A 57671-nucleotide genomic window follows, 5' to 3' on the forward strand; every position below is an offset into this window, starting at 1 on the left:
ATGAGCCGCGGTCGTCTCGCTCCATCTCCGACCGGTGCGCAACATTTGGGAAACGCCAGAACTCATCTCGCCGCCTTCTGGGCGGCACGTCAAGCTGGTGCTGAATTGGCACTTCGGATTGACGACCTGGACTCGCCGCGAGTCAAAAGCTGGGCTCAGGATCAAGCGATCGAAGATTTATGTTGGCTTGGGATCGATTGGGATACAACGATCGCGAAGCAAACGAATCATCTTGCACAATATCGGGATGCGGTTGAGCGTCTTCGACTGCAGGGTTTGATCTATCCCTGCTACTGTTCGCGTAAAGATATCGAAGAAGCGATATCTGCACCTCATGAAAGTCGCTTTCGAGGTGAGCTTGCACCCTATCCTGGAATTTGCAGCGGCTATCGAGTCGGTGACATAATCCAAGAACGCGAGCATTGTTTTCGGTTTCGCGTCAGTAGCGAAACGCTCGAGTTCGACGATCTGCTAATGGGGAATCAGCGTTGCAATCCTGCTGAAGAGCTTGGTGACTTTCCGGTGGTGTCCCGCAACGGACAGGCGAGTTACCAGTTGGCTGTGTTGATTGACGATCAAATTCAAGGAGTCGATCAGGTGGTCCGTGGTAACGATTTGGTCGCCAGCACCTTTCGTCAGATCGACTTGGCTGGTCATTTGGGCCTGGATTCACCAAGCTATGCACATGTCCCATTGGTACGAGGACTTGATGGTCGGCGACTTGCAAAGCGTCATGGCGATACTCGGCTGAGCTTTTATCGTGATTGCGGAATTCGCCCCGAAATGATTGTGGGATGGGCCGCATTCAGTTTGGGCTTAATCGATCGCCTAGAAGAATGCCAAGCGAACGAGGTGATCGAACAATTCGCTTGGTCAAAGCTTCCCGAAGAAGACATCCTTATCGATCCGCAGACAGTTTTCTCACACTAGTTGGTTTGTCGAGCGCTGTCGTTTCTTGGTCAAAGCGAACGCTTGCTAAAGTTTAACGATCACATCGATCGTTCTGGCGATCCCAAAGATCGCGGTTGCAACGTGGCAATCGATGTCGCAACTGTCAAAATCAGTTGACAGAGTAGTAGTCATGTGCCTGAAGGCCGATTCAGAATACTGCGTCACCCCAGGATGTCGGGGACGCGGTTCCGAGGTCGCACTGAGGCTACTGGCGGGACGACTCGAATCACGACGGTGAGCTGCGATCGCTGTGCAGATCCCATCGTGGGCGTGATGGAATACAAAAAGGAGTTGTACAGTGAAGACGCCAATTGCGCGGTGCTTTGCCGCCGCACTCGGGCTCGCCGTTGGTGCCGGTTTTGCGCTAGACGCCAATGCGGACGAGCCGTCGAATTGGAATTCGTTTCGGATGCCATCGACCGAACTAGAAGCGGTCATTGAGGGCATGCAAGACTCAGACGCGATTGACGAAGGTTCGCGGGCTGACCAAATCAAACAAGTTGCGATGCAGGGGCAGATTGAAAACTTGCCCGCTCCCGTTGGTCGGCCCATGCCGATTCAGCAGCAACCGGGGTTCCCTCAATATCAGGGATATCCACAGCAGGGCTACCCACAAGCCTATGCTTATCCACCAGCTCCGTATGGCTATCAAGCACCACAATACCCTGCGCAGCCACAGTACTCTGCGCAGCAACAATACACTGCGCAGCCGCAATACGGCTACGCTGCTCCAGGGCTTCAACAGCCGTTCCCGCAACAGAGTTTTACTCAGCCGCAGCCACAGCGTTTTGCAGCCAATGGGATGCAAAACGTTCCGATGCAACCTGCCGTCGCTTCACAGCAATCGCGACGGGACGCAAATCCGAACGCCGGCCAATTCGGAGCCAATCACTACAGCGTCGGACATCATGGTGAAGAGCATGCGGCACCCGTATTGTCGGGCGATCCCGTTGTTCACGAGCACCATTCGGCAGACGTTCATCAGTCATATCCCGATTCCTACGCAAGCCCCTACGCTAGCGCGGCAGCTGCACCTTGGCAAGGTGCACCGTGTGGCGACGGCGGCTGCGGTGATCCAAGCTGCAGCGGTTGCGGGACCGGTTCGTGCGGCATGCCTTCAGCAGCAAGTTGTGATACCGGTTCATGCGGATCCGGATCGTGCGGCCTTGGCGGAGGATGCGCATCGGGTGGCTTTGCCGGTGCATGCGGCACCTCGGCTTGTGGTGGCGTCGGTCCAATTTCACCATGGTATGGTGGAATGGATCTGCTGTTCTGGGAGATCGCTGATAGCTCAACCGCTGTTTACGCGACCTATGACAACGGGGTCGCTGTCGGTCAGTACAACTACTTGGATCCGGACAACACCGTCGGTGTAAACACACGGTTCGGACGCTATCTAGGATGTGGCGCCTACGGAATCGATGTTAGCTTCCTGTATTGGGATCCAGATCCTCAGTCGAGAATGTTTACCGATGGCGGTGCTGGACTTCGCTTCACGCATCCCGCGCTTCGAACGGTTTCGATCAACCGTGGTGGTGGTGCGACAACGGTCTACGACGACTACGACACCAACGCGACTTGCATCTGTTCTGAGCGAGACATTCGCGTCAAAGGGATCGAAGTCAACCTGTCATGCTTCGGATTGATGGGAGCACGCCGATTGGGATCGGCATATCCAACCTCGCTGTTTGCCGGACATTTTGGCGGATGCGGCAGTCAGTCTGGGTACGGAAGCAAAGGCGGATGCTTCGGTCGTGGCAATCGCTTGTATGGCAGTGCGATCGGTCCACTAGCACGAGCATGCTCGGGTCGTGTTCGCGTTCAAACTTCGCACGGCTTCCGATGGTTCCAGCTTGAAGACGAGTTGCTGATCGCTGGTGACGTCGACGGTATGCCAGGGCTAGGCGGCAGCGACATTTACTACGAGTTGCAAACCGAAAACAACCTCTATGGCTATCAATTCGGATCGCAGTTGAGCTACGCGTTGGGTTGCCGCTTGATGGTCAACATCGGCGGCAAGGTCGGCGTCTATGGCAACGACGCTCGCTTTACCCACTGGATCGGTAACGACATGGTGATGGCCTATACCGATTCGCAAGGTGCCGGAGCAGGCGACCTTTACACCGAAAAGTCAGACGTCAGCCTTGCGGGCCTTGGCGAACTGGATTTCGGACTGGGATACCGAGTCTGCAATCGCTTGACCGCGACTTGCGGTTATCGAATCTTGACCGCGTGCGGCGTGGCGACATCGATCGATTCGATGCCTGATGAATACACCAGCGTTGAATCAGCTGGCCGAGTCCGAGCGGACGACTGCTTCACGATGTTCGGAGCTTACTTCGGATTCAACTACAACTGGTAGGAAGATCCGACAACTAACGAATTCCATCACGAGGAGGTGGCTTTGTGTTCTGCACGAAGTCACCTCTTTCGCGTTTTAAGTGTGCTGCCCGGCGTACTTCAAGCTGCGGAGGATCAATTGCTTTACACCATCGACGTCCGCTTTTAGAGCGACTTCCATGTTGTCGTGCCATTCGGGACGGAGCCGGCGGTCAAAGACGCTCATGCCAAGGGTGTGCAGCCCTTGGGTTTCCACCTTGCCTGCCATCTCGGTCCATTCGAATAGCTCCGGTTCAAGGACCGCAGCAATCGTCGTCGCATCGATCAAGGGTAGCAGTTCGCGTCCCAAGCGTTGGTGCGACATTCGAAAGGCGTGTGGAAGCATTTCGTGTAGTATGCCTCCCGCACGTGTGTACTTTGCCGGCAGTTGTTCAAGCAGGTCGACGCCGAACGTAATTTTGTTGGTTACATCCAGCGGTACAAGCGATTTGGTCGTTGGTGAGGCGAAGACGTCGGCAGCAGCCACTGCATCAAAGTGCAGATTAAATTCTGCGACCGGCGATGCGTTGCCGGGACTGCGATAGGCACCGCCGCTGATGACCAGTTTGTCCGCCTGTTGCAATGCGGCAGGGTCACGCTGGGCTAGACGAGCCAAATTGGTGAGCGGTCCCAAGCAGACAATGGTGATTTCACCGGGATGGGCTCGCAGCAGTTCCGCCATCACCTTTTCGCTCGCCGGCAGGTGCTGACGTGCTGTCGAGGAAACCTCGAAATCACCCAGGCCGCTACGCCCGTTCAGAAAAGAGTCGTCGGTGACGGCGGCTTCATCTGGTGGCGACGCTTTGCCAACGCGTGGATAGCGAGGCGGATCAAGGTTGGAAACAATCGCTCCAACATTTGCTGTTGCCTGTTCGGCATCGACGGTACCCGCCGTTGCGGTAATCGCGAGGACTTCTAAACGCGGATCGAACAATGCCATCGTCAACGCGACCGCATCGTCAATTCCGGGGTCAGAATCGATGATGATTTTTCTTGTCATAGGCAAAGTGTAAAGTCCCGGGCGTTTCTAAACGAGCCCGATCTGTTTACCCTGTGTAAAGATGTCGTATCACGGCACCTTGACCGGTCCCAAAAAGCTCGACTGGTCCGAAAAACCGCTAAGTTGCATGAACTTATCCGGTCAGGACGCTCTTTATTCCGCACACTCCAACGCAGCAAAAATCCTTGACATCGAATCAAAACGCGGGATCGAACGAGATAAAGGGAGATCGCACACCATTTGAACTGGCGATCGAGCAGGCTCGTGACGGGGAAGACTTGTCGGTTGACCAAACGGGGGATTTGATCGACATGATGCTACGCGGTGAAGCAGACGAGGATCAAATAGGGTCCCTGCTGCTGCAATTGCGAGAAAAAGGCGAGGCTGTCTCCGAAATCGTGGGTGCAGCTCGGGCCATGCGTAAACATATGACCCGGATTCCCCATTCGCACCAGGTTCTCTTGGATACCTGTGGTACCGGAGGCAGTGAAAGCGGTTCGTTCAACATCAGCACGGGGATCGCGATTGTGACCGCCGCATGTGGTGTTGCGGTCGCAAAACATGGGAACCGCAAAGCGACCAGCGTCACTGGATCAGCCGACGTTTTAGAAGAGCTTGGCGTTCCGATCGAATCGGATGCCGAAAGCGTTGCTCGGCGGCTCGATCAGATCGGGCTCTGTTTTTGTTTCGCGGTAAAGCTACATCCCGCGATGAAACACGTCGTCGGAGTGCGTCGAAAACTTGGTGTGAAAACGCTTTTCAATCTATTGGGGCCACTCTGCAATCCGGCAGGTGCCACACACCAGTTGCTGGGCACCAGTAGTCCTGAATCGCAGGAAAAGATAGCCGAAGCAATCGGGCAGCTTTCCACAACACGGTCCTTCGTTGTGCATGCTGCCGACGGTCAGGACGAGGTTTCTTTGGACCGATACACCGATGTGTTTGAAGTCAGCGGCAACGAGGTCGCTGGACGCACCCGCTGGACGCCTGCCGATTTTGGGCTGTTGCCCGCCGGTGTGGAGTCCTTGGCTGCCTCCGGTCCCGCCGAAAGTGCCGCAATCATCCGGCGGATTCTTGAGGGCGAACCGGGACCGAAGCGTGACACCGTGGTTGCTGGAACGGCAGCAGCACTTTCACTGACCGGCGCTGCAACAGGTCTTTCTGATGGTGTGAGAATGGCCCAAGAGGCGATCGATAGCGGTGCGGCCAAGGAAAAACTGCAGCAGCTAGCCAATTCCTGACCTTAGCGGTTACCCTCAAGCATCGTTTTCGGTAACCAGACCGGTAAGATCTGTAGCCAAGCAGGCGGGATGGGACCTTTTGCTCGACGCAAATCAGGTCAAAATGGGCTGTGACGCCGTTCAACGTCCGCCGAATGCACACCGAAGAGACGAATGCATGTGATTTCGAAATCTGCATTCCCCAAAATCGGTTGGCCTTCATTGGCTGAGTTTCGCGGTCCGTGCTCGGTGAGTGCGGTCACCACGAAGGCTCGCCCCGTATTTGTCAAACTGTTTAACCTGAACTCTCATTCATGATTCAAGCCGACTACACCGCGCGATTGCGAGAAATTCGAGACAAGGTCGAATCAGAAGAACGCCTATCCATGGAAGACGGGCTGTTTCTTTATGATCCAGCCGTTCCGCTGCAAGAAGTCGGTGTGTTGGCGAACTATGTTCGTGAGCGAAAGAACGGCAATGTTGGGTTCTACAACATCAACACGCACCTAAATCCGACAAACGTCTGCGTTTATCGCTGCCGCTTCTGCGCGTTCCGCAGTGATTTACGTGACCCAAAAGGTTACGTGATGTCGGACGAGCAAATCTTGCAGCGTGGCCAAGAAGCGACCGAGAATGGCTGCACGGAGATGCACATCGTCGGTGGTTTGCACCACAAGATGCCCTACACCTGGTACCGCGGCATCATCGAACTGCTGAATGAAAACTATCCCAAGATCCACCTCAAAGCGTGGACGGCGGTCGAGATCAATTGGTTTGAATTCCAGACGAAGAAATCAAAACAGTGGGTCTTGGAAGATCAGCGCAAAGCCGGCTTGGGCAGTATGCCAGGCGGCGGCGCTGAAATCTTTCACCCTGAAGTTCGCGATCAACTCTGTGAACACAAAGCAAATACCCACGAATGGCTGAAGGTTCACCAGACGGCGCACGAAATCGGTTTGCGAACCAATTGCACCATGTTGTATGGGCACGTTGAAAAGGCCTATCACCGTGTTGATCACCTGCTGCGTCTTCGCGACCTGCAGGATCGCACCGGTGGGTTCCAAGTTTTTATTCCGTTGGCATTTCACCCGGACAATACAAAGCTATCTGACATCAAGAAGCCATCCGCTTTGATGGATTTAAGGACGGTCGCGATCAGTCGATTGATGCTGGACAACATCCAGCACATCAAGGCCTACTGGATCATGTTGGGTATCGAAACCGCACAGACCGCGCTGGCATATGGAGCTGACGATATCGATGGGACGGTTCGGCACGAATTGATTTATCACGACGCCGGTGCGACAACTCCGCAGTGTCTGAGCGTTGATGATATTCGGCAGTTGATCGTCGAAGCGGGACGCGATCCCGTCGAACGCGACACCGTTTATAACCGTGTCCACCGTGAGCCGCATGACTTCACAAAGTGGACAACCGAAGTCGCGGACGAAGCTTGCTCTTCAAACTGAGTTTCGGAGATTGTCAGGGCGGTAGTCCTTTCGTCACTACTGCCGCGCGACCTCATCCCACTTGATCACTTTGATTGATCCATCCGGCTGCATGTATTCGAAGGCTCCCATTTCGAATCCGTCAAAGCTGGGACGTTCGTTGCCCTCCAGATCAATAGAAATGTCTGACTCGGCCCCCGCATTGATCGCTGGCGAACCGGCGGATAGATGAAGGTCGCCGCTTGCCAGATCTGCAAACCTCGCCGGATCGGTGACTTCGTTGGCCCCCTGTGATGTCCCAACGTAGTTGCGTAAGGCATCGACCAAGTTGTGATCGTGGATCAATGCCCCCGGGGTGCCGGCGTCATAAAGCCCATACCGGTGGCTGTGAATGATTGAATTTGTGAGCCATACGGTTCCGCCCCGTCGATAGACTCCAATCGCGTTCATGTCTGCGATGGTTACAAATTCCATCCCGCAGTTCGTGTCTTCGCCGTTGACGTAGACCGCATAGCCGGCGCCTTGAAGTGTCGAATTGGTCAAAGAACTATTGCTCGACTCGAAAGCGATACCGTGACTTGCGTCACGCAACGACAGACGGCTGATCGAGGTCTGATCTCCTCTGGCGAGCACTGCCCAACCAGCGTCAACGTTTTCGATCTTGCAAGTATCCATCAAGCAATTGCCACCGAGTTGATAGATCGCCGTCGTCGCACAATTTGAAAGTTGAGCATTTGTGATCCTGCTGTTGCAATCAACAAGCGTTATCGCATTGTTGCCATCTGCGAATTGTAGATTTGCAACCCTCGTACTGAGTCCGACGTTGGCATCATCTCGCAAATAGATTCCACGAGTTTTGCTTTGCTGGATGGATAGTTCCGAAAGCGTGACTTCACACGGTTTGTCGGTGGATGTCGCGTAGATTGCATATTGTGAGCCGACAATCTGAGTTCCCGTCATCGACAATCGACTGTCAATCCTGGCGACAACGCCAAATTGATTTGCCGTGATCGTTCCGTTTTCAACAGTGAGATTGCAATCGGATCCGTGGAAACCGATTTGATTGTTTTCCAATTGAACTGCTTGTAGGGTTGCGCTCCCACGTCGGAATACGATGCCATAGGTGTTGTCCGAGATGTTCCATCGCATTGCATCGGTAAGAGTCAAATCTGAATCTTGAACCACTAGACCGTACCGATTGCCACTTGCCATGCAGTGGCTATTGGCCAGGACGTTCGGCGATGAACCGGTCAGAATGAAGCCGTCGCCAGCGTTCGATAGTGACTGACAGTTTTGAAAAACGGTGGGATTCCCAGTCGCAGAACTGACGTAAAACCCATTCTGATTTGCCAATGCCGTTGCATCAGTGAACGTTGCGTCTTGGCAGCGATGAACGATTGTTGCATAACGCTTGCAGTTTCGAATGACCGCTGAGTCGACTGTGACGACGATCGAATCGGAACAATACAATCCAACTTGGTTCCCATCGCATTGCAGGTCATTGACATTGATTTTGCCCGCGTAATCCAAGATTGGATATTCGACCGACGAATCGAATGACGCTGTATTTACAGACCATTCGCATCGTTGGCCAATTATCCCGCGTTGGCAACGCTGCAATTGGTTTCCATCCGCGCCGCGATAAGCAAATGAACCGTCGCGCACGTAGATTGCTGCGTGTTCAATATCGCTAATTGTGTTTTGCCGAAATTCAGTCGTCGCGATATTAAGTCCATCACATAGGATTCCAAGATGGCTATTGGAAATCGTGCACTGTGCCAACCGCATCGCTGGCGTTGCGGTACGGATTGCATAGCGATGCGATGCAGGATCTGATGGGTTTCCAAGAAACTGTGAGGATTCGATTTCGACACGGTCGGTATTGAATGCCGAAATTCCGTAGATCAATCCTCCGAATTGACAGGAGTCAATGTTGAGGCGGCTTCCGTAGGAAAGTATGCCTCGGTCATTTCCGCGTAGATCGCATTGGGTTACCACGAGAGACGACGGTTCGGCAGCACCCTGTGTGTTCGCGTAGATCGCATAGTCGCACTGGCTGAACTGAACCTGCTCGTCTGCTTGGATGGATAGCAGCTGGTTTTCGTTACTTTGGTGCAGCCCGATGCGACAACCGGCAAGCTGAACGTTTTGAAACGTATAGTCGCTGCTTTTGGCAACGATCCCGATATCACATTCCGTGACGAGTGTGTTCTTCAGCACGGTTGTCTGGCCAGATGCGTCCAACATCAGGCCTTGGCTTGCAGAGTCAATCGTGCAGTTTGAAACTGCCAGATTCTGACCGGTAAGATGGATTCCGTGTGCTCCAGCCTGTGGGAATTGGCATTGGTTGATGTTGGCAGATGAAACTCCCGTCCCATAGATTCCGAGGTTGCTTTGTTGAAACTGGCACTGAGCAACGGCGAGTGCACCGTTGACGGCATGGATTCCCCGCATGGGGTCCGGTCCGGAAACCTTCTCGAATCTGGTGCCTTGAACGGCAACTGTGGACTGATCTCTGGTGACGACTGAGTAGCGAGAATCGGTAAAGCGACTCTGGAGGATTTGCAAGTTTGTCCCGGCGTTGAAATACAAACCGTGACGACTGCCCTGATAGTTGCATTGGTAGATTAATGCGTTGGCGCCATTTCCGTGTGTTCCATACAGACATCTTTCGAATGTGCATGCGACGATGTAACACGAAGGGGTACCGCGAAGGCAAATCCCATATCGATCTGCCGAATCGATAGGGTCAATGGTCAGGCCAAAGAAAACTACATTGCTTGTTCCACGCAAGTCGAATGCCCATCGTCGTGCCGGTGGACGTACTCGGACTTGGCCGGGATCACCCGTGTATCGGCCGTCTCGATCCCCGTACAAAACGAACCATTGGTTCAGCGAACCATATCGATTGGCATCGATCAGGCATGCTTCTGTGTAGTCACCGCCACCGATAAAGACTACATCTCCTGGACCGGCGGACTGAATCGCTTTTGTGATCGTTCGAAATGCCATCGAGGCAGATCGGCCGTTAAACGAGTCGTCACCAGATGTTCGCACGAAGAAGTCAGCTGCGATGCAAATTTGCGATGAACTTGCAAGAAGCAGTGAAACCAACACGAGGTTGATTCCGTTGGCAATGACGCTGTCGAAGATTGATTGAGACTTTCCCAACGTGCACTCCATGATCAAAGCGGATCGCCAAGGTCCAAAATGATGTCTGGCAGATCTGGAAGGTCAGGCATTGCCGGGAGTTCCTGTCGTGAATTGGAATTCATTCCAGGAAGATTCAGCGTTGGAAGATCTATTGGCGGAGCTATAGGAATGGTTGTTCGTTTTTTCGCGGCCGCATCGCCGTGTCGTCTTCCTAGCGGCCTGTCCATGGAACGCCGGTTGGTGATCGGCGGAAGGGCAACGGCTTCGTTGATCACCGTCTGCTTAAGCAATTCGATTGATGTAAGATCACCGTCACTTTCGAAGGAAATACCGCGATTTTCAGGGTCGATGTGCTTTAGCAGAACTCCATCTCGGACCTCTCCTTGTTCCATGACATAGCAGCGATTGTTAATCCTTATGAGCGCGGTGACCATTTCGCTATCTTGGGAAGGACGCACAATGCCGAGCAGTTTTACCTGAGCCGAGGGCTGTTCCTCGGTGACAACCAATTTCTCGTTCCGAGTGTCTTCGACTGGTTCATGGAAAAACGTCGGCTCTGTCTCACCGACCTTCTCGACCGTCAGACGCCCTGGTGATTCGCCACGCTCCGGTTTGTTATTGACCGTCACGGATCGTGCTAGCTCATTTGACTGAGCACAAACCGATGTGGGCGGCACAAGGATCATGCCCACGACGATCCAGGTTCGTGGCCAAACGAATTTTCTAATTGCGTCAGTTGATTGCATGCTATCAACGAGAATGCGGCATCAGATGAAAGATAGACGGGAGCTATTGGGGATTCAGTTGGAACGCAAATTCCGAACAGAGGCGAACAACGCTGAGCAACATCCCCAAACGAATTTGAGACACGCGCCAATGGCGTGCTGACCAGAACCACCAAATTGTCGTTTTTCCCTCAAACGCTTGTGAATTGTCGCTTCCCTCGTGTCCCGCGGCGCCAATCGTTTGACCAGAAAGGCGGGCAACCTAGCGTTGCATCTCTAAGGTGAACGTACTGAATACGTTTCGCGCAGAAGATGACACGTTCGACGTCCCGAATGCCTAGGTGCAGACACGACGACTCGCTATGAACAAGCAAGCTCAACATGTTCTGATCTACTTTTCACACCCCATGGTGGCGGATGTGACTGAGCACCGCTTAGGTCTTCTCGGGATGGGCGTGACTCGGGTAACCAACGAAGCTGCGATGTCGGAATCCATTTCGGTAAGTTTGCCTGATGCGGTGATCGTCGATCTGGATCTCGATCAAGGCGCAGGGCTGCGTTGGATCGAAACGATTGCCGCTGATGAATGTACTGCTCATATACCAGTACTTTGTATCTCCAGCCGTGGAGATCTTGTTGAAGTCGAACAGGCTTTCAAGGCGGGGGCAGTAGGACTGCTAGTTTCGCCATTCGACCCGATCGATCTTGAAAACAAGTTGATTCAAGCGATGCGGAACGCTGAATTCGCAGTCGCCATCGGGGATAGTACACGATGACAAAGATTCGTCGTCTCGGGGATATCCTTTTAGAGCAAGAGGTCATCACCGAAACTCAGTTGCAGGCGGTTTTGCAGGACCAACGGCAAACACGATTGCCGTTAGGTGTTTTTATGCTTAAACGCGGAATCGTTTCCCGAGATCAACTCGGTGCCGCGCTTGCCGAGCAATACGAAACCCCTTTTTACAACTGCGAATCCGAAGCGATCCACAGCCAACTGGTACGTCTGCTACCCGAACCGTATGTCCGGCGAAGAAGAGTCGCACCAGTCGGATTGAGTGGGAAAATTTTACGACTGGGAATGCAGAACCCAAGTGACATGGAAGCCATCAGCGAAATCGAGTTGATGACTGGGTACCAGGTCGAGGCCGCGATTTGTCTCGAAGATGACATCGACCGACTGTTGGAATCGGCTTTCGATGATCGAATTAAAGCGAAGCAGGCTGCGGTCGACATGCGATTGGCCGAACTGAAGGAACGCGGCCATCGTGAAACACATACGGAAGATATTTCTGAAGATAGCGATGCGCCGGTCGTGAGGCTGCTCGATGCGATCCTCATGGGGGCGGTTCGCGCCGAAGCGAGCGACATCCATTTGGAACCAGATTTGCCGCAGATGCGCGTTCGCTACCGTATTGACGGACAGCTTCATCAGATCATGTCGGTACCAGACGACAGTGAAGACGCGCTGGTTGGACGTGTGAAAGTTCTGGCCGATCTCGACACAGCGGAAAAACGCCGACCTCAAGACGGAAACTTGTCGATTGAGGTTGGCGAGACACGGGCAAGCTTTCGTGTGAGCTGTATCCCGTGCGTACGCGGCGAAAAGGTCGTGATGCGAGTCTTGGATGAATCGAGCAAGACGTTCGACATCAATTCATTGGGAATGCCCGATCCGCAACTGCAACTGGTAAAGAAACTGCTGGACCGTCCGCATGGCATGATCGTGATGACAGGTCCCACCGGATCGGGAAAGACAACAACGATGTATTCCATGCTTTGTGACATGGACTCAGCCGTGAAAAACATTTCCACGATCGAAGACCCTGTTGAATTTCGACTCCCCGGGATCAACCAGGTTCACGCAAACAATGAATTCGGCATGGGGTTCGCCAATGGTCTGAAATACCTGATGCGTCAGGATCCAGATGTCATTCTGGTTGGGGAAATCCGAGACCATGAAACGGCAACGACCGCGGTACAGGCAGCGTTAACGGGGCACTTGCTTATTAGCACGCTTCATACCAATGATGCCGTCGGCACGGTGGCTCGGCTAAGCGACCTTGGCCTGGACCACTTTAAGATCGCCGGCTCGTTGGTGGCTTCGATCGCACAACGTCTGTTGCGTCGTCTGTGCGAGCATTGCAAACGACCTTGCGAAGCGAATCAGAATCTATTGCAAACGATCTACCAAGGTCGCCAAGTTCCCGACGAATTCGTCGACTTTGGCGGCTACTTCGAAGCGGTCGGATGCGAACACTGTGGTGGGACTGGCTATACGGGACGGATCCCGATCTTTGAGATCATGGTCATCACGCCCAAGCTCGAACAGGCAATCGAGTCAGGTTTACCGGCAAGTCAATTGCGGACAATCGCATGTGAAGGCGGCATGATCGATTTGGCAACCATGGGACTTCGACAAGCAGTCTTCGGTGTCACCTCGATCGATGAAGTTTACTTCAAGCTTTCAGGATAGACGTATGGCACAGTCGTCACCCATCGCTGCGCATGAAGGCGTCACGCTCTCTGCCTTCCTGCGTTCGTTGCATGATATCAAGTTCGGATCAGATCCAAGTCGGAAGTTCAAATCCAAGGATCTTGTTTCCCTAATGAGGAACCTAACGACACTGGTTTCCAATGGTGTGTCGTTGGCTCATGCGTTGGAAACCGTGGCGCAAGACCGTTCGATGGTCAAGTACCATGCGATTTTAAAAAGTTTGTCGCGCCATCTGAAAAGCGGTGAATCGCTCTCTTCGGCGATGAATCAATTTCCAGTAGCATTCAACGAGATTCTCGTCAGCCAAATTTCTGTCGGCGAAATGTCAGGCAACCTGGATCAAACGCTTTCACGGATTACTGAGCAGCTAGAGCAGTCTTCCAATCAAAAGGCTTACGTCCTTAAAAAGCTGACTTATCCTGCATTACTTTTAGTCGCGGGAACCGGATCGGTCGCATTTATGTTGACCAACGTCATTCCGACTTTTCAAAAGATGTACGACGACGCTGGGGCAAAGTTGCCTTGGGTGACGCAAGCATTGATCGATCTGTCGGGCGTGCTAATTGACTATTCGATTTTGATCACCATTGCGATAGGTGCACTGGGAACGCTCGTCTTTTCAGCGTTCAAAAATTCAACTTCGCGGCGCAAGATCGATGAGTTTTTGATCAAATGCCCGCTGATTGGTGAATGGTTCCGGAAATTTGCGATCCTGCAGTTTTCCGAAGTGCTTGGCAATCTGATGGAAAGTGGCTTTACCGTCGCCGAAGCTCTTCCATCGGCATCGCGGGCGATTTCCAATCGGCACGTGCGCGAAAGGATTCAAAGCTTGTACACCGCGATTCGACGCGGCGAAAAATTTAGCAACGCCATTGAACGCGAAGGTGAGTTATTTCCCGCCGTTGTAAAGCAGTTGGTCATCGTTGGCGAACGCACCGGACGTTTAGCGCCCGTGACACGCCAAATTCGCAAGCACTTGCGGCAGGATGTTCAATCGACCACGGACGCGATCGTCGCCGCGATCGAGCCAATTTTAACGATGGGCCTTGCCGTCGCTGTTGGCGGGATTCTGCTCGCTGTCTATTTGCCAATGTTTGATCTGATTGGCAAGGTTGGAGGCTAGAGTTGCGCACGCCAATGTCATTTCGTCGAGGCCTTTCGTATCTGGAAGTCCTCGCTTGCGTGACCATCATCGGCGTGTTGTCACTCGTCATTGTTCCGCGATTGGGGCAGGGAAAAGACAACGCGTCGCGATCGCTTTGTGAATTGAATCGGCAGATGATCGAGATGGAAACGGTTCTGTTTGCCCGGCAGTACGGTCGTTGGCCCAAAGCGAACTTATCTGACATCGCTGATCAATCAAAGTTTTTCCCCGACGGTTTGCCGAAGTGTCCGGTCGACGAATCGACCTACACCATCGACGTCAAAACGGGGAGGGTAAACGGACATCAGCATTGAAATGAATTGGACTGTTTCAATTGTGTGCAAAGCTAACTTTGTCAGGAAACAGTCGGCGATCGTACATCCCGGCGAGACGCTACGGATTTCATCGATGGAAACGGATTTCGTCAGTTAGCGGATATGTCAAGAGTTGCCCTATGAATCGTTATTCATCGCGACGGCGCGGATTTTCACTACTCGAACTGCTTGCCGTGATCACCATTTTGGCGGTCATTGCTGCAGTGGTGATTCCTCGTATCACAGCGTCGAAAAAATCGGCTCAGCAAGAAGTCAACAAGCAGAACATGGCCGAAATTAACGCGGCGGTAGAACGTTGGTACTTCGAAAAAGGCAGCTATCCAAAGAACAATCTTTCGGATATCGGGACTGACGTAAATTACTTTCCCGAAGGTATCCCGCGAAATCCTGTCGACAACTCCCGCTACCGTCTTGATTCAGCAACACATCGTGTGAAGTAGTGCCCAAGAAGAATTGGGAAGCTGCCTGCGATTGAGCTACATCGTTTTCCATGTCGAATCATGTTGTTGCCGACATCAAGAATGACGTTCCACAATCGCAATGCGATGACCTTGATCGAATTGATCGTTGTGATTTCCTTGATGGGGATCTTCGCAACTGCCGCGATGGCTCGATTTGGACGTAGCACCATAGGGGACACCGGCGCGAGGTCAGAAGCGAGCGTACTTGCAAACGCCATTACCAATGCTCAGAACGCGGCGATTCGCACTGGAGATTCTCATGGCATTCTGCTTTCCAAAGCAGATGGCGATCGATGGGTCACGGTTCGCAGGCGATCTTCTGGGCATCAAGAAACGGTCGATGAACATCAAATTCAGGATGATGTCGTTGTCGACGCAAGCCGGACAGAAATCTGGTTTGACTTCGAAGGACATGGCACTGCTTACTTTGACGCTGGGTTTCGAGGGCCAAATCGACAATACAAAGTCGAGGTGTTGCCGCTATCACAAGCGGTTCGTGTGACGGAGTTGTCGCATTGAGCACGAAGCCAACAACAGATTTAACGGAATGTCGTCCAAAGCAGTCTCGACGACCAGGGCAAACGATGCTGGAGTTAGTGGCCGCATCGGCGATCATTTCCATCGCGATCGTCCCCGCTTTGGCGGTGATGCGAAAGCGTGTTTTGGCATCGATGGACCTACGGCATTACGAATGGATGCATTGCCGCTGTGTCGCTGTGCTCGAGCAAGCGATGGCGACGACGGCTGCATGTTGGGAAATGAATACGACAGATGGTGTGCTGGGCAGCGTCGATTCGACTCCGTTCAGATATATGACAGTGGCATCCGACCGGAATTCGGTTGGCGGAGTGCCAGGAAAACTTGCTGTGGTCGACGCATTGGTTTTTCGAGACAGCAATCGCAACCGAACACGCGACGCCGGTGAAATCGAAGTTCGCATGGCAACAAAAGTCGCAAAGACATTGACCTACCAGGAGATAGCGAATGATCGCTAACAAATCGACTCGACGACAAGGTATCTCGCTACTTGAGATGGTTGTTGCCGGGACAATGATCACGACGATCATGATGGGACTCGCACTCGTTTTTCGCACCGCAGGTCATACCTGGGAAGTCGTTGACCGCGACTACGCTGCCGAGCGTCAAATTAGTAGCGTTGTTCGACACTTCGTTCGTGAATCGCGAGAAGCTGCTTCTGTCATTTCGATCTCCAATCGGGGAGATCAAATCACATTGTTGATGAACGACAGTTCCGTTCGAACATGGCGGCGAGACGAAAACGGCGAGGTCCAGTATCAAATGAATTTCGACCAGGCTTTCAAGCCACTGGCAGACGGAATTGAACAGTTGCAATTCACAGGCTTCGACGCCGCCGGGGTCCAAGTCGACGATGATCCGACGGACATACAACTTGTCAGGATAGTTGCTCGGTCACAACGCGAAACAGCCCAAGATGCATCGCTAGAACATGAAAGTAAAGTTTGGATAAGGACTTGGTGATGTTCCGCAATCCCGATCCACGACGCAGAAGAGGTGCTGCTCTTCTGATTGCGATCTTCGTGATGACACTTGTCAGTTCACTTGTGATCGGGATGCTGGAATCGGAACGTGTCCGTTATCAGGCCTTACGAAACTCCATTCAGTGGGATGAAGCTCGATATTTAGCCGAGGCCGGTGTGCACGACGCACTGATGAATTTGGAACAGGACTACAGCTGGCGACTTGGCGTACCGCCGACTGAATTTCCGCCAGGTAGCGGGAAAATATATTCCGCCACGGTGTCGAAGACAGATGACGGGTTGGTTCTAGTTCAAGCGACTGGCAACGCGGGAAACAGCACACGCTACCTCTCGGTGACAGTAAAACAAGGTGGCTAGCGACGGAACCAATCGATGAACCAGAGTTCAAAAGATCTGTTAACGGCGATCGGTGAAGAACCTTCACCCCTCGAGCGGCGCAGCCGGTCGGATTTATCACAGGCAAACAAAAGCTCGCGTCGTGTGCGTTTTGATCGCCGTAGAAAAGCGAGACTTTCGATCGGTTTGGAGATATCCCCTAGCGGAGTTTCGCTTGCTTTCACTGAAGCCGTTAATGACAAAAAACGTTTGATCGTTGATCGTGTCGAATTCCCCGCCGACCGAGGGCCAGCCAAAGGTGATTGGAATGATGGAACACTTCAGTCATGCCTTGTCGAATTAGTTCAGCGGCACGGGTTGTCCGGACAGGCGGTCCACTGTTCCGTTGGTGGGAAGCCTTGTGTGACACGCATTTTGGCTGGTCCGGATCAACAAGTTGACAACGAACTTGCGGAACTGGCTGGCCGCACCGAACGATACATCGGGATGGGAGTCGGCGAAAAGGTTCGTAGTGAGTTCACCTATCGAATCGACGCAAAACGAAAGCGTGTCTGGGTGACCGTCGCGATGCGTGATGTTGTCGAAGCGGTCGCCAAAGCGACCCGAGCAACGGGGTTGCGACTGGCAAATCTTGAACACACGATGTTGGTGCTCAGTCGTGTCCTGCACAACCACGGACGAGACGCCCAAGAACCTGTCTTGATGGGAATTGATGACCTGGGGCGGATTGATCTAGGAATCAGCTACCAAGGGCGTCTTCTGCTGGACTACCGACCCGCAATGCCGGATGAAGACATTGACCAAGCGGACGTGATTCAGCGTCACCTGAAATGTTTGCGACGCTATGTGCAAGCACAGTTTCCAGATGCGTCATCAAACCTTGATAAGATTTATGTCGCTAGTCCCAGCGACCACGCCGTTTCAGCGGACAAGTCGACAGGTGACAAACAGGAACGAAATTTTGAGCTGGCTGAATACGCGTTTCCTTTTGCTGAACTTTGCGATGGATACGAAATTGCCGGTGACTGCGATCCGAGTACGAGTCTGATCGCGGCGATCGGACTTGTTCGCGATCAGCAATCCAGCCACGCAGTCGTTGACGCCAATAATTTGGTTACCACGCTTCAGATGCAGCAAAAGCTTCCTTTGCGAAAGCTGATGAAGGCGACTTGGCCGATTACCACGATTGCGGTCGCGACCATCATCCTTGTGATTATGGAGTTTCAAGTTGCCGGTCGGATCCATGAAGCAGAGGCAAAAATAGATTCGCATTTGTCAGAAGTGGATCATCGCGATCAATTGCGTGCCGACCTGACAAGTCGCATTGAATTCGACAAAGAGATCCAGCAGGTAAAGCAATCGATCAAACGACCTCAATGGGCGGACATCATTTGGGATGTTGGGCATGAATTGCCGGAGCGAATGTGGTTGGAGTCGATCCAATTTCACAACGACCAAACACTTTTAATCGTCGGTGTCAGTCGATCCGACCACGGTGTATTCGACTATCTCGAACGCCTGCGAAATTCCAAGCTTTTGACGCGTGTTTCACTTCAGTCGACTTCGTCACATCGAGGTGCGTCAACGACTGATGTGCGATTTGAAATCTCGGCCCAAATAAGTCAGCCTGAGGCTCCAGCGAAACTGGCAGAAAGCGACGCATTGGAGGATTACCTTCATGGCTAACCAGCTTGTCAATCAACTTTTGAACCATCCCAAGCGACAAATGGTCGTTTGGGCGACCGCATTAATGATAGGGCTATTGATCACGCTGCCATGCTGGGATCACTATTGTTCACAACAGACACGTTTTGAAAGCCTTCAAACGGAGCTCTATGAAACAACGCTGGCATCGATGAATGTCGAAGCGATGGAAAATCGGCTAAGGCAGCTAGATTCGGTGGATGATTCGAACAGCCCGCTATTTGACCAAGATCGCGCCGAGCGTTTTCGCGAGTTGATTACCGAATTGACTTTTGACTATGGATGCCAGTTAAAGCGATTGTCACTTTCCGATGCACGCCAAACGCCGTGGATCGCTGGCAGGGACCCAAACAACGCTGATATGGACACGGACGAAGCAATCGAGAGTCCCTTCAATCTGGAAACTCGCTTGATCAACCTTTCGGCAAGAGGCCCTTTGACGAAGCTGACGAAGCTAATCATCCACCTTAACTCAATCGAAGAATTTGCGGTTCCGACCAATTTGACGGTTCAGCGCGAGGGCAATAACGGACATTTGGCTTTAGACGTCGAGATTTCCCTCTTCGGCCTGGTTCATCAGAACGATTCTCGCATGTGAACGCTCATGCTGTCACACGGACGTGCCAGCTTCACGAATCGATCACGCGCGATCGTCCGATTCGTATTTTGATAGGGCAAAAGACGGCGAACCAGTTCGCTATCGATCAGCCGGCAACACTCGAACCGGTTGGTGTTAAGGAGAACGAATCTTGCTCGCGCTCGACAGCAAGTTGTATCGACGATTCGGAATTGTGATGGCGAAGCTCTTTGCCATCACTTGGTTGATCGCACACTGTCACAACGTGTCGGCACAATCTTCGTTTTTTGCCGATGAAAACGTTCCTGTCGAAGTTCGGCAGAAACTTGAACGCAAGTACGATCTTGATTTGCGTGATTCAACTCTTCTGGAATCCTTGTTCGCGATCCGCGATGTCTGCGGAATCAATATCGTTGCTGGGAATGAAGTCACAGGGACAGTGAATGCATCCTTCGAGAACACCAGCGTTTTTGATATTCTTGATTCGCTGTTGATCGCCCGCGGGTATGGCTATCGCGTTGTCGGTAGTAGCTTGGCGGTTGTGCCGCTCGATCGTCTTGGAGACCAGTTGCCGTCGTTCGAAACTGAAATTTTGTCTCTTATAGAAAATCGTGCCGAGGACCTGCTGCCGTCGATCGATTCGTTGCTTTCTCCGGAAGGGCGGGTGCACGCGATCGAAAGCAGCAATTCGGTAGTCGTTATTGACTACCCAAAGCGAATCGAAAAGATTCGATCCCATTTGGATGCTCTTGAACTTGCCGCAAAGAGCTATCGTGGTCGAATGCCCAATGATTCGCTTTCCTCTGCATCACTTGGTGGGACATCCGTACCGGCCAATCCTTCAGCAGTAGTGCGAGTCTTTCGCACCCAGTACGTTGACGCCGCAACGATTTCGACGGCGGTCAATGCGCTGCTGAGCGAAACCGGTCGCATCGCACCTATCGAACTTGAAAATAAGTTGATCGTTTCGGATCGACTGCAGAATATCGAGCAGGTTGCCGCTGCAATCGAACAGCTTGACCAGCCTCGCCCACAGGTTCGTATTTGGGCAATGATTTACGACTGCAGCACCGATGATTTGGATCGGCTAGGCGTCAATTGGAATAGTTCGGCCGCAAGTACGGCGGTTGACGCGGCTACAGGTGGAGCTGCGCAATCAGCGGTCCTAAACACCGTGACGTCGACTGTCGGGACGGGGACCAATGGACTGCTAACGATTACCAGCTTGAACGATCAATTTGATCTTCAAAGCGTGATCCAGGCACTTCGAACTGCTGGTGACAGTCGCCTGCTAGCGGATCCAAATGTCGTTGTGATGAATCACGAGACGGCGGAGATCGAAATCGTTACCGAAGTCCCCTACCAACAATTGACCCAAGGGATCGATGGCGGCACGATCGGAACGACTGAGTTCCGTGAAGCCGGTGTCACATTGAACGTAGTCCCACATATTGCCGACGATGGGACAATCGCCATGGTCGTCAATCCTCGCTTTAGTTTGCTCACCGGGTTCAGCGAAACCGACAATGCGCCGATCATCGACCGTCGCGAAACCAATACTACGGTTCGAGTCGCAAACGGGCAGACCATCGTCTTAGGGGGGCTTCGGCAGCGAACGAGGATTTCGGAACAAACTGCAATTCCGGTGATCGGAACGTTACCCGTCGTGGGGAAGCTATTTCAACACCGGTCTGCCAGCACCCGTGAAAGCGAGTTGCTTGTGTTCATCACACCACAAATTGTGGGTGATCATTGTGTTGGTAGCCAACGGGAAAACTGTGTGGAAAAGTTCTTGGCCAACCAAGTCCTTCAAACACCAACCGATCCGATTCCGTTTGGTATCGAGGCGGTCCAGGCAGAACAGAAAGCGTCCCAAGGCCCGGGGCATCAAATTATCGGGAAGTTTGGAAGTGATCTAATGACAAAAGATCCCTATCCCAATCACTTCAACTGGACCTCACAGCATCATCCCTCTGGTACCACTTTAATAGGCGAACCGGAATTGATCGAGGTGGATGTGTACGATGTGCAGACCAGCGCGAGTTGGTTGGATGCTGCACACGAGTAGATATCGCGTTCAGGATCATGGCGGCAAAAGCTAGATCGTTGTTCCGTATCGTTTTCCAAATGCGGAGCGATCCGAATTGCGTCGGTCCGGCTTTCCATCGAAGTCGAATACTTCGGTGAAGCTGCCATCGGCGTAATATTCATCGAATCGATCAGAATCGTCGGCATCGACATCTCGATCGGCATCGAAATCACCAAAGAGACGGAAGAAGTCATCGACAAGGTCATCACCGATTCCTGGACCATTGGCGTCGATGCCCAAAACCGAACCGCTGATTGTTAGACGGTAGTTGGCGTCTGCCAACATTGGAGCTCCTCCTTTGCCTTGTCGCGAACTCGGTTCAATTCCTGACCGACCGGAAAACTGCAGGACGACGACCTGTTGGCCATTAATCGTTTCACTGCTGACAACTTCCAAGTCAATCATGTCACCGGCATCGCGTCCGGAGGTCACCTGTAAGGCAAAGCTGCTGTCGGTGACTGGCCCGACTGGTATTGCGATCGGTGCGCTGAATGTGATCTGAACGTTTCGGATGATCGATCGTTGTCCAGAACCGTCAGCGCTGTAGTCCTTTTCTGACGCAGCGTCTTGGTTGAAGTAGACAATGTTGGCAACTTGCAACGGTGGGCCACCGAGATCGTCATTCAAGAGCGTTGCGGTCGCTGTGTCATTGCCAGCGACGACATAACCGTCGCCTGCGACCGCTGCAATAACCACTGTTTCATCTGGTTCGATGGTTCCATCAACGGTTGGCATAACAGTGACGGAGACAGATGCTTCACCAACACCAAAGGTGATGTGATCCGCATCCGAAATTGTGAAGTCGTCGCCCAAGATCGCGGTTCCGCCAATATTGAAATTGATTTCCAATGCGGGCGTTTGGGCGGTGACATCGGTCCGTGTGAAAGTGAACGTCAACGGTTGACCGGAATCTTCGGTGACCGATGACGGATCAACCGAAACGGAGACGACTGGAAGCACAGCTTCCTCGATCGTTACCGTCGCCGTATCGGAATCGTCGACGGCGGAGTTTTGAGAAGACAACTGAACCGAGAATGTTTCTGAGGGTTCGACGAGGCCGTCCGCGATCGTCGCGATTTGAAGGGTGTGTGCTTCACCAGCGTTTCCGGCAAAACTGACTTGTTGAAGGGCGTTGTCAAAGTCCAAGCCTCCGATCGCCGTTCCGTCGACGAAACTGACATCGACGTCAAAGGGAGATTGCACGGCATTGTCCAAGCTGATGATCACCTGAGCGATGCCGCCTTCAACGATGGTCACGTCGCCGACGGTTAACGTCGCGGTGTCATCGTTGGAAATCGTTCCGGTCGCTGTATCCACGGCATCGGCGACGTAACCCGATCCAGGTTCGATCGAAACCGTTACCGTTTCATCGGGTTCAAGAACGAGGTCGGCAGACGGATCAATGATGACTTCGGCGGTTGCCGATCCGGCGATAAAATCGACAGACATCGTTGGCGGGGCAGGGAAGTCGCTGCCCGGTGTCGCCGTGCCGGTTAGTCCGTAGTTCACCGTCAGTGGGCCCGACGTATCGCCGCTACGAGTAAAAGTGTATGTCAATAGGCCGGCGCCGTCTTCTTGCACAGCCAAAGGTGCGACAGTTACAGAGACGACCGCAGGAATGATATCGTCGTTCGTAATCGTTCCGGTCGCATCAGGGGTTCCGAGGGAATAACCCGCCAAGTCGACCAGGGTCAAAATTGCCGTTTCGTCGGGTTCGACATCTGAATCGTCGATAGGGGTGATCGAAAGTGTGGCGGTGTCCGATCCTGCTGCGAAGCTTACCGAGGTTCCCAAAGATGGGCTGTAGTCGATGCTCGGTGATGCTGTCCCGCTGACATCGAACGTGACTGTCAATGCAGGGGTGTTTGCAGTCACGTCCGTACGAGTAAACGTGTAGACCAAGGCTTGCCCGGAGGCTTCGGCAACGGAGGCCGGTGAGACGGAGACGGAAACGACACTTTCATCGTCGTTGATGATTAAACCGCTGGCAGTCCCAGTCACGATATTTCCTGAAGCTGTCGCGTTGGACAACGTCACGTCAAACGCTTCATCGGGTTCAACCAATGTGTCGCCAGAAATATCGATGGTGATCGTCTTTGAAGTCTCTCCATCAGCGAAGTTGGCGGTGCCCGATGGCAAGCTTCCACCGAAGTCATCGACATTGACTGCTGATCCACCGACCGCCCAATCGACCGAAGTAGCGCCACTGGTGTTGCCTGATCGAGTGATTTGGAACGTAAACGGCATCGTTCCACTATCACCTTCGTTCTTGTTGGCGTCAGTTGCAATGATGGCATAGTCTGCCGGCGCGACGTCATCGTCGGTGACATCCAGCGTGTCTGAGGCGGTTAATGGGATCCCAGAAGTCAGAATGATCTTCGCGACACGTTGATCGTCTGCCGCACCACCTAGCACCAACAGGCTACCGTCTTGTGTCATAGCAGTTTGGTACGAACGTTGCCCGGTGTAGGTGCTTGTCGAATAGACCAAGCTTCCGTCACCATCGAATGTGGTGTCAATCGTTCCATCTGCATTGAACCGAGTTACGATGACTTCTCTGGAGCCAACACTCGGGTTCAAGTACCCGACCAAGACGACTTTATTGTCATCTTGGGTTTCGACGGAAGATGCCAAATCATCCTCGCCCGTATTTAAGTCAATATGCAAGATCCCGGTGCCATTGAAGGACAAGTCACGCGTTCCATCTTGGTTGACGCGGACGACAAAGGAATCGTCGTCGATCGAATTCCCATAGGTGTATCCTGAAACAAGAATGCGGTCATTGGAATCGATCGTCATTTCTTCGGGTGAAAGACCTGCCGTTCCCAGGTCGATTTCTTGGATGCCGGTCGAGTTAAATGTGGTGTCGATGTTGCCGTTGGGCAGCATTTTCAAAATGGCTAGTTGCCCTGCTCCGCGACCAACAGCGACAAAACCACCGGTGGGGAGTGCTTTGACAAGTTGTGATGAGTAACCGATGGTCGAATAGTTTCGTAGTCCATTCGAGCCGAAACTGCTGTCGCGTGTTCCATCGGCGTTGATCCGTAGCATTCGGAACGTGACCGATCCGTTGATCGATGTCGTTGCGATAACCTTTCCATCTGGAAGCAAGTCCATGTCTGCGATCCACATATTTGTGATCCCAGAAAAGTCGACGATCCCATTGGTTCCATAGCTCGTGTCGACCGATCCATCGGGCATCAGTCGCATCAAGAATGGGGTGGCGAATCCAGAAATGAATCTTCCGCCGACCAAGATCTTTCCATCTGGCTGAGCAATAATCGTTGTTGGGACGGGGAAGTTTGGACCCGGAGAAATCGTTGCCAACCCTGACGACGCGAACGAAGTATCAAGTGATCCATCGGCGTTAAGTTTCGCGACGTAGACACTGCTTTGGTTTGGCCCTTGTGAACCCACTAAAATCTTGCCATTCGGCAGATGATAGATTGGTCCACGGATCGCCGTTGATGTGTTGACCAGAGGTGTTGAAGCCAGGCCGTTTGTTCCGAAGGATGTATCGAGCCCAACAGGTCCGGAGGATCCGAACGAAGCGTTCGCCGTGATGGTGACGTTCTGTGTCCCGTCGACAATCAAATCATCGATGGCATCCAGATTGACAGTGACCGACGTTTGGTTGGCCGGAATCGTCGCGGTCGTCGGGACCGTTGCTTCGGTCGTGTCGCTACTGGTCAGCGTTACGGTCAGCGGGTCCGGTGATGCGACAGAACGTGTGATGGTCACGGTTGTTGCGGCGGGTCCGTCGCCTTCGGAGACCTCCGCCGCATTGACTACTAATGACAAGGTCGGCACCACATCGTTGTCCGTGATGTTTGCGGTCGCATCGCTGGTGACGATCGTTGCGAAGGCGTAGCTGGGATTTGAAATCCGAACGTCAATCGTTTCGAGCGGTTCGATCGCGCCATCGTCAAGGACTGTCACCACATAGGTGCCTGAGCTTGCGCCGTCAGGAATGGTGACTTGAGCACCAGCAGAAATTGCTGCGTAGTCGGCGCCTGAGGTTGCTGATCCTGTGCCAAGATCTTCGATGTCGAATGTGATTGCTGAACCGGTATCGTTGACCTGGTCAAGCGTTACCGTGTAGACGATGTTTGTCGGGCCGGCTTCGTCACCGTGGGTCGAAACACTGAGGTCCGCGTCGAACAGCGTTGCCAACGATACTTCACGAATCGCCATCCCGCCGATCGCTGTATAAGGGCCGGTGTCTCGGTCCAAGTCGATGCGAATCTGTCCGGCGCCGTCCGCTTGGAACGTAATCCCATACGATTCCAAGGGCAGCGAACTGGAGCCGACGGTGTTGTTGACGAACAAGTCGTCGATGTTGAAGTTTTGGGGTATCGTGGTGGTTCCGCCAGCGTCCACCACTGTCATGATTTGCGATGTATTGGCGTAGCTGTCCAGACCAAAGAAATACAGTTCGTACGACGATAACGGGGTCAGGTTGACCCACGTGAACGACATCGAACCCGACGAATAGAACTGCCCTTCTAAATCCGAAAGATCAGGCGTGTGTATCGGAACGGTGGCAGGGTTGGGGGTTGACGCAAATGGTACACCGCCGTTGATGTTCAATCCGACGGTTGTGATGCTTCCGTCTTCGGCAGATAAGTTGGTTTGATTGCTCGTTGAAAAAACCGATCGCCAATTCGCGGGTGTTGGCGAATTCGAATTCACATTAAAGTCAACGCCGATAAAAGGCCCGAATGCTGCAAACTCATCGTCAATGACGTCGATCGATTCCGAACCTGAGATGTGATTCGACTCGAAAGCCGTGATTGTCGCGATCTGGTTTCCGTCGAGGATGCTGTCGTCGACGGCGGTGATGGGGAACGTTACGGACTGACTGCCATCGGGAATGACAACTGATGCCGGAACCGTCGCTTCGGTCGTATCACTGCTGGACAAGAGCACGGTCAAGTCGCCGGTTGTACCCGAGTTTCGTGATACCGTTCCGGTCGCGCTGCCGCCATTTTCTGACATGGCCGACACGTCGATCGAAACATCCAGTCGCGCCGGTGGGGGCCCGAGTCGACGCAGTGCCATACCCGCCAAAGCAATTCCGCTCGATCCCGAACCTGGCGACACATCTACCACAATTTCACCGTTAGCATCCGCAACGATCAACGAGGCATAGGATTCCAGTGGATTGCTGCTGGAGCCAATCTGGCCGTTGACATACAGCGTACTGTCCGGAACTTGGGTGAACGAATCGGTGTTTGAACCGGTGATCGTCACGTTGTTCACAAAGGTCGCCGTGTAATGCTCATAGGCAAAGACGTAGACCGCGTACTCGGCGCCAGGAACTAGGTCACTGAATGTCGATTGAACTGCACCCGACGACGTTGTGAATCCGTCCAACCCGGACAGTGACTGAGTGTGCTGAGGAAGTTGCGATGCCAACAGCGTTGAACCCGTTGTCGATCCGGATGAACCTGTCGTTAGGATGTCGACTTCTGAGGTTGTGCCGTCTTCGGCCAATAGGTCTGTTGCGTTGGCGCTAGTGACGAACAGGAACTGATTCCAATTCGCCGGAGAAGTGCCGGAATCGAAATCGATTCCGATTAACGGACCGGCCAACAGTATTTCATCGTCGACGATCGTGATGACTTCATCATCGGAGATGAAGTTGGTGGCTTCGGCAGTAATCGTGACGATTTGATCGCCATCGATATCTGCGTCGTCAACGCCGCTGATCGTAAACGTGACCGAGTCGCTACCGTCCGGAATGATGACTGTGCTTGGAACAGTGGCTTCGGTGGTATCACTGCTTGTTAGCGTGACGGTCAGGTTTCCCGAGGTTCCGGTATTGCGAGTTACCGTGGCTGTGGTCGCGCCACCGTTTTCGGAGATCGACGAATCATTGATGGTGACCGTCAATCGATCATTGGTCAGCACAAAGTGTTGGATTGCCAATCCCGAAAGAACGACTCCGGCGGATCCGGCAGCTGGTGCTATGTCGATGAGGATTTCTCCATCGGAATTTGCCGTGACCAATTCAGCATAGGTGTCCAGCTGAGCGGCGTCGGAACCGACTGAATCATTGACATGTAGTTGCCCGTGAACCAACGATTGGGTGAATGAGACTACGTTGTCCCCTGTAAAGGTGACTTGTTGTGAATAGTCTGCGGCCAGCGTTTCATGCGCAAATACATACAGCCTGTATTGTTGCCCGGGGATCAAGTCACTGATGGTTGACGTGAAGGTGTTCCCGGTGTCGTTGTAGGAGTACCCAGCGATATTCTGCAGTGACTGCGTATGCTGCGGGATCGACGATGTGGTTGGTGCACCAGTAGTGATAAATGACGAACCTGCGATGTCGGACTGGATATCAAACGGCGTCCGCTTACCGTCTTCGCCAAGCAAGTTACCGCCATCGATTTGGAACAGGTAATTATATGTGGTCCAGTTGTTCGGCACCGAACTTGAGAAGTCCACATCGATCCCGGCAAGATATCCAGTACCGACGACATCATCGTTGGTAACAACAATCGCATCTGAACCGGCCAAGCCAGACGGGATGATCCACCGTTCGACTTGGAAGTTACTGGTGTATCCTGAAAAGGTGACAACGTTCCCGTCCGGGGTGAACGCAGCCGCTCGGACCGCTTCAAATTGTGTCGGCACGAACGGATCAAAGATCTCAAAGCCGTCATCGCTGAACGTAGTATCCAATGATCCGTTTTCGTTGAACCTCGCGATCGCTCGGTCGTTTCCGTTGCCGCTGACGAATCCGCCACCGAACATCAAGATCTTTCCATCGTCCTGGATCAAGATGTCATAGCCGTCGTCGGACAGACCGTTGAAATCCAAGTAGCTAAAGCCATCGACACCAAAGCTGTTGTCGAGGTCACCAGAGCTATCGACTTTGGCGAGCAACCAATCCGAAGGTGCCTTGCCATCACCGACCACCAATACGCCACCGTCCGATGTTAGTTCAAGTTTGCGAACAGCCGGATACCCGTTTGGGGCACCAAGCATTCGATAGCCGTTGGTTCCGTAGGTGAAATCTACGCTGCCATCTGCGTTCAACCTGGCGGTAAACAACTCGGTCGGTGAACCCGATGCGGAGGCGGTTCCGCCGATCACATATTTACCGTCCGATTGTTCAACGATGCCCCGGAAGCTTTCATTCAAACTGGGGTTTAGCGTCGGCGTAGCGATGCCGCCGTTGCCGAAGCTGGCGTTCAAGGACCCGTCGCTGTTGATCCGGAATACTGAATCGCTGGACACGATCGTTGCCGAGCCGTCGGGATGTACCAAGCCGTCTTGGAAATACTCGAGCGGAAACGTGCGAGTCCCATCACCATCGAATGTCGTGTCCAGAGTCCCGTTGCTGTTGAGCTGTGCGAGGAAGCTGCCACCGAAGTACTGCCCAACGACCAAGAACTTTCCACTGTCCTGTCGCAAAATTCTGAACGGGCGAACGCTGGTTTCGCCGCTGATTACCACAGCTGCTTGACCGGAGGACCCGAACGAAGTGTCTGTGGAGCCGTCTGGCAACAGACGCAGGATTTGTGCAGTGTCATCCAGCGACGGATCGCGACCACCAGTGACAATGTTTCCGTTGGGTTCAACCAGAATGTCAAAACCACCGGGCTGGATGTTTTGCCGCAGCGTTGTCGCTGTGATCCCCGAATTTCCGAAGCTGGAATCGAGCTGGATCGATCCGTCATAAGTCGTTGCCGCAACCGTCAAGTTGACGATCTGGTTGCCGTCGATGTACGAGTCATCCACCGCATCGATCGGGATGGTGATCGAAGCGGAACCAGCTGGAATGGTAGCGGTGCTTTGAACCGAGATTTCCGATGGGTCGTGGTTGGTGATGACCAAATCCAGCGGAGCCGAGGTATCGGTGTTGCGGGTGATGGTCACCGAAGTGACTCCGGCACCCGCGGCTTCGGAGATCGCGTCGGCATTGAATTGTGCGGTCAGGGTCGGGGCGCCATCGTTGTCACTGATCGTCGCACTTGCGCCCGCGGTGACAATCGCAACGGCGGGATCGCTAGGATTGCTGATCGCTACATCCACCGTCTCAGGACCTTCGACGATCGCATCGTCAACGACTGGGACGGATAGTGAACCAGTACTGCTACCTGGGACGATGCTGATCGTTGCGTTTCCTGGGATCGCGTCATAGTCAACACCACTGGTTGCCGAACCGGTCAGTTGATCGACAAGGTCGAACGTGATGGTCGACCCGGTATCGTTGACTTGGTTCAGCGTTACCGTATAGACGATATCCGTCGGCCCGGATTCATCGCCCTCGGTCCCGACGGACAAACTGGCGGTGTAGTTGGACGGTGTGCCAGCAAGCTGAATCGCCGCACCGGCTAGGATCGCATAGTCGCTGCCTTGGATATTGGTGATCGTGATGTCGATTTCACCGGATGCATTGGCTGCGACCGTTAAGGCGTCGTCTTCGAGCGTCTTTGATGATGAAGCCAGCGACTCATTGACGTATAAAACGTGTCCAAGCGAACGAGTGTCCTGATTGAATGTCGGCAGGTTTGTCTCACCAGATATCGCGATCGACTGGTAAACATCGATACCGAAGTTTTCGGTCAGCAATAGGTAGACGTTGTAGTCGATACCTGGATCCAAGCCTGACCAAGTCAACGATATTGAATTGGTGGCGATATAGTTACCGCCTAACTCATCAAGGCTTGGCGAGTGAATCGGGTTGGTTGGTGAACCGGAAGGGTTGGGCCCCGAGGAGCCACTGATTTGAAACGAAAGGTCGACATCGGTCGCGAAGCCGTCTTCGCGAATTAGGTTGGATTGCAATCCCGTTGCGGAGACCTTCGTCCAGTTGTCAGGCGAAAGGCCTCCTGATTGGTCAAAATCGACACCGATCATCGGTTGCAACTCGTCATCAGCGATAGTCGCGACCACAGGATTACCGGCAAGTCCGATCGGGTAGTTCGCGTCACTACTGCTGCTGACCGACTGTTGAATCAGTCCGGTATGGACGCCCTCAGGCTGAATGTCATTTTTGCCGCGAACATAGATCGTCGCCGCAGACATGTCCGATCGCGTCACGGTGACGCTGCTCGAAAAGCTGATCCCGTCCGTGCTGACTTCGGTTTGCGAGTCTGCCGACACGGTCACATCGATTGGACTTGTCGGCGTTGTTGTCAATGAGAGCAGATAGGTATCGATCGGACTGCTTCCAAGCAAACCTGCTTCGCCGACGAGCGTTGAACCTGCTGATTCGACTACGGAAATTCCTGGCGCACCGGGATCCGAGGTGATCGAAAAATCGGCGTCGGAAATATCAAAGAAAACGTTGCCGACCGCGCTGACGCGAATTCGCGCATTCGTCGCGTCGATATTTGGAATCGTGACTACTTCCGAGCCATCGTTGGTGGTCGACGCAAGGATCGATATCGGATACGTCAGCCCACCGTCAATGGACAGATCGATGCTAACATCGGAGGTGTTGATAGGACTTAGTTCAGTGTCGCCTGTATCCCAGCTGATCGTTTGCTGTGAACCACCGGTCCAGTTGACCGCCGTATTGGGACTGGTGATGGCGAAAGGTGACGACGTGTTGATAACCGAAACCAATACGTCATCACTATCAACGCCTCCCATCCCATCGCGCACGGTCGCTCGGAAATTAAGATCACGAGCGGTATTGGGAAGGACTTCACCGATTGCCGCCGTGTTGACTCCAGCAGCAAGATCGGCCAACCGTGGGAAAGTCCGCGTCGGGTCCGTTGTTGGTGAAAACGAACGGAACAATGGGCTGCTGCCGTTGTCTGTCAACGGGAGACTCATCGCAGGTCCGAGATCCAGCTGTTCCCAAGTGTAGGACAACGAATCGCCGCTATCGGCATCACTACCAACGGCAGATAGTTTAAATGGAGTTCCACGCGGGATTTGGTAGTCGGCGCCACCGTCGACGGTTGGCACCGCGTTGCTTACCGTGGTTGTTGAAAACGGAGGGGCTGTCGAAGCGATCAAAGATTGAATCGCTTCAAAACTTGCGGCGTGAAAGTATGGATCGGGATCCGATTGCAAGTCATCTTGGCCAGAGATCCCGGCATAGCTCATCAAGGTCGAGCCGCTCGCCGGTTCATAGGCCGCGTCGCTGCTGCGTTGGCCAACAGTCGATCCATAGGTGTTGCCATTGAAAGTGTGTTCGGCACCAAACTGGTGACCGAATTCATGCGCAACCAAGTGAACCCACGATTCGCCTTGTGGGTTGACGTGAATCGAAGCTCCACGACCTTTGTTTGTGGTGTTGACGACGCCAAGTCCTGCGAGCCCTTGGCCGCCAGCCAGCGCCAAACCAAACACGTGCCCAATGTCATAGTTTGATGCGCCGACAATGCTATTCAGAATCGCGGTGTTCTCACTAAGCATCGATGACGTGTTGCCATTGGTATAGCCATCGACCTCACCTTCGGCGGTGTCAAAAATTGTGTTGGTGCCGCTGACCAGATCGAAGTGGATCGACAGCTCTTTTTCAAAGATCTCGTTAACGTCATCAACGAAGTCTTCGATCGCAACGAGCGCGTTTGCTTCACCGCCAAAGAACGCTGTGTACTCCTCCGTCGCCGCGATCGCCAAGCGATAGTTCTGCAGCGTGTCACCCACAGAAATGTTGTTCCCGATCGTCGCTGACAAGACGATGCGGGATTCGAGTTTTTCTTGAATCAGTCGTCGTCGTGGCTGGCGTGAAGCAGACTGGACGTTTCGAGAATTGACGCGTGCAGACCGGCGTGATCGATTCCGATGTGACATCAAAATGCCTATCAATCAGTTGTGTGGGGCAACGAGAGGAATAGGAGCGGGCCGCGGAATTTGGGGAGGGGGAAGCGGTGCCCGATCTTTCTGGTGACCGAAGGTCCAGTCACTAGAGGTACAGATAATAAGGGATATTCCGATTGCATGGGACGATTTGGCGCAATTATGCCCGCAATAGGTGGAAATCTGTGGAGTGGTTGGTGGACTGCCTGGGGGCGGCCGTCGGCTACTTCGGTTTGGTGCAGGGAACGCCTAATGTTGAACATCGCCAAATTTTGCAGACGCATTCTTCAATGCAGCAGACCGTACTGGTGTTTCCACGCAGCCGAGCAGGAGCATGGGTGCAGACGGGCTGGTGCCTTTCGCCGTCCTGTTTCCGCTTCAAAATGCGGTTCGGTCGCGACGGATCTGCTATCGTGTGAGTGTTGCCGATCTTGGCAGCGATTTCCCGCCTTTCTTCCTTCCTTGTTTGCGTGTCCCGCTCATGTCTCGATCTTTGTTCCTGCTTGGTTCACTGCTTGTTGCCCCGGTATGTTTTGGTCTTGGCGATACGACATCGCCCTTGAATGCAGGAGAGGTTGATCCGGCGCAGGAGAAGTGGATCGAGAAGTACAAAGGGCAGAAGAACGCTCCCGATCCGGCGGAGATGCTGGTCAATACTGAGGCTGAACCTGACCTGTCGGAAGGTTTCGTTCCGCTGTTCAACGGGAGTGATCTGGAGGGGTGGAGACCAATCGGAGGCGAATGCAAATTCGAAGCTGTCGACGACCAAGTGATTGGAACATGCGTTCCGGGATCACCGAGTACCTATTTAAGCAGCGAACGTACCGACTATCAGGACTTCGTTTTTACTTGTGAAATGAAGTGGGATGAGGACGGAAACTCGGGCGTGATGTTCCGCGCGAAGCTGCGTACCAACGGCGATAAGGAAACGGTCTACGGCCCGCAAGCAGAGATGGAAGGCTTTTCGCAGGACCGAGGTTGGTCGGGCGGAATCTACGGCCAAAGTTGCGGCGGGTATTTCTATCCGCTATGGCTTAAGGAGCATGCCGAAGCACGCAAGGCTTTGAAGAAAGGCGAGTGGAACCGGCTGACGATTGTGGCGAAAGGCAACGATTTCAAAACATGGGTGAACGGTGTGCCGGCCGCTCATTGGAAAGACGACGGAACATACGCAACCGGCTATTTCGGCTTGCAGATCCATTCGGGCAACTCGGGCAAAGTTCGTTGGCGGAATGTCCAAGTGAAAGAGCTTTAATCGTACTTACTTAACTATGGTGACCACTGCATCTGCAGATGTGGTGGCGGTCTACTCATCGGTGCCATGTAGCACGCGGTGACTCTTTTGTCCCGTCAAATCTGTCCTCTTTGAATTGTCGTTGTTTAGCATGAGAAATGTTCGACGAAGGCTCGCTGCGCTCGTGCCCGCTCTGGTGTTTCCCCTCGCATCCGCTTTTGCTGATGCGCCCTGGCCACAGTTTCGGGGTCCTGGTGGCGACGGCGTTGTCGTCGGGCAAAACATCCCGTTGGAAATCGGTGAGTCGAAAAACCTGCTGTGGAAAACCGAGCTTCCCGGAAAAGGTTGGTCATCGCCCGTCGTCGCGGGTGGTGTTGTGTTGATGACCACCGCGATTGAAGTGATGGCCAACGAAGAAGAGCGGATCGAGATCCTGCGTAACGCTGGGGTCGAAGAACGGCAGATGAAACAAAGGGCGGTGGCGAAGTCGATTGACTTGAAGTTGGTCGCGGTCGATTTCGAAACTGGCAAGCTGGTGAAGACAGTTGATCTGACTTCAATTGAGACCCCGGATCCTATCCATCCACTTAATAGCTTTGCTTCACCCACACCGGTCGTTGATAGTGGTCATGTCTATTGCCACTTCGGGACATACGGGACCTTCTGTGTTGCGATGAAGTCAGCTGAAATCGTTTGGAAGCGTCGTCTTCCGATCGAGCACGCCGTCGGCCCCGGTAGTTCGCCTTTTGTTGATGGGCCTCGATTGGTTCTGATTCAGGATGGGATGGACCGGCAGTACGTTACCGCGCTGGATAAAAAAACGGGGCAGACCATTTGGGAGGTTGATCGTCCCGAAATGGATGCGCCATCGGGCGACCAGAAGAAAGCTTATTGCACACCGATCAAGATCGTTGGTCCCAAGGGCCGCGAGCAATTAATTTGTCTGGGCTCGCAATGGATCGTTTCACATCAACCGGAAACCGGCGCGGAGCTTTGGAGGGCCTACCACGGTAAGGGCTTTTCCATCGTGCCACGCCCGGTCTACGGCAATGGGCTCGTTTATTTTTCGACTGGATTTGGCAAGGCGCAGTTGTGGGCGGTTCGTGTGGATGGCACCGGCGACGTTACCTCGACCCACGTCGCTTGGACCGTTCCGAAAGGGATTCCGACCAAGCCGTCGCCAGTGCTTCATGACGGTTTGGTGTACGTCATTGATGACAACGGAATTGCCAGCTGTTTTGATGCCGCGGACGGATCGATGGTTTGGAAAAAACGCATCGGTGGCAAGTATAGCGCATCACCGATGGTGGTCGACGATCGAATCTATATTGGATCGCACGAGGGAGTGGTGACTGTGCTGTCGACGGGGCCTGAAAGTGAGGTGCTGTCGGAAAGTCATCTCGAGGGGCAGATCATGGCCAGCTTTGCCGCCGTTGATGATTCGTTGATTGTGCGCACCGCGGATGCGATCTACCGATTCGCTGAATAGTCGTTAATCTATCGCGTCTCTATTCAAGGCTGGCCAATACTGGCCGGCTTTCGAAAGCCGATGACGATAGGATCTTTTCGTGACACGACGCTACTTTGTTGCCGACTTGCCTTCCGCAGGCGGCGCGATCCCTCTAAGTGATGAAGAGGCGCACCACGCCGCTCGCGTCATGCGACTGAAAGTTGGCGACGAGATACAGCTCTTTGATGGTGCGGGGGCGCAGTGCAGCGCAGTTGTGGCCGCGATCGACAAGCGAAGTTGCGTTGTGACTTCGTCGGTCCCCGAAGCGGTTGATCGCGAGCCATCGGTCGGGATCGATTTGGCAGTCGCGCTGCCCAAGGGCGACCGGGCGAAGGAGCTGGTTGAGCGCTTGACTGAATTAGGGGTGCGCCGGTTGGTCCCTCTCGTTTGTGATCGGACTCAGAGGTCGCCTAGTGAATCGCAGCTTTCAAAGTTGCGGCGCGTCGTAATCGAGGCTTGCAAGCAAAGTGAACGCAATGTCTTGATGGAGATTGACGAGCCGTTACGGTTAGATGCTTACGTCGCAGCGATTGATAGCTATGGTGGCGCAGATGGTGCGCAAGGGACAGTGAAGTGGGTTTTGCATCCAGGCGGTGAATTGATTTCTTCTGCAATTCGGTCCGTCGAGGGGTCGGCAAGCGTCGTCATCGGTCCAGAAGGTGGCCTGACCGATGACGAAGTGCGGCTTTTGGGTGACGCTGGTTTTGCTTCGGTTGGGCTGGGGCCGCGTATCTATAGAATCGAGACTGCGGCCGTCGTCGTTGCCGCTTGGTTGGCGGGCTAAGCTGGCGGCTTCGTCTGGTGCAATCGCCGCTATGCAGGTCTTGGTGATGTGTTTCTGTTGGCGAACGGTGTGATCTTGCTGCGCTGGTTGGTTCGTCTGGTGTGACTGATCAGGGAGCGCAAACGTTGTGCTGTTGATGTTCGGTGGGTTCCGAAGTCGAGTACTTGGGCTACATTGTCTTTGTACCCTTCTCCGCCTGATTTCTAGTTCGCACGGAGTGCAAAGTATGGTCATTGGAATCGACCCTCGCGTTGACTTTGCCTGCAAGCTGCTGCTCGGTAGCCCGGACCATCCCGCGATCACAATTCACTTTCTTAACGCCGTGCTTGGCGGCGAGCCGAAAATCGCTCAAGTGCAAATCCGTAATCCGATCGCTGGAAAGCGATTCGACGAGGATAAGCTTTCGATTTTGGACATTCTCGCGACGGACGATCATGGTCGACTGATCGACATCGAGATTCAGACGACGCTTCCGGCGGGGCTCTCTAGACGTTTGACCTACTATGCTGCCAGCCAACTGATCGAGCAACTCGGCGAAGGCGACAGCTACCGAGACCTGCGTCCGTCGATCGGGATTTGTATTCTTGATGCGATGCTATTCAGAGACTCGGTGAGCCTGCACCTCGATTTTCAGCTGCGATCCAGGACCGGCGAACGCCTCACGGATTGCCTGCAAATCCATCTTTTAGAGTTGCCCAAGTACGTACCTGAGGCGGATAATGATGTGCCATCGGACCCAATCAGGCAGTGGATGCATTTTTTCCGTTTCGCTGGAACTTCCACTTTGGATGAGTTGCACCGCACGCTTCCCGACCCGGTCTTTTTCGAAGCGATAGGAGTCTTGGAAATGATCGCCAAAAATCCCGAAGAACGACGATTCTACGAAGCGCGTTTGAAAATGCAGCGAGATGAAGAGGCACGTCTCGTGGCTGCGGAAGAACGTGGCGAGGCGATTGGTGAAGCTCGTGGCGAAGCTCGCGGAGAAGCGATCGGGCGTGTCCGCGTTCTGCAGTCGCTCGTTGGCGTTGGCGAATCAAGTGTGGAGCAACTACGCGACAGGAGCCTTGAAGAGTTGTCTGCGATGGAAGAGAGCTTGAAGCAGCAACTTCGCGAACGCGGCTAAGCTTGGGGCAGTCGACTCTGTGAACCCCCGCCGTACGGCTTTCGCAATTAACTATGCGATGTCATAACGCAGCCGGCTGCGTTTGTGTGTCTTGGTTTGACGAGCAGGTCATGCGGACAGGAAGCGGCGGTAGTTGTTGTCGCTACCGCGACTTGGGGGCGCAACGCTGTCAAAGTGCGAGCAGCACTGCTGTGGTCAAGTCGCCCCGTTCTATGGGGCAACTTGTTATTGCGTTGCTAGCTGACAGCTATGCTTGGGGGCGGCCGTTTCCCCAGTGGTGTGCCGGGTGGATGTGTTCACGAACCGTTTCGGTTTGCTGAAAGTTGATTCGGCTGTTGGGTTCGTGGCTGGGTTGGGCTGGGATGGTTTCCGTCCGCGCGGTGATTTTGGATCGCGACCCTTGTGGGCCGGGTTTGCGTCCCCGGCGGCGTCCCTGTTGCTCGGGAATGAATCTTGGGTTTGCGGGGAATAGCAGTTTGCTGATTGCTAGCTTATTGATGCTCAGGCCGCAGGTTTTTGATTCTGCTTGAAGGGCTTCGTGAAGCGATCGCGGAATTCGAATTGTGATCATGCGTTCCGGTTCGGCCGCGTCTGCTTTCGATTGGTCTTGGCTACGGATGGCAGCTAGCATTTCTTGAAGCTGCATGTAGTGCTCACTGGTGATGAAGCGAGCGTATTCGTCTTCACTCTGGAACAGCTTTCGGACCACGCCATCAACACCCAAAATCGCGCGGAAGAATAGAACCCAGCTTCCCGTTTTGGCGAAGGCCTCCTGGGCCAGTTCGAGGGCTTCATGACAGCGGCTTTCGTAGTCCCCGGTTTTGTTCTCGACAGGGATCTCGAGGGTTGGCAGGTCAGCCTCTTTGTCGGGGTCTGGGTCGCTAGCATAGCGGAGTTGGTTGCCGCCAGAAGTTTCCTCGGGAGCCACCAGGGGGTTGAATTCCGTTGGGTTCATGTCGGCCATGGGCTAGATTCCTTTGCAAGCTTGTTCGGTCTGGAGGAGCGTTGTCGCAAGTGCGGTCGCTCGGGTGGATGGATGTGCCGATCTTCGGGGCCGGTCAAATCCAGCGTCGTAACCGTTGCTTTCAAAGGGACTTACGCAAGCAAAGCCGCGATGCCCTGAAACCGTGCACGCCAGGGTCGGCATGGTGAACAGCCCGTTGCACGGTATTTGGGCGTCGGTTGTTGATGCGGGGCCAAGGTGTCCATGTCGATATGCTTTCAAAAAAAGTGGATTTGCTAGGATTGTTTCGTGACTCTATCCCGGGTTTTTGCAAGCTGGTTTGCTAATGCTAGCGATGCCAGTTTTTTCGACGCCGATGCGATCGGACTGGCAGCAGAATGGAGTCTCAATCGCAGTGCTATGTCCCCATCGAAGTCGCTCCGCTAACGGTTGCTATCAACCCCCCGCAGCGACATCGCCTGCAGGGACACAGCATGTTGGTCGTTCCGCTCGTTGCTAGCAGAAATCCACTAGCGGCCGAGATTCCGGAAATGAGATCCGGGGAAATGAGATCCGAATGAGATCCGGGGACACAGCACTCCAAAGATGTTTCGGGGACATAGCACTCCAAGCATTCGGACAGGTTTCAAAACGAGCTTGTTCCGTGAGGGCACCGTGTCGATTGGCCAAAGGGGACATAGCTTTCGAGTTTTGCTATCAAGCTCGTGCGTGGAGTGCGATGTGGGGTCATGGGGCTGGCTGTGTGGTTGCCCTGCCTCCTGAACAAATGCTTCGAAGTCGACCGACCGCGTCGATCGGACACTCCGGCAGTCCCGCTGGCGACTTCGAGCTTCTGCTATGTCCGCGATTGGCCTGCTGGAGTTGCGAATCCGTGGCGTGCTATGTCCCCGGTTGTTTGTGGCGTGCTATGTCCCCGGTTGGTTTGCTTTCAAATGAAGTGGTGTTGATCGGGAAGATTGCTTCCTGATATAGCCCCTTTGTCAGGATTCCTACCTATGCCACTCCGACTTGATGCATGGCTCGCATGATGCAACCACGCCGCACTAATCTCTCTCGACGAAGTCTTCTTGCAAGCATTGCCGGGGGATCCATCGCCGTTGCCCTGAGCAGTGGCTGCAGTCTGTTCAAAGGTAAGAAGGAGGGAGAAGACAAGTCGCTGGCAGCATTGATGGATGTGCCGACGCCACCCGAGTTCATTCGGCAAGCAGCTGCACCACGGGGTCTGGCCCCGATTCGTGTTTCCGGAGTCGGTCTGGTTAACTCGTTGGTCGGAACTGGGGGGCCTGCTGATCCATCTCCCTATCGTGACCAGCTGGTCGATGAGATGCGTCGCAATGATATCAAAGACGCTTTCTCGATTCTCGAACAAGACACAAACGCTTTGGTCCGAGTGATGGGAACGATCCCCGCCGGAGCAAAACGGGGTGATCCGATTGACTTGGTTGTCGAGTCACCTTTGGACGCAAATGCGGAAACACTGCACGGCGGTTGGCTACTGGAAACTCGCCTGCGACAGCAAAAGGTGCTCAGCGGTCGCGTCCGACAAGGCGATTTGATGGCAATGGGAACCGGGCAGCTAATGCCACGATCCGCATTTGAAGCTGGCGACGATCCCCGACTTGCTACCCAGGGATACATTCTTGGTGGCGGCACGATTCAGGAAAGCCGCAATCTGGGGTTTGTCATCCGCCCCGAGTACCAGCACGTGAAGGTTGCCGCCATGCTAGCGCAGGCGATCAACCGCAGGTTTTTCTTCTTTGATGGGACGACTCGGCGAGGAGTCGCGAAGGCAATTGAGGATGACTATGTGCAAGTCGAAGTCCACCCTCGATACGAAAACGCTCTCGGGCGATTTGTTTCGGTTATCCGAGCGATCGTTATCGACCCCAGTGCGTCGGAGCAGCAAGATCGTTTGCGTGGGTTAGCAACCAAATTACAAGACCCTGCGACTGCGGCAGATGCCGCTCTACAGTTAGAAGCGATTGGTGAAAGCGCGATTCCGACATTGATCGCGGGCACCAAGAGCAGCAATCCAGAACTGTCGTTTTACGCTGCCGAAGCACTGGCTTACCTCGATCGACACGAAGCAATTGACCCACTGGTGCGTTCGATTCGTGATGACGCCGCATTCCGTTACCCAGCATTCCTCGCATTGGAAGGGACTGAGCATCCGGGGGTGGTGGATTCGTTAAAAAGCCTATTCGACGAAGACAGCATCGAAACTCGCTATGGTGCGTTCACGGTGCTTCGCCGCCGTCGTGAATCCGGCGGTGTGATGGCATCCAAACGAATGGGCAAAGCATGCATGCTTTACGAGGTTTCTTCGTTGGGCGCCCCTGCGATTGCGGTGTCGACCCGCGATACTGCAGAGATAGTTGTGTTCGGAAAATGTTCGCCCTTGCAGATTGGCGGTGCGATCATGGGTCCTTTAGGCCTGATTGTGAAGCCAGATCCTGCGGATCCGAGCCAAATTCGGGTCAGCCGATTTCAGGTTGGCAAGCCTGATCGCCGGCACGTTGCCAAAGCGACGGTGCCGGGGCTGTTGGAAGGGATCACAGCCGTCGGCGGCGACTACGCAGACGTCGTTTCTGTTTTGAGATCGGCCAAAAGCCAAGGCGCGATCGCAGACCAATTGGCGATCGACCCACTCCCCAAAGCATTGCGAACCTACTACCGCGACGAAGAGTCTGAAGAAGAGTAGACGAATCATTGCATGATCGTTTTTAATGATCGGCGCCAGTCACGAAGGATTGGCGTCGATTTTTGTTTGGGGGGAACTCGACCGGCGAGGATGCCCCCATCCAGGCACGTATTCGCATCTAGAGTTTTAGGCGGTCCATGATTGAACTAGGCGTAAACATCGATCACGTTGCGACGGTCCGCCAGGCTCGGCGAACCTATGAACCCGATCCTGTCATCGCGGCGGCATTGGCCGAACAGGGTGGAGCCGACGGCATTACCTTTCACCTGCGCGAAGATCGTCGTCATATCCAAGACCGGGATGTAGAGCTATTGGTGCAGACGGTTGCGATCAAAACCAATTTTGAACTCGCTTGCGCCGACGACGTCATTTCGATCGCGTTGCGAGTCCAACCCGACTGGGCATTGCTCGTTCCCGAAAGCCGTGAGGAAGTGACCACCGAAGGCGGCTTGAACGTGGTCGGTGACAATGGCAGGATCGCCAAAGCGGTCGAGAAGCTAAAGTCCGCCGACATCCTGACCAGCTTGTTTGTTGATCCCGATGTGGAACAAATTGCCGCCGCAGCAAAGCTAGGTGTCGATGCCGTCGAGCTACATACGGGACCTTACGCGTTGGCCCGCAAGGGTGACGTCACAAAAGAATTGCAGCGGCTCAAGGAAGCCGGCGCCTTGGCGATCGCCGAAGGAATGAGGCTGCACGCCGGGCATGGGCTGAACTACAACAATGTCCGTCCCGTCGCAGAGATCGATGGAATGATCGAACTGAATATCGGGCATTCCATTGTGAGCCGGGCGCTGATGGTTGGGATGAGAGACGCCGTTGCCGAAATGCGACGAATTCTGGATGTCGTCGCGGGCTAGCACGTCGCCCACCACTAAAGCTTCATTTGAGCGGGCGTGTTATCCTAAAACTTCCAGCGGTATTCCATCCGAGCACCATAGACATCACGCTCGTTTTCTCGCCAGCCATGCATGACGTCAAAACGAAGTAGCGTGGCATGGGAGATCGGGAATTGGTAGCGAGAGCCGAGGGCAAATTGATTGCCTTGGGCGATCGCTCGACTTCCATGCGGGGTCAGATAGCTCGCTTCGAGCAGCAGTTGGCGGTCAAGGCTGTCGCCAATCAAGTCGACTCCGATTGACGCCCCCGTGGTGTCAGCACCAGTGTTGTCCAATGTGGCAAAACCGTTGACTCCATCGGTGTCAAAGTTGATACCGGTGTTGCGGAGAATCCCACCTGAGATTCCGGCGCGGGCAACCGATTGTGGTCTGCCCCAGCCGAAAAAGAAGTTGCCATAGGGAACGACCGTCAGTGGCGATGCGGTGATCAAACTGGATTCGATCAGCAGTAGTCCTCCATCAGCGGTTCTTGCGGACTTTGCCCCGTCCTGACCGGTGTTGACGATGACTCGGATGCTGTTGCTGACCCTATCAAGGTAACGTCGGGTAAAGCTGACTGTCGCGTTGTGATAGCTTAGCGATTCGTCATTCCGGACGTGCAAGTACGCATAGCCAGCTTCGATGTATCCGCCATATGCTTCGATGAATGCTGCCGTCCCGTAGGCCTGTGCATCGTTGTCGTCTTTGAATGCCGGGCTGTTGACTTGGTCGAATGCGGCAAAGAAAGTCCAATCGAAGTTTGACCAATTCAGCGTTCGCGAATGTTTCGCCGGTAGCGCGAATGCAAAGCCGCTGATCGCGTCTTCCATCCAGATCCCGTTTTGAAACAACAGCGGAACCAAACCGGCTGAAATCGGCAGTTCGAAGGGCGATGACTGGCCAGCAGTCGCACCCAGGATAGCGCCCAAGTCGCCTTCGAAGAACGCCGTTGTTGGTGTCAGATTCATCTCATTGCGATATCGCAAATCCCCGTCGACAAGTTCCCAGCGGGTGAACCTGTTTTGTTTGTCCAAGGGGCCGACAAATGCATGAAACCGTTCCGAGTCGGTAATCCTGAGATCCAGATCCAAGTTAAGTCGACTTGCCCAGTTGTCTGTTCGATCGACAGCGTTTCGTCCGCTAGCGATCGCGGTTCGGTAGTCGCCGTAGATGTAAAACTGAGGCCGAACCAAATTCATGGGGCCGAACAGATCGATTCCGCGTGGGGTGATACCGTCTCCATACCAGACGCGTCCCCATTCCACCCAAGGATGCTGAGTCGGAACGTCATGCTTGGCATCGTAGGGGAAGGCCTCTTGGTCACCTGCAAACCCACATGAATCTGAACACGCAGTTTCCAAGCAGACAGTGGAAAAGTCGCCTCGATTGGCAACCGGTGCGGCCTTCAAAATATCGATGCGAGGATTGACGAATTGATCTTTGGATTCTTTCGCGGAAGCTTTCTGATCCGCAGCGTCTTTTCGTTCCAGAGGTGCAGGTGCGGCGGTCACATTGCCCGCGTCTTTGGGGGCTAGAGCCATCGAAGCTAGACGCATGGAAGACTGTCCAGCGGCAGGCCGTATCAAAGAGCCCCTCGTATCTGTCTCCGTAGCCAGCGTGTCAGAGAGGTCTCGCTGTGCCTTGCTTTGCAACAACGCGATCTGGTTTTCGCGAACGACCGAAGCGTTGGCGATTGAAGTCGAAGCAGCAGGTAGACGCCGTGGCCGTTGTGCGAAGGCGACCGGCGTTGTCAAAACGGCCGCAACGAAGGACGACGCAGTGATCGCGATCAACTTGAGGGTGGTCGAGGGCTGAGAATGGGCTTTTTTTCGAGGCATTACTTCACCCAGAATGTGTGGCTGCTGGGATGAAGATCCAAAGTGCCTTCAAGCATGCGTCGAATCATTTCAGGCGTGCTGTCGATTTGACGCATAAAATACATCGGCTCGGTTCGGCTGCGCATCCGAACGCTAAGGCGATAGGGGCCGCGTTTTGTCATGACCGATGCGGGGATGACATAGCGTGCATTGCGATAATCCAATGGAGGAATGCTGTGTGCTTCCATTCGGATCAATGGCGGATGGTTCAGGACTGAAACGGGAACCGCACCGGGCCGTAAGAAAACCAGTTGATCGAGCGAAAAGTTCAATGGCAATGCGGCCTCGCGGTCAGTGCCGCGGACATTGTTGATTAGGAACTTGGTCTGCAGGTTGAACAGATTCGCATCGCGCGGATAGCGGAGCGTCGCGACGTCCACGGAATGCATGTCGCAGAGGTCGCCATTGGAATCAAGGTAGCCGCTTTCCCAGACTCGGATTCCATCGGGATCGATCAATGCGACGTTCAGCCAAAGTTGTGGCTGGGCACCAAGTGAACCGGTTGGCAGGTTGTGTCCTTCGCTAGTGTTTTCGACCCGATAGCTGAATTGTAGGTCTTGGCCAGCGACTGGAGGCAGATCAAAGAAGGGGCCACAAATGGATGTGCTGGATTCCATCGTTTGAATGGCCGCGGCGCGTTTGATGTCCAATCGGTGCAGGTTGTCGTCAATGATCTTTCTCGCATCACGGCGGTCATCCGTGGTGTCCCATGGTTTGGGAAACGCCATCTGCCGAGTCACTGATTTTTCAAACGCTTCGGTTCCCCAGCCGGCTCGATAATCAAACGTCAGCCATTCGCGTGGACTGTACTGTTTCGCTTTGGGATTATGTGGAAAGATTCCGGGGTGGGCGATGGAGTAACCAGGGCCCCAAAACATGTGATTGGACTGCTTACGTTTTTCGCCGAACGGCTTGTCATTGATGTACGCCGCGAAACCTTCGTCATAGCCGAGCGGCTTTCCGGGAACTGCACCCATGTGACAGTCTTGGCAACTGACACCGCGCTTCGATGCTGGGCCGCTGCGATACTGGGCGTGAACGACTTCAAGCCAGATACCCGGATGCACCGCCACTTGGTGACACGACACACAGATGTCACTTTTGGTAATCGGTGCAAAGAAGCGACCTTCCCGGTGAATCGGTTGCCCGGGGCCTTTTTCTTCGGGTGAGAGCTTCAGCTTCAATTCTTTCGCATCTGCGATCGCCGCGCGGACGCCTGCACCACCATGGCCACCGTTTACAGGGGCATGGATATCGCCGGGTTCAATTCGACGGTCGCCGTTGCTGCGCCAATAATGCTCGTTCACACGATGGCATGCGATACAGGTCACACCTTCACGTACGACCGGAGGTGCGTCGAGGAAGCTTGCGGCGCGAGGCAGTTTCAGCTGCGTTCCGACTGGCGAATGACACCGAACACAGAAGCTCCCGACCGTTCCACGCGTCAGTTCAGTCATCGCTTGTTCAAAACGATTAAACATGGGCGAGACGGAAGCATAAGCATGACCACTGGAACGCCATTGGTCGTATTGGCCTGGGTGGCATTTGCGGCAAGTTTCCGCGGACGGGTAGCAGTCCTCCGTCCAAAGTGCCTCGTGAGGATCTGGTTCCTTCGAATTTGCCGATGAGCCAAGGGCCGCTTCGCCTTCTTTGATCGGAGAAGTCGATTGCTGCATCGCTTCCAATGGGTCGGCCTGACTATCGCTTCCAAGCAGATCGTCCCCACCAAGCAAGTCGTCACCGCCTAACAAGCTATCACCTCCGAGCAGGCTGTCATCGCCCAGAAGGTTTTCGCTACCTAGTAAATCGTCGTCGCCGGACAGCAAGTCGTCGCTTTGGGGGGCCGTTGGCCTCAGCGCCATCCGGTACGCAGCACGAAGGTGTTGCCGAACTCGTTCAGATTTTGTTTGCGTCTCTGCACTAGGCCTACCGAATTGACGCCATTGGTGAGGATCAATTGGGCGTGTCCACTCCGCTGCGCCAAGGTTGCTTGTGTTATTGGGTGACACCGAACGCGGGCAGTCGACGTTCCTGTTTAGCGGATTCGCAAACCCATTTGTCGTCCGTTGGAGCGGCAGTTGCGAACGGTTCGCTGGGGAATGAAACGCTGGCTGTCGCCAATCGTGATAGGACGGGCCAGAATTTTGATGGCTGAACGATGGTTGCTTGAAATCGCTGCTGTAGCTGGGTAGCGAACTGGCGGCTGGCTCCTGCGCGGTAGCTGAATTCGTAGCCATCAAAAGTGCAAGTGCAGAAGCAAGCACAGTTCGGCGCGCGGAGCGACACATAGCGACGGATGATGAGCCGCTCGCGCGATGAAGCAAGCCATCAAAGGCCGCTCGGAAAATCGCGGTGGATAGATTCATGGGCGTCGAAATGGCGTCGTCGCTGGCGTGGGTACTGCCAATCGTCCGCCGATCGTGCGGACAGTTGGCTTTAACTAGGTCTGCGATCGACCTGTTACGACCCGAATATCCGGTCTAGTTGCTGCGGCCGGAATAATCGACCCATCCTGCGCACCTTGACGAAGAAAACTCTAAAGAGGGGATGCTGTACACGGTACGTGGGAGGCCTTTCAGAGCTAGTTTTGGGTGAATGCGAACATTCTGAGGAGCGATCGGGTGACCGTTTCACATCATCGCTATTTGCGAGCTAAAGAAACGAATGGTCGCGGTTGTGCTGCAACCAAACCGAGAGGTTGCGGCCACGCCCTGATCAACGTGTAACACCCCACGAGTGTCGCATGGCACTTCACATCATTCCGCCGTATTGATGCGACACCGCATATTGGTTGACGAGTAATGTCCGAGCACATGTACAAAGTCGTTCCTGTCAACGCACAAGAAAAGATCTATCGCTGCAAAGTCGTGGGCAACACGGCAGCGACCTTATTCGTCGGCAGTGGTCGTTCGATCAAAGTCCACGTGCGTGAAACTTGTGGCGGCGGTTTCACATTGGGTGTTGAGCCCAAGCATGTGAAGAAAATCAAAATCGGATCTCGCTACGAACTGCATTACGACGACCGGCGGATGCTGATTGCGCCACAGGTTTTTGTCCAATCCGTGCAAGGCGAGCCTCGCTTGCAAGTCGTCACCGTCAAAGAGTATGAACCCAAGAAAGGCTGGGCGTTTCGTCTGCCTTTCACCCGAGGCCACCAAGTGGTTCGGCATCATAAAGGGACTGTCAGCCCGGCTGCCTACGGCGGGTTTGTACTGGTGTTGTTCTGTGTGATGGCACTTCCCGGACTGGGCGACAAACTCGGAACGGCTTCAAGGATTGAAAAGGCGGTGAATATCGTCGCCCGAAACGTTGGTGAAGTCGTCAAGTCGTTTCGCGAATAAGCGCTCGGAAGCGTCATACCTGCAAGCAATACAGAACGTTTGCCGGTCGCGAAGGCCAACGGAGCAAGTGTGTGAGCGTGATCGAGAGACGAACCGAGTTTCACGCGATTCGTCAATGCTCCTTTCTCACGATGCAGTTCTGCCGGAAAGTATTCGCCAGCCGTTAAAGCTTTCCTAAAGTGACTGACCGGCACAGCCGATAAAGACGGTGACCCGAAGTTTGGGCACCGTTTCTTTTTTGCGTCTCAGGAAAACTCGAGCACGCCGCGAAGGAAACGCTCCTGCAACGCGAATCGATCAGCTGACGCAACTATGCTCTTCGTGAACTACCGATCAGACTCTCGTATGAAGACCGTCTTGGCGGGCGTTTTCATCGCTACGATCAGTGTGCTGTCCAGCGGAGGATGTCGACTCTGCTGCGATCGTGAAGACGCAGCCTACGCCGCATATGGCGGTGCTTGGCAGCGACTGCAGCGAGATTCGGGACGAGTTGGCAGTTTGGCGGATCCTGCCGGTGCGAAGGTCGGTACGCTAAAAGATCGCGAGATTGATTTAGGCGAGGAGGCCTCGCGCAGTCAGATTTTACCGCCAAATGAAGACCGCCCTTCAATGCCCTCGAAAGAGGACATTCCGGAAAACTTCGTGCCGAAATTCGAAGAGGAAACGGACGAGGAGTTCCAAGAACGCCTGCGGAAGTTCCAAGAAGAACAGCTCAATGCCAAGGTTATTCCTGGCGCGCCGGCTCCGCCCGCGTTCCGCTAGTGCTTGTCGATCCTCTTGATGATGAATCGGTTTTTGGAATCGGTTCCCAGTCTTGGGGAAGCGGCAGTATTCCATGCCGAGTTACGTAGTCGAGTTCTCGGTACCGGATCGCAACAAACTGAGTCGTTTCGGCGAGCACCTCTTGAAGCTTTGATTCAACCTGCTGACGAATCAGAGACTCATCAACTCGGCCATTCGCATTGGCGACAGAGTTGTACGGCACGGTAAATCGTTCTGCATCTTTAAGACGCTTCCGAAACATTGATTCGATTCTGGGATCCGACGAGATCCGCACGTGGTCGAATTCATGATTGACGATTTTGCTTTTCCAGAAAACGTCTTTGCCCGGCAGATCTCTTAGCCAGACTTCGTGGCTTTGTTCAAGCTTGACGCTTCGAAAGCGAACGTCCACGCGAACGAACTTTTCCGTTTCGCTGTTGGACGCTGATGAATAGCTGCTACGGTCGTGAAACACTCGCCAGCGGGCATTGCTTTTGTATCGATATTGAAATCGAAATCGTGTCTCGCCAACTAATCGAGCGCGCGTCGGAAGAGTTGTCGGATCGGACTGCGGCTCACCACCGGTGACAAACTTTACGTTGCCACGATTGATCAGATCCGCAATTGTGGACGGCGGCTTTGGAAGGCTAGTTAGTGATACATCCTGGCTAGCTGATGACGCGATTGGCGGATTGCCAGGTTCATCAGCTGTTGTAGGCAAATGCTCACTGAGTAGCACAAAGGAGAAGACAAGAAGAGAGGTTGATCGTTTCACCAATGTCGGGCACGCCAACTGCAATCGCATTTCACATTGAAACAATTTGGCGATCGGCATTCGGCGAAAGGTTACCACTTCAGAAATCTCGTCAGCATTTCGATGCCGGGTTCGGTAAGGAAGCTCTCCGGATGGAACTGCCATCCTTCGATTTGGAAATCCTTGTGACGGACACACATGATTTGTCTTGTGCCACCGGTGTCGGTCCAGGCGCCAACTTGCAAGCAGTCGGGAACCGTATTCGGATCGATCACAAGGCTATGGTACCTCGTGGCGACAAACGGTTGGGTCAAACCTGCGAATAAGCCCGCATTGTCGTGGTGAATGTTATCGGTCTTCCCGTGCATCAGCTGGGGTGCGCGAATGATCTTCCCGCCAAATGCTTGTCCGATCGATTGGTGTCCCAGACAAACACCCAGCAATGGAACTTTCCCGGCAAAATGGCGAACACAGTCCACGCTAATTCCGGCTTCGGTCGGCGTACAGGGTCCGGGAGAAATCAAGATCCGATCGGGGGACAGAGTGTCTAGCTCGTCAATCGAAATCTCATCGTTGCGAAAAACACGCAGTTCGACGGAGGGATCAATTTCCCCAAGTCGTTGGACGAGGTTGTATGTGAACGAATCGTAATTGTCGATGACGATGACCATGGCGTAACTTGTGAGCTCGAGCCTGCTGTCAATGGATTTCAATCGGGAATTTGCGGTGTTTTGACAAAAAAGGCTTCTTTGCCAGGGAAGTCCGCAAACGCTCTTCTTTCTAGATCGTGATGCAACCTATAATGACATGTACCAGGCCACTTGCCGAGAGCCTGCCGTGTCACTTCGCAATGGAAAAGGAACGAAACACTCGGCGCTTTGCGACAGCACCTTGCGCGTTTAACATCGACTGTTTCCATCTCCATTCATTTCGGATTCAACTATCGTGCTCTCGGTTCGCCCAAAAGTTGCCGAACTTTCGTTTCACGTGTTCAGCCGATCGCTGCACCCGGAACTCTACACCGTCCATAAGTCGCGGCGGATAGAACGGTCGGCCTATCAGGCTCAGATCAGCATTACCAATTGCGGCCATGTGATCACTTGGAATCGGACGGGCGACGGTACCGCAACCATCTGCGAAGTCGCAACGGGGGCACATCAGCCACTGCCGACCAAACGTTGCATGATTTCACGTCCGCTCAAGGGCAGTCGGACCGAAAAAGTGAGCTGCCAATCGGGTGTTGCCTATCGCACACATTTCCAGTTGGAACCCGTCAGCCCAGACCTGTTCTTTATGGTTGGGCAGCAACTCGGGAAACAACCAGTCGAGGGGTTGTTGCATACCTTCGATTCCAGCGGCCGCATGTCCTTCGGAGCACTGAGCTATATCAACGTCGAATGTCGTCAGCGTTCGATGCTTGTTCAAGCGGTCCACACTTTTCCGGACGACTACGCGATCGTCAAAGTTGAATCGCTGTTCTCCTTGCCAGAATAATTCTGCAGAAAGGTTTCCGACTGCGATTGGAACAGCACGTTGAAGCCAACCTCCTCCTTGCACTGGGACCCCGGTCTATGGCAACGCCTCGTCGGTGTCGTGGATTTGAAGGGCGGTGAATCGGTGCATGCCATCGCCGGTGATCGAGCTTGCTACCGTGCAACGCAGGTGTTTCGTCATCCAGGTGGAAAGTCCGTCGCGATCAACGGCGATGCGGCGCTACATGCGATCCAATACAAGGCGGCAAAGTTCCGGTCGATCTACGTCGCCGACTTGGATGCCCTGACGGATGGTTCTGTCCAAAGTGAAACCATCGCCGCGTTGGTCGATAGGGTTGGTGCTCAAGTCGATTGGTTGCTGGATTTGGGCATCAAAGATTCCTGCGACGCAATTCCGGTTGCTTTGCAGGACCACCCGAGCACTTCATTTGTGCTTGCGTCCGAATCCGTTGTGGACCTCGATCTCGTTGCAACCTGTGCGAAGCGATTCGGTCAAACACGTGTAGCGATCAGCTTGGACTTTCGAAACCGCCAATGGATGTCGGCGGGGCCAGAGCTGGATGATTGGATCAGATCGATCGAACGCAATGACATTCGGTCGGTGATCGCGTTGGATTTGGGAGGCGTCGGAACCGGCAATGTTGACGCGGCAACACGATTGATTCGTTCGATTCGGAAGCGACTGCCAAAGCAGACGCTGATCTCTGGCGGTGGCGTTTCGGGCGAACGTGATGCCGATCGCTTGGTTGCCGCGGGAGCCGACCGAATTCTAGTCGCCAGTCTGTTTACCGGCGCCGCGTCACCTTTCGTCTCATCGGATTGAGATTTCGTTTTGGCTTTTCGGCTGACTCTTCTGCCGTCGGCTCGACTTTTTTCTCTGGTTCGAAACCATCGATCGAATCCCGAATCAACAGTTTGTTGATCCGCTGTTCGATGCCAGTCAAAAAGTCACCTTGGCCAGGAACGATGAAGGTATAGGCCACACCGTCGCGTCCCATTCGACCTGTCCGACCGACGCGGTGGACGTAGTCGTCGCTATCTTCAGGGACATCGAAATTGATAATGTGCGAGATCGTGCTGATATCGATCCCACGTCCGACAACATCGGTGGCAACCAGGATCTGTAGCGAACCTTCACGCAATCGTTGCAAGGTGCGGTCTCGCTCCCGCTGGGCCATGTCGCCGTGCATCGCGGCACAGGCTTTGTGCTTCTTGCTCAGTGCCCGCCAAAGTCGATCGGTTCCACGTTTGGTTCTACAGAATACGATCGCTTGTTCTGGGTTTTCGCGTTCGAGCAACGTCTGCAGCAGATCAAGTTTCTTGTCTTGCTCGACCGTGAAGTAGTGCTGCTCGATCGTTTCGACAGACATTTCGTTTTTACAGCAGTCGATCACTTCCGGATCCTGCATGTACGATTCGGCCAATCGACGGACCGTATCTGGAAGCGTTGCTGACAACAACAACGTCTGGCGGTCTCGCGGACAGCGACGAAGGATGCGTTCGATCTGCGGGCGAAACCCGATGTCCAACATGCGGTCGGCTTCGTCGAGAACGACGCACCAGACATCTTTGGTACGCAGCGATCGCCGCTGTAGGTGGTCGTGCAATCGGCCGGGGGTACCGACAACGATTTGGGCACCGTTTTCGAGTTGCCGCAGTTGGGTGCGGATGTTTTTGCCACCGGCCAGAACTGCGATCTCCGTCGGACAGCCATGAGCCAATCGCTTTGCCTCGCGGCCGACCTGATCGGCCAATTCACGCGTCGGGACGATGATGATCGCTTGGGGATCTCGGCAATCTTCGAGCGAGTCGAGCTGCTCGAGAATTGGAATCGAGAATGCGGCGGTTTTGCCTGTCCCCGTCCGGGCCTGCCCAATGACATCCAGCCCCTCGAGTGCTAGCGGGATCAATTCCGCTTGAATGGGGGATGGTTTTTCGAAGCCCGCCTTTTTCAGCGCACTGCGCATGACGGGAGAGAGGTCGATCGCGTCGAAGCCCTCTGGTTTTTTACTGTTGCGTTCCTTCTGCTTTGCTTTCATGCGGCTAGCATAACCGCAGCGAAGCGATTTCACTATGACAGTCACGGTCACCTTGCAGGAAGGAACGATATCGAGGCACGAGTTAGAGTGACCGGACCGGTAAAGACGCCCTGGGGCGTTTTGTTAAAGTTCGAAGTCGTTGACGTTCGCGGGGACTTTGCGGGAGACGGCCGGCTTCGGTTGCGATCCCAGATGTGAAGATCGGGCTGGATTCCGAGTCTGGTCCGATGGCCCCCAATTGAGATTCAGAGCAGCGAAATGTCTGCGTAGAACGTTGCCAAATCGAAGGACGGGATAAACAGCAACGCTTTATTAACAAGTTGCCCAGTCGAAACTTCAAAGTCTGGGCTATCCGCGAGGTAGCCAGCTGGATGTCGTTACGGAGTCGGACATCCGCAGTTGTTGCTGGCAACGCATTTCTTCTTCAGCCGCTTTCAATCGCACATGGACAATCACGTCGTCGCCAATCGGGACTCGGTCCAGCCATTCGATCGGAATATGAAATCCGTTGTTAGACGTTTCATCCGATTGGCCTCGATTGGGCGATGCATGGACCAGCTTTCGGACCTCGTCAGGAGTGAAGTCCCAGCGTCCCAGACGGGGATCGTCGGACTCGTCCAGCGGATCAAGAACGACGACGTTCAACTCCGCATCAATGTCGTAATTGTCGAGTGACAAAGTATTGCCACTGGCGTCGACCGCATTGACGACCAAGTACAGACCGTCCAGAGGCGTATCTTCGTCGGTCTGGTGCCCGCCGGAGAGCGTGGGGTGAATCTGCAGCCGATCAGGAACCGGTACTTCGATTTCCTGTTCGAAGGACATCTTTTTCAGGTCCGCCGGAAAAACGATCTTCCCTGGTGGAGTCGAGGGATCTTCCGCTGGAGGCTTGGGAGTTCCAGGGATGATCTGGTCATCTTGCAACTGATCTTCTGTCGGCGGCAACAACTGCTCGCCGGTACCTAGTGGAGGTGGAAGCAGTTCGTCGTTGGTATCCGGGTCCGGAATAGGCATTGGTACCGTTTCCGTCGGAAGCCCCAAACCGCCAGTTGTGTCATTGGCAGTTGATTCTGGATCATCCTGCTGAGTAGGCGGATTCGGATCCGTCGCCGGTTCCGCAATCGGATCGGGATCTTGCAGCGGCGCAGGTTCATCTGGCGATTGCGAAGAAGGCATCGGCAGTGTTGTGCCTGGAGACTCCGACTGCGGGCGTTCCTGCACAGCGCTCGGATCCTCGATTGCGTTTTCAGAATCCGGCGAATCTAGATCGATGACGTCGTAGTCCGGAACCGGTTCAGGGATCGCAGGTAGTGGGCGGTCTTGGAGTTCAAACGCAGACGGATCCTCGTACGGCAATCCGTTGACACTTCGCGCGTGTTCGAGTTTGTCTTGAAGGACTCGATTTTGGTAGTCCGCATCATAAAGCTGATCCTCAAGTACACGGATTTGGTTCGTCAGCTTTTGGCGGTAGTAGTCGTCTTGCGCGCGGCCGCGGCATCCAATTAATGGGAGCGATGCCAGTGCGAACGCTCCAACAGTAGCTACGCGGATCGAACGAGCGAATCGAATGCGGAATCGCGCTAGCTCGACCGAGTCTTTTGACATATTGCTAGCATCAACGCAGTCGCTTCTTCGATTGCGTTTGGTGAGCAACATTGGTCGGTGCAGATTCTTTTGTCGGATCAACGAGATACCACAAATTCACTCAAGTTCAACGGCGGGACGACCGAGGTGTACCGGTCGCTAAGCAGGCAGTAGCAGTTTGTCAGGATCGGGGTCAAGGTTGCCTGCCAGGGACCGGACAGATCAATTGGCAGTGAGACCTGGTTTTGCTAGCGATTTCGGCATGTGAAAACCTGGCTCCGTCGCAATCGGAATCCTGGTAAGTTTTGCCGGTTAAGAGGTTTCTAGGGTTTTTAACGATTATTCAGAATTTTCGTTTAGGGCTAGGGTTGAGGCCGTCGATACGGCAAGTGACAGATTGTGCCGTATCAGCCTGTGGCGATTCGGTGCATCCAGAACTGACCGAAGCCGGCGAGGAGACAGATCGCCTGCGGTTGGTTTTCCTCCCCGAGTTCTTTAGTGGTGACGATCGTGCCGAACCTCAACACCTTCCGCCTAGCAACAGTCGCCTTGACGGTGGCCGTCCTGCTTTCGCCGAGCAATCCTGCTGCGGCACAATCACGCCAGAGTGTGCGTGGTGACCAAACCAACCAAACAAGTGCAAGTCAGGCACGAGCTAGTCAGGCAAGGGCGAATTGGACGCCGGTTCGAGGAGCAGTCGCTTCGACTTCACAGCAACCGTCTCCCAAAGGCGTTTCGCGAACCGCGACAACCAAGCGACGTGTTCTTAAGCCGACAGACTCTGCGGCACCGCAAGGGATGGTGACACAAGCGTCGCACCAGATTCCCAGCCCTCCGCCAGTTGGCGAAACGGTGATTTATGAGCCAACCGTTGTGGACCTTTCGTGTGACGCGATGGATCCCAGTTGCGGATGCGATGGTGCAGGTTGCGACGCGATCGGATGCGATGCGATGGGTAGCTGCGGCCCTAATTGCGGTTGCAGCCTCTGCGGTGAACTCGCGGGCGGTCGAGCTTGGAGACCGGCGATCACCTTGAGCCTTCCCCAGGACGGTTTCGTCTCGTTCGAAGCACTGAATTTTTGGACTGACGGAATGAGTGTCCCGGCGCTCGTGACGCAGTCGTTGCCAGGATCGATCAGCGGTCGTTCGGAAGCCGGCGTGCTTCCCGGTGCGACTGTTTTGTATGGCGGCAACGATATCCTTGATGATTCTCGCACCGGAGGTCGATTGCGATTCGGTTTCTGGTTCGACCGATGTCACACCGTCGGTTTGGCAGCGGAGTATTTGGAACTGGAGCGTGAGTCTGAGGCGTTTTCGGCAGCTAGCACGGGAGACCCGATCCTTGCCCGACCGTTCTACAACGTCACGACAGGGATGAACGATTCGGAATTGATCGCGTTCAACGACGGACAGATCGCACTTACCGGAACCGTCTCGGTTCAAGCTTACAGCGAGCTTGTTGGCGGAGGAGTCAACTTGCGATTCCTGAAAGGCTGCGACGAAGGCTGCCGCGAATGGTTGTTCTGCGGACGAAACAATCACTACTGCACTCGCAGCGAATTCCGATTGGGATACCGGTTCATGGAACTGAACGAAGGTGTTTCGATTCACGAAGACCTGCTGAGCACCGGGACCAACCCAGGAACCTTTGACATCACCGACGCGTTTGACACCGAAAACCGCTTCAACGGTGTCGATCTTGGTTGGAGCCGACGAATCGTACGCGGCTATTGGACGCTAGAAAGTTTGATCCGAATTGCGGTCGGGAATACCAACCAGATCGTTCGCATCAACGGTTCGACTTCGATCGACGACGGGGCCGCTCAGTCCGGAGGCTTGCTCGCACTGACCAATCAGGGCACCTTTGAGCAAGACGAGTTCTCCGTACTGCCTGAGCTCAATCTGACTCTTGGATATCAGCTTACCGATCACTTGAAGGCGACTGTTGGTTACACCGGAATCTACTGGTCAAACGTAGTGCGACCTGGAGAGCACATTCCGACCGCAGTGAACCCTAACTTCTTGCCACCAGCGGTAAGCGGTACCGACGCCTATCCGTTGTTCAGCTTTGACACAACTGACTATTGGGCACACGGTTTGACTTATGGATTGGAATATCGGTGGTAATCGTTAAATCCTACCAGGTGTTTAACTTTGGTTGACACGGGGCCGATAGCACGATCAGAGGCTATCTCCCCCCGAACAAGACGGCTGCGCAAAGTTTCCCATGCGGAGTGTCCGTAACGCAAAGTCCTCTTTGCAGACACGTTGAGCATGCCTGACTTTGTGAATTAGGTCTCGCTTCCCCACTATGTGCGACCCTGCGGTCGAGTCACCAAAAATACAGGAATGTTCCCAATGGATTGGCAACGGATGATTCAGCGACTGGCTGGTCGCAGCCGTCGTTCGACGAATGAATTACGCTCTCGCCGGCGAGCATTGAAACTCGAAGCGTTGGCAAAACGTCAGCTGTTGGCTGTCGACATTGGGGCCGTTTCCGGAATCGCCTACACCGATTTGACGGGCGATGGTCTAAGCGGTGATGATCCCCGGTTGGAAAGCATCACGGTCGAGCTTTACAGCGACACCAATGCCAACAACACCTACGACAGTGGTGTCGATACGCTAGTCGCGACGGACACGACGGCGACATCCGGCGACCCGGTTCCTGGCGAGTATCGTTTCGATGATTTGGCGGCCGGGACTTACTTTGTTGTCCAGGGTTCGGCGGGAGCCAGCATCACCGTACCGTCACCTGCGATGGTGACCGTGACCGCCGATGATGCCGATGGAGAAACGATCGTCACGATCGATGACTTCACCACCGGTGCCCAATTGATCACGGCAAGTGGAGGCACTACGCAAACCGATAGTCAGACGGCCGCCAACGCGCTCGGCGGATCACGTGACGTCGAGTTGATCCATACCAACGGCAGTGGCAATACGACTTTTCAAGTCGATAACGGAACCGAGCTGTTAAGCCTGAGCACCGGCGGTGGTGCGCTGTCGCAGGCGACCGTGGAATATGACGGGGCTGACGGAGCGTTCGGATTAACCGTCCCACCGGGATTCGCGCCCGTTTCATCCTTGGCCGGGGGAACAGCAGGAGGAGCTGTTCCGACCAACACAGGGATCGAAGTATTAGCGCGAGCGGAAAATCAAGACGAGACGATGACGGTGATCGTCTTTACGTCCGCAACCGAAGCATCGCAGATCGACATCACGATTCCACAGGATCCGTCGCTTCAGTCGGTCTTTGTTGACTTCACCGATCCCGGATGGGCAACGTCGGGTTTCGCAGGTGTGGTTAGCCCGGCGGACTTCAACAGTGTGATCGCGATTCGGGCGACCGCGACCGTGACGCTTGCGGACAACGACATTTTCTTTTCCGTTGTCGAATCGCGTGGACCGGATCCGATCGAAGTCAACCTTTCCAATACTCAGCTGTTGCAGTTGGGCGGAACCGTCTTCGAAGACTTGGGCGGTGGAGCAGATTCCAACAACGGGACATTGGACGGTACCGAAAGCGGAATTGCCGGCGTCACTGTCGACTTGTATGCCGAGCCTGGTGGAGGCGGCGCGATCGATCCCTCGTCCCAGGTTGCCGTTGCGACAACGACAACCGACGTGAACGGCGACTATGTCTTTACCGATTTGGACGCGGGCAACTATCTGGTTGTTATTCCCGATTCCGATTTCGGCAGCGGGCAACTGTTGTTCGGATATGAATCGAGCACCGGAAACGATCCCGCACCTGATCCGGACGACGACGTCGATAGCGATGACAACGGTACCGTTTCCGCAGGCGTCGGAGTCGTTAGCCAGGAAATCACTCTGGTTGCGGGAAGCGAACCGAACAACGACGGCGATACCGACGTCAATACAAACTTTACACTCGACTTGGGTGTAACGCCGACGATCGATTTGGAGATCACAAAAACGCTCGATTCGGGAGCGTCAACGTTGATCGCTGGCGGTCAAGTGTTCTTCGACATCGATTTCGGGAACAACGGTCCGCTCGATGCAACGAATGTTGTCATCACCGACTCAATTCCTGTCGGGATGACGATCAACCAAGGTGCTTCCAATTTTGGCGCATTCACCCCAACGATTGTCGGTCAGGACATCAGTGTTGCCGTCGGAGCCTTGGCCGTGTCGGCGACCGGCTCGATCCGAATCGCAGTGGACATTGATGCCGGTCAGACGGCGGACTTGACCAACACCGCGACCATCGCTGGTGATCAGGTTGAAACCGACAGCACGAATAATTCGGACAGCGCTCTGGCTGATCTTGAAGAAGCCAACCTGTCGATCACCA

At 54.1% G+C, this 57671-nt stretch carries 39 protein-coding genes (2 of these 39 running past the window's edge); 28 read left to right on the forward strand and 11 right to left on the reverse strand.

Annotated features, from left to right (window positions below):
- A protein-coding gene (gene gluQRS, locus LOC67_RS13430; protein ID WP_230263120.1) for a tRNA glutamyl-Q(34) synthetase GluQRS crosses the window boundary here: on the forward strand, positions 1–930 show its 3' portion. It extends 57 nt beyond the left edge of the window; 930 of the gene's 987 nt are visible here — the last part of the coding sequence; the start codon falls outside the window, past its left edge; the stop codon is at positions 928–930.
- A gap of 319 nt (positions 931–1249) precedes the next feature.
- Complete coding sequence (locus LOC67_RS27600; protein WP_230263121.1) at positions 1250–3313, forward strand: BBP7 family outer membrane beta-barrel protein; 2064 nt, start codon at positions 1250–1252, stop codon at positions 3311–3313.
- A gap of 75 nt (positions 3314–3388) precedes the next feature.
- Here LOC67_RS27600 and LOC67_RS13440 read toward each other — a convergent pair whose 3' ends face one another.
- Positions 3389–4330 (reverse strand): nucleoside hydrolase, encoded by a 942-nt coding sequence (locus LOC67_RS13440; RefSeq protein ID WP_230263122.1) that lies wholly within the window; start codon positions 4328–4330, stop codon positions 3389–3391.
- A 185-nt stretch (positions 4331–4515) separates the two neighbouring features.
- Here LOC67_RS13440 and trpD point away from each other — a divergent pair, with 185 nt between their 5' ends.
- Positions 4516–5571 carry an anthranilate phosphoribosyltransferase gene (gene trpD, locus LOC67_RS13445; protein WP_410001134.1) on the forward strand — a complete coding sequence of 352 codons (1056 nt, stop codon included), beginning with the start codon at positions 4516–4518 and terminating at the stop codon, positions 5569–5571.
- 293 nt (positions 5572–5864) lie between these two features.
- A complete protein-coding gene (mqnE, locus tag LOC67_RS13450) occupies positions 5865–7019 on the forward strand; it encodes an aminofutalosine synthase MqnE (protein ID WP_230263123.1) in 1155 nt (384 codons plus the stop codon).
- 36 nt (positions 7020–7055) lie between these two features.
- On the opposite strand, the gene LOC67_RS13455 is transcribed toward mqnE, so the two are convergent.
- Positions 7056–10169: a right-handed parallel beta-helix repeat-containing protein gene (locus tag LOC67_RS13455; RefSeq protein WP_230263124.1), complete on the reverse strand. Its 3114-nt coding sequence runs from the start codon at positions 10167–10169 to the stop codon at positions 7056–7058.
- A 14-nt stretch (positions 10170–10183) separates the two neighbouring features.
- Complete coding sequence (locus LOC67_RS13460; protein WP_230263125.1) at positions 10184–10837, reverse strand: hypothetical protein; 654 nt, start codon at positions 10835–10837, stop codon at positions 10184–10186.
- Between the two features lie 401 nt (positions 10838–11238).
- On the opposite strand from LOC67_RS13460, the gene LOC67_RS13465 reads away from it, so the two are divergent.
- From LOC67_RS13465 to LOC67_RS13520, 12 genes are all read left to right on the forward strand, one after another.
- A complete protein-coding gene (locus tag LOC67_RS13465) occupies positions 11239–11652 on the forward strand; it encodes a two-component system response regulator (RefSeq protein ID WP_230263126.1) in 414 nt (137 codons plus the stop codon).
- A complete protein-coding gene (locus tag LOC67_RS13470) occupies positions 11649–13349 on the forward strand; it encodes a GspE/PulE family protein (protein WP_230263127.1) in 1701 nt (566 codons plus the stop codon). The genes LOC67_RS13465 and LOC67_RS13470 overlap by 4 nt, the downstream gene beginning before the upstream one ends.
- A 133-nt stretch (positions 13350–13482) precedes the next feature.
- On the forward strand, positions 13483–14493 hold the full coding sequence (locus tag LOC67_RS13475) for a type II secretion system F family protein (RefSeq protein WP_230263128.1): 1011 nt from the start codon (positions 13483–13485) through the stop codon (positions 14491–14493).
- A gap of 14 nt (positions 14494–14507) precedes the next feature.
- Complete coding sequence (locus LOC67_RS13480; protein WP_230263129.1) at positions 14508–14828, forward strand: competence type IV pilus major pilin ComGC; 321 nt, start codon at positions 14508–14510, stop codon at positions 14826–14828.
- 140 nt (positions 14829–14968) lie between these two features.
- On the forward strand, positions 14969–15289 hold the full coding sequence (locus LOC67_RS13485; RefSeq protein ID WP_230263130.1) for a type II secretion system protein: 321 nt from the start codon (positions 14969–14971) through the stop codon (positions 15287–15289).
- A gap of 60 nt (positions 15290–15349) precedes the next feature.
- Positions 15350–15829, forward strand: a complete 480-nt coding sequence (locus tag LOC67_RS13490) for a Tfp pilus assembly protein FimT/FimU (RefSeq protein WP_230263131.1) — start codon at positions 15350–15352, stop codon at positions 15827–15829.
- Positions 15826–16305 (forward strand): hypothetical protein, encoded by a 480-nt coding sequence (locus LOC67_RS13495; protein WP_230263132.1) that lies wholly within the window; start codon positions 15826–15828, stop codon positions 16303–16305. The genes LOC67_RS13490 and LOC67_RS13495 overlap by 4 nt, the downstream gene beginning before the upstream one ends.
- Complete coding sequence (locus LOC67_RS13500) at positions 16295–16810, forward strand: hypothetical protein (RefSeq protein WP_230263133.1); 516 nt, start codon at positions 16295–16297, stop codon at positions 16808–16810. Before LOC67_RS13495 ends, LOC67_RS13500 begins: the two co-directional genes overlap by 11 nt.
- Before the next feature lie 62 nt (positions 16811–16872).
- Positions 16873–17187, forward strand: coding sequence for a hypothetical protein (locus LOC67_RS13505; protein WP_230263134.1), 315 nt, complete (start codon positions 16873–16875; stop codon positions 17185–17187).
- Positions 17188–17202: 15 nt separating this feature from the next.
- Positions 17203–18852: a PilN domain-containing protein gene (locus LOC67_RS13510; RefSeq protein WP_230263135.1), complete on the forward strand. Its 1650-nt coding sequence runs from the start codon at positions 17203–17205 to the stop codon at positions 18850–18852.
- Positions 18845–19468 (forward strand): hypothetical protein, encoded by a 624-nt coding sequence (locus tag LOC67_RS13515; RefSeq protein ID WP_230263136.1) that lies wholly within the window; start codon positions 18845–18847, stop codon positions 19466–19468. The genes LOC67_RS13510 and LOC67_RS13515 overlap by 8 nt, the downstream gene beginning before the upstream one ends.
- A gap of 196 nt (positions 19469–19664) precedes the next feature.
- Positions 19665–21515 (forward strand): secretin N-terminal domain-containing protein, encoded by a 1851-nt coding sequence (locus tag LOC67_RS13520; protein WP_230263137.1) that lies wholly within the window; start codon positions 19665–19667, stop codon positions 21513–21515.
- 30 nt (positions 21516–21545) lie between these two features.
- Here the strand turns inward: LOC67_RS13520 and LOC67_RS13525 are convergent, their stop codons facing one another.
- Positions 21546–32303 carry a Calx-beta domain-containing protein gene (locus tag LOC67_RS13525; protein WP_230263138.1) on the reverse strand — a complete coding sequence of 3586 codons (10758 nt, stop codon included), beginning with the start codon at positions 32301–32303 and terminating at the stop codon, positions 21546–21548.
- 487 nt (positions 32304–32790) lie between these two features.
- On the opposite strand from LOC67_RS13525, the gene LOC67_RS13530 reads away from it, so the two are divergent.
- From LOC67_RS13530 to LOC67_RS13545, 4 genes are all read left to right on the forward strand, one after another.
- Entirely contained in the window at positions 32791–33564 is a 774-nt protein-coding gene (locus LOC67_RS13530) for a DUF1080 domain-containing protein (RefSeq protein ID WP_230263139.1), read from the forward strand.
- A gap of 130 nt (positions 33565–33694) precedes the next feature.
- A complete protein-coding gene (locus LOC67_RS13535) occupies positions 33695–35032 on the forward strand; it encodes a PQQ-binding-like beta-propeller repeat protein (protein ID WP_230263140.1) in 1338 nt (445 codons plus the stop codon).
- Between the two features lie 79 nt (positions 35033–35111).
- Entirely contained in the window at positions 35112–35837 is a 726-nt protein-coding gene (locus tag LOC67_RS13540; RefSeq protein ID WP_230263141.1) for an RsmE family RNA methyltransferase, read from the forward strand.
- Positions 35838–36063: 226 nt separating this feature from the next.
- Positions 36064–36960: an Rpn family recombination-promoting nuclease/putative transposase gene (locus LOC67_RS13545; protein WP_230263142.1), complete on the forward strand. Its 897-nt coding sequence runs from the start codon at positions 36064–36066 to the stop codon at positions 36958–36960.
- A 247-nt stretch (positions 36961–37207) separates the two neighbouring features.
- Here LOC67_RS13545 and LOC67_RS13550 read toward each other — a convergent pair whose 3' ends face one another.
- Positions 37208–37924: a hypothetical protein gene (locus LOC67_RS13550; RefSeq protein WP_230263143.1), complete on the reverse strand. Its 717-nt coding sequence runs from the start codon at positions 37922–37924 to the stop codon at positions 37208–37210.
- A gap of 1024 nt (positions 37925–38948) precedes the next feature.
- Between LOC67_RS13550 and LOC67_RS13555 the strand changes: the two genes are divergently transcribed.
- Both LOC67_RS13555 and LOC67_RS13560 read left to right on the forward strand, forming a co-directional pair.
- The gene (locus tag LOC67_RS13555; RefSeq protein ID WP_230263144.1) at positions 38949–40625 is read left to right on the forward strand and encodes a flagellar basal body P-ring protein FlgI; all 1677 of its coding nucleotides are present in this window, start codon (positions 38949–38951) and stop codon (positions 40623–40625) included.
- A gap of 137 nt (positions 40626–40762) precedes the next feature.
- On the forward strand, positions 40763–41485 hold the full coding sequence (locus tag LOC67_RS13560) for a pyridoxine 5'-phosphate synthase (RefSeq protein WP_230263145.1): 723 nt from the start codon (positions 40763–40765) through the stop codon (positions 41483–41485).
- Positions 41486–41529: 44 nt separating this feature from the next.
- Here the strand turns inward: LOC67_RS13560 and LOC67_RS13565 are convergent, their stop codons facing one another.
- Positions 41530–43341, reverse strand: coding sequence for a hypothetical protein (locus LOC67_RS13565; protein ID WP_410001135.1), 1812 nt, complete (start codon positions 43339–43341; stop codon positions 41530–41532).
- Positions 43341–45242: a cytochrome c family protein gene (locus LOC67_RS13570; protein ID WP_230263146.1), complete on the reverse strand. Its 1902-nt coding sequence runs from the start codon at positions 45240–45242 to the stop codon at positions 43341–43343. Before LOC67_RS13570 ends, LOC67_RS13565 begins: the two co-directional genes overlap by 1 nt.
- 939 nt (positions 45243–46181) lie before the next feature.
- Between LOC67_RS13570 and LOC67_RS13575 the strand changes: the two genes are divergently transcribed.
- Positions 46182–46721, forward strand: coding sequence for a hypothetical protein (locus LOC67_RS13575; protein WP_230263147.1), 540 nt, complete (start codon positions 46182–46184; stop codon positions 46719–46721).
- Positions 46722–47066: 345 nt separating this feature from the next.
- A complete protein-coding gene (locus tag LOC67_RS13580; RefSeq protein ID WP_230263148.1) occupies positions 47067–47483 on the forward strand; it encodes a hypothetical protein in 417 nt (138 codons plus the stop codon).
- Here the strand turns inward: LOC67_RS13580 and LOC67_RS13585 are convergent.
- Together LOC67_RS13585 and LOC67_RS13590 are read right to left on the reverse strand one after the other, a co-directional pair.
- Positions 47446–48402 carry a hypothetical protein gene (locus LOC67_RS13585; protein ID WP_230263149.1) on the reverse strand — a complete coding sequence of 319 codons (957 nt, stop codon included), beginning with the start codon at positions 48400–48402 and terminating at the stop codon, positions 47446–47448. The two genes, LOC67_RS13580 and LOC67_RS13585, sit on opposite strands and share 38 nt — an antisense overlap.
- Positions 48330–48908: an anthranilate synthase component II gene (locus LOC67_RS13590; protein WP_230263150.1), complete on the reverse strand. Its 579-nt coding sequence runs from the start codon at positions 48906–48908 to the stop codon at positions 48330–48332. Before LOC67_RS13590 ends, LOC67_RS13585 begins: the two co-directional genes overlap by 73 nt.
- Before the next feature lie 274 nt (positions 48909–49182).
- On the opposite strand from LOC67_RS13590, the gene LOC67_RS13595 reads away from it, so the two are divergent.
- Both LOC67_RS13595 and LOC67_RS13600 read left to right on the forward strand, forming a co-directional pair.
- Complete coding sequence (locus tag LOC67_RS13595) at positions 49183–49731, forward strand: DUF2617 family protein (protein WP_230263151.1); 549 nt, start codon at positions 49183–49185, stop codon at positions 49729–49731.
- A 39-nt stretch (positions 49732–49770) separates the two neighbouring features.
- Positions 49771–50553 carry a HisA/HisF-related TIM barrel protein gene (locus LOC67_RS13600; protein WP_230263152.1) on the forward strand — a complete coding sequence of 261 codons (783 nt, stop codon included), beginning with the start codon at positions 49771–49773 and terminating at the stop codon, positions 50551–50553.
- On the opposite strand, the gene LOC67_RS13605 is transcribed toward LOC67_RS13600, so the two are convergent.
- Together LOC67_RS13605 and LOC67_RS13610 are read right to left on the reverse strand one after the other, a co-directional pair.
- Entirely contained in the window at positions 50516–51769 is a 1254-nt protein-coding gene (locus LOC67_RS13605) for a DEAD/DEAH box helicase (RefSeq protein ID WP_230263153.1), read from the reverse strand. The two genes, LOC67_RS13600 and LOC67_RS13605, sit on opposite strands and share 38 nt — an antisense overlap.
- Positions 51770–52117: 348 nt before the next feature.
- Positions 52118–53374 carry a hypothetical protein gene (locus LOC67_RS13610; protein WP_230263154.1) on the reverse strand — a complete coding sequence of 419 codons (1257 nt, stop codon included), beginning with the start codon at positions 53372–53374 and terminating at the stop codon, positions 52118–52120.
- A 489-nt stretch (positions 53375–53863) separates the two neighbouring features.
- Here LOC67_RS13610 and LOC67_RS13615 point away from each other — a divergent pair, with 489 nt between their 5' ends.
- The gene (locus tag LOC67_RS13615; RefSeq protein WP_230263155.1) at positions 53864–55480 is read left to right on the forward strand and encodes a BBP7 family outer membrane beta-barrel protein; all 1617 of its coding nucleotides are present in this window, start codon (positions 53864–53866) and stop codon (positions 55478–55480) included.
- A 246-nt stretch (positions 55481–55726) separates the two neighbouring features.
- Positions 55727–57671, forward strand: the 5' end (the start) of a protein-coding gene (locus tag LOC67_RS13620; RefSeq protein ID WP_230263156.1) for a beta strand repeat-containing protein. Its footprint extends 2270 nt past the window's final position; 1945 of the gene's 4215 nt are visible here — the first part of the coding sequence; its start codon is at positions 55727–55729; its stop codon lies off the right edge, out of view.

Source organism: Stieleria sp. JC731, assembly GCF_020966635.1.
Classification (GTDB): Bacteria; Planctomycetota; Planctomycetia; order Pirellulales; family Pirellulaceae; genus Stieleria.

Bases quoted from the DNA above. Each gene is read 5' to 3' on its own strand.
- LOC67_RS13575 (WP_230263147.1), top strand. From the start codon at position 46,182: ATGTCCGAGCACATGTACAAAGTCGTTCCTGTCAACGCACAAGAAAAG.
- LOC67_RS13550 (WP_230263143.1), bottom strand. From the start codon at position 37,924: ATGGCCGACATGAACCCAACGGAATTCAACCCCCTGGTGGCTCCCGAG.
- LOC67_RS13570 (WP_230263146.1), bottom strand. From the start codon at position 45,242: ATGGCGCTGAGGCCAACGGCCCCCCAAAGCGACGACTTGCTGTCCGGC.
- LOC67_RS13585 (WP_230263149.1), bottom strand. From the start codon at position 48,402: ATGGCAGTTCCATCCGGAGAGCTTCCTTACCGAACCCGGCATCGAAAT.
- LOC67_RS13545 (WP_230263142.1), top strand. From the start codon at position 36,064: ATGGTCATTGGAATCGACCCTCGCGTTGACTTTGCCTGCAAGCTGCTG.
- LOC67_RS13485 (WP_230263130.1), top strand. From the start codon at position 14,969: ATGAATCGTTATTCATCGCGACGGCGCGGATTTTCACTACTCGAACTG.
- LOC67_RS13580 (WP_230263148.1), top strand. From the start codon at position 47,067: ATGAAGACCGTCTTGGCGGGCGTTTTCATCGCTACGATCAGTGTGCTG.
- LOC67_RS13465 (WP_230263126.1), top strand. From the start codon at position 11,239: ATGAACAAGCAAGCTCAACATGTTCTGATCTACTTTTCACACCCCATG.
- LOC67_RS13505 (WP_230263134.1), top strand. From the start codon at position 16,873: ATGACACTTGTCAGTTCACTTGTGATCGGGATGCTGGAATCGGAACGT.
- LOC67_RS13460 (WP_230263125.1), bottom strand. From the start codon at position 10,837: ATGATCCTTGTGCCGCCCACATCGGTTTGTGCTCAGTCAAATGAGCTA.
- LOC67_RS13520 (WP_230263137.1), top strand. From the start codon at position 19,665: ATGGCGAAGCTCTTTGCCATCACTTGGTTGATCGCACACTGTCACAAC.
- LOC67_RS13510 (WP_230263135.1), top strand. From the start codon at position 17,203: ATGAACCAGAGTTCAAAAGATCTGTTAACGGCGATCGGTGAAGAACCT.
- LOC67_RS13530 (WP_230263139.1), top strand. From the start codon at position 32,791: ATGTCTCGATCTTTGTTCCTGCTTGGTTCACTGCTTGTTGCCCCGGTA.
- LOC67_RS13590 (WP_230263150.1), bottom strand. From the start codon at position 48,908: ATGGTCATCGTCATCGACAATTACGATTCGTTCACATACAACCTCGTC.
- LOC67_RS13565 (WP_410001135.1), bottom strand. From the start codon at position 43,341: ATGCCTCGAAAAAAAGCCCATTCTCAGCCCTCGACCACCCTCAAGTTG.
- LOC67_RS13490 (WP_230263131.1), top strand. From the start codon at position 15,350: ATGTTGTTGCCGACATCAAGAATGACGTTCCACAATCGCAATGCGATG.
- LOC67_RS13535 (WP_230263140.1), top strand. From the start codon at position 33,695: ATGAGAAATGTTCGACGAAGGCTCGCTGCGCTCGTGCCCGCTCTGGTG.
- LOC67_RS13500 (WP_230263133.1), top strand. From the start codon at position 16,295: ATGATCGCTAACAAATCGACTCGACGACAAGGTATCTCGCTACTTGAG.
- LOC67_RS13525 (WP_230263138.1), bottom strand. From the start codon at position 32,303: ATGTCACATCGGAATCGATCACGCCGGTCTGCACGCGTCAATTCTCGA.
- LOC67_RS13560 (WP_230263145.1), top strand. From the start codon at position 40,763: ATGATTGAACTAGGCGTAAACATCGATCACGTTGCGACGGTCCGCCAG.
- LOC67_RS13480 (WP_230263129.1), top strand. From the start codon at position 14,508: ATGTCATTTCGTCGAGGCCTTTCGTATCTGGAAGTCCTCGCTTGCGTG.
- LOC67_RS13605 (WP_230263153.1), bottom strand. From the start codon at position 51,769: ATGAAAGCAAAGCAGAAGGAACGCAACAGTAAAAAACCAGAGGGCTTC.
- LOC67_RS13610 (WP_230263154.1), bottom strand. From the start codon at position 53,374: ATGTCAAAAGACTCGGTCGAGCTAGCGCGATTCCGCATTCGATTCGCT.
- mqnE (WP_230263123.1), top strand. From the start codon at position 5,865: ATGATTCAAGCCGACTACACCGCGCGATTGCGAGAAATTCGAGACAAG.
- LOC67_RS13440 (WP_230263122.1), bottom strand. From the start codon at position 4,330: ATGACAAGAAAAATCATCATCGATTCTGACCCCGGAATTGACGATGCG.
- LOC67_RS13555 (WP_230263144.1), top strand. From the start codon at position 38,949: ATGATGCAACCACGCCGCACTAATCTCTCTCGACGAAGTCTTCTTGCA.
- LOC67_RS13470 (WP_230263127.1), top strand. From the start codon at position 11,649: ATGACAAAGATTCGTCGTCTCGGGGATATCCTTTTAGAGCAAGAGGTC.
- LOC67_RS13475 (WP_230263128.1), top strand. From the start codon at position 13,483: ATGAGGAACCTAACGACACTGGTTTCCAATGGTGTGTCGTTGGCTCAT.
- LOC67_RS13515 (WP_230263136.1), top strand. From the start codon at position 18,845: ATGGCTAACCAGCTTGTCAATCAACTTTTGAACCATCCCAAGCGACAA.